At 71.0% G+C, this 54,739-nt stretch carries 55 protein-coding genes and 2 pseudogenes (1 of these 57 cut by a window edge); 16 read left to right on the forward strand and 41 right to left on the reverse strand.

All coding sequences use genetic code 11. From position 1 onward, the window contains the following. Positions 1-203 precede the first annotated feature (203 nt). Positions 204-788 carry a pentapeptide repeat-containing protein gene (locus ABZ464_RS24370; RefSeq protein WP_359279758.1) on the forward strand — a complete coding sequence of 195 codons (585 nt, stop codon included), beginning with the start codon at positions 204-206 and terminating at the stop codon, positions 786-788. 36 nt (positions 789-824) lie between these two features. Here the strand turns inward: ABZ464_RS24370 and ABZ464_RS24375 are convergent, their stop codons facing one another. The 3 genes from ABZ464_RS24375 to ABZ464_RS24385 all read right to left on the reverse strand — a co-directional run bounded on the left by ABZ464_RS24375 (position 825) and on the right by ABZ464_RS24385 (position 3,893). After that, on the reverse strand, positions 825-1,925 hold the full coding sequence (locus ABZ464_RS24375) for a hypothetical protein (protein WP_359279760.1): 1,101 nt from the start codon (positions 1,923-1,925) through the stop codon (positions 825-827). A 704-nt stretch (positions 1,926-2,629) separates the two neighbouring features. Continuing rightward, positions 2,630-3,013, reverse strand: coding sequence for a DUF4440 domain-containing protein (locus ABZ464_RS24380; RefSeq protein ID WP_359279762.1), 384 nt, complete (start codon positions 3,011-3,013; stop codon positions 2,630-2,632). A 445-nt stretch (positions 3,014-3,458) separates the two neighbouring features. Next, complete coding sequence (locus ABZ464_RS24385; protein ID WP_359280028.1) at positions 3,459-3,893, reverse strand: MarR family transcriptional regulator; 435 nt, start codon at positions 3,891-3,893, stop codon at positions 3,459-3,461. Positions 3,894-3,977: 84 nt separating this feature from the next. Between ABZ464_RS24385 and ABZ464_RS24390 the strand changes: the two genes are divergently transcribed. The 3 genes from ABZ464_RS24390 to ABZ464_RS24400 all read left to right on the forward strand — a co-directional run bounded on the left by ABZ464_RS24390 (position 3,978) and on the right by ABZ464_RS24400 (position 6,261). After that, a complete protein-coding gene (locus ABZ464_RS24390) occupies positions 3,978-4,757 on the forward strand; it encodes an oxidoreductase (RefSeq protein WP_359279764.1) in 780 nt (259 codons plus the stop codon). A 64-nt stretch (positions 4,758-4,821) separates the two neighbouring features. Continuing rightward, positions 4,822-5,277: an SRPBCC family protein gene (locus tag ABZ464_RS24395; RefSeq protein ID WP_359279765.1), complete on the forward strand. Its 456-nt coding sequence runs from the start codon at positions 4,822-4,824 to the stop codon at positions 5,275-5,277. A gap of 93 nt (positions 5,278-5,370) precedes the next feature. Then, positions 5,371-6,261 (forward strand): MBL fold metallo-hydrolase, encoded by an 891-nt coding sequence (locus tag ABZ464_RS24400; protein WP_359279767.1) that lies wholly within the window; start codon positions 5,371-5,373, stop codon positions 6,259-6,261. Between the two features lie 64 nt (positions 6,262-6,325). Here ABZ464_RS24400 and ABZ464_RS24405 read toward each other — a convergent pair whose 3' ends face one another. From ABZ464_RS24405 to ABZ464_RS24415, 3 genes and pseudogenes are all read right to left on the reverse strand, one after another. Beyond that, the gene (locus ABZ464_RS24405; protein ID WP_359279769.1) at positions 6,326-6,787 is read right to left on the reverse strand and encodes a polyketide synthase docking domain-containing protein; all 462 of its coding nucleotides are present in this window, start codon (positions 6,785-6,787) and stop codon (positions 6,326-6,328) included. Continuing rightward, a complete protein-coding gene (locus ABZ464_RS24410; protein ID WP_359279771.1) occupies positions 6,784-7,062 on the reverse strand; it encodes a hypothetical protein in 279 nt (92 codons plus the stop codon). Before ABZ464_RS24410 ends, ABZ464_RS24405 begins: the two co-directional genes overlap by 4 nt. An 832-nt stretch (positions 7,063-7,894) precedes the next feature. Continuing rightward, positions 7,895-8,326: pseudogene (locus tag ABZ464_RS24415) on the reverse strand (transposase); the annotation flags it as partial. Positions 8,327-8,519: 193 nt separating this feature from the next. Between ABZ464_RS24415 and ABZ464_RS24420 the strand changes: the two are divergent. Then, on the forward strand, positions 8,520-9,116 hold the full coding sequence (locus ABZ464_RS24420) for a ScbR family autoregulator-binding transcription factor (RefSeq protein ID WP_359279772.1): 597 nt from the start codon (positions 8,520-8,522) through the stop codon (positions 9,114-9,116). A gap of 259 nt (positions 9,117-9,375) precedes the next feature. On the opposite strand, the gene ABZ464_RS24425 is transcribed toward ABZ464_RS24420, so the two are convergent. The 4 genes from ABZ464_RS24425 to ABZ464_RS24440 form a co-directional block, all read right to left on the reverse strand. Then, positions 9,376-10,197 carry a winged helix domain-containing protein gene (locus tag ABZ464_RS24425; protein WP_359280030.1) on the reverse strand — a complete coding sequence of 274 codons (822 nt, stop codon included), beginning with the start codon at positions 10,195-10,197 and terminating at the stop codon, positions 9,376-9,378. 197 nt (positions 10,198-10,394) lie between these two features. Continuing rightward, positions 10,395-10,613 (reverse strand): hypothetical protein, encoded by a 219-nt coding sequence (locus tag ABZ464_RS24430; RefSeq protein WP_359279773.1) that lies wholly within the window; start codon positions 10,611-10,613, stop codon positions 10,395-10,397. A gap of 535 nt (positions 10,614-11,148) precedes the next feature. Beyond that, complete coding sequence (locus tag ABZ464_RS24435; protein ID WP_359279775.1) at positions 11,149-11,652, reverse strand: hypothetical protein; 504 nt, start codon at positions 11,650-11,652, stop codon at positions 11,149-11,151. A gap of 140 nt (positions 11,653-11,792) precedes the next feature. Beyond that, complete coding sequence (locus tag ABZ464_RS24440; RefSeq protein ID WP_359279776.1) at positions 11,793-12,638, reverse strand: DUF4394 domain-containing protein; 846 nt, start codon at positions 12,636-12,638, stop codon at positions 11,793-11,795. A 378-nt stretch (positions 12,639-13,016) separates the two neighbouring features. On the opposite strand from ABZ464_RS24440, the gene ABZ464_RS24445 reads away from it, so the two are divergent. Next, the gene (locus tag ABZ464_RS24445) at positions 13,017-14,261 is read left to right on the forward strand and encodes a helix-turn-helix domain-containing protein (RefSeq protein ID WP_359279777.1); all 1,245 of its coding nucleotides are present in this window, start codon (positions 13,017-13,019) and stop codon (positions 14,259-14,261) included. Between the two features lie 341 nt (positions 14,262-14,602). Here ABZ464_RS24445 and ABZ464_RS24450 read toward each other — a convergent pair whose 3' ends face one another. From ABZ464_RS24450 to ABZ464_RS24485, 8 genes and pseudogenes are all read right to left on the reverse strand, one after another. Beyond that, the gene (locus tag ABZ464_RS24450; RefSeq protein WP_359279778.1) at positions 14,603-14,929 is read right to left on the reverse strand and encodes a transposase; all 327 of its coding nucleotides are present in this window, start codon (positions 14,927-14,929) and stop codon (positions 14,603-14,605) included. Then, positions 14,908-15,609 (reverse strand): annotated as a pseudogene (locus tag ABZ464_RS24455) (IS5 family transposase); the annotation flags it as partial. The pseudogene ABZ464_RS24455 and the gene ABZ464_RS24450, both read right to left, overlap by 22 nt. 848 nt (positions 15,610-16,457) lie before the next feature. Continuing rightward, the gene (locus tag ABZ464_RS24460) at positions 16,458-16,658 is read right to left on the reverse strand and encodes a hypothetical protein (RefSeq protein ID WP_359279779.1); all 201 of its coding nucleotides are present in this window, start codon (positions 16,656-16,658) and stop codon (positions 16,458-16,460) included. A 308-nt stretch (positions 16,659-16,966) separates the two neighbouring features. Next, the gene (locus ABZ464_RS24465; RefSeq protein ID WP_359279780.1) at positions 16,967-17,137 is read right to left on the reverse strand and encodes a hypothetical protein; all 171 of its coding nucleotides are present in this window, start codon (positions 17,135-17,137) and stop codon (positions 16,967-16,969) included. A gap of 66 nt (positions 17,138-17,203) precedes the next feature. Further along, positions 17,204-18,604 (reverse strand): acyl-CoA reductase, encoded by a 1,401-nt coding sequence (locus ABZ464_RS24470; protein WP_359279781.1) that lies wholly within the window; start codon positions 18,602-18,604, stop codon positions 17,204-17,206. Continuing rightward, positions 18,601-19,944, reverse strand: coding sequence for a hypothetical protein (locus ABZ464_RS24475; protein WP_359279782.1), 1,344 nt, complete (start codon positions 19,942-19,944; stop codon positions 18,601-18,603). The genes ABZ464_RS24470 and ABZ464_RS24475 overlap by 4 nt, the downstream gene beginning before the upstream one ends. A gap of 10 nt (positions 19,945-19,954) precedes the next feature. Further along, a complete protein-coding gene (locus ABZ464_RS24480) occupies positions 19,955-20,680 on the reverse strand; it encodes an ABC transporter ATP-binding protein (RefSeq protein WP_359279784.1) in 726 nt (241 codons plus the stop codon). Positions 20,681-20,696: 16 nt separating this feature from the next. After that, entirely contained in the window at positions 20,697-21,935 is a 1,239-nt protein-coding gene (locus ABZ464_RS24485) for an ABC transporter substrate-binding protein (protein ID WP_359279786.1), read from the reverse strand. A 127-nt stretch (positions 21,936-22,062) separates the two neighbouring features. On the opposite strand from ABZ464_RS24485, the gene ABZ464_RS24490 reads away from it, so the two are divergent. Then, entirely contained in the window at positions 22,063-24,759 is a 2,697-nt protein-coding gene (locus tag ABZ464_RS24490; protein ID WP_359279787.1) for a branched-chain amino acid ABC transporter permease/ATP-binding protein, read from the forward strand. A 27-nt stretch (positions 24,760-24,786) separates the two neighbouring features. Here ABZ464_RS24490 and ABZ464_RS24495 read toward each other — a convergent pair whose 3' ends face one another. The 5 genes from ABZ464_RS24495 to fabG are packed head-to-tail and all read right to left on the reverse strand — an operon-like array spanning position 24,787 to position 30,254. Then, entirely contained in the window at positions 24,787-25,581 is a 795-nt protein-coding gene (locus ABZ464_RS24495; protein WP_359279788.1) for a glucose 1-dehydrogenase, read from the reverse strand. A 17-nt stretch (positions 25,582-25,598) separates the two neighbouring features. Further along, entirely contained in the window at positions 25,599-26,807 is a 1,209-nt protein-coding gene (locus ABZ464_RS24500) for an acetyl-CoA acetyltransferase (protein ID WP_359279790.1), read from the reverse strand. Then, positions 26,804-28,243 (reverse strand): OB-fold domain-containing protein, encoded by a 1,440-nt coding sequence (locus ABZ464_RS24505; RefSeq protein WP_359279791.1) that lies wholly within the window; start codon positions 28,241-28,243, stop codon positions 26,804-26,806. Before ABZ464_RS24505 ends, ABZ464_RS24500 begins: the two co-directional genes overlap by 4 nt. Position 28,244: 1 nt before the next feature. Next, complete coding sequence (locus ABZ464_RS24510) at positions 28,245-29,474, reverse strand: acetyl-CoA C-acetyltransferase (protein WP_359279793.1); 1,230 nt, start codon at positions 29,472-29,474, stop codon at positions 28,245-28,247. A 33-nt stretch (positions 29,475-29,507) separates the two neighbouring features. Beyond that, positions 29,508-30,254, reverse strand: a complete 747-nt coding sequence (fabG, locus tag ABZ464_RS24515; RefSeq protein WP_359279795.1) for a 3-oxoacyl-ACP reductase FabG — start codon at positions 30,252-30,254, stop codon at positions 29,508-29,510. A 124-nt stretch (positions 30,255-30,378) separates the two neighbouring features. On the opposite strand from fabG, the gene ABZ464_RS24520 reads away from it, so the two are divergent. Continuing rightward, the gene (locus ABZ464_RS24520) at positions 30,379-31,641 is read left to right on the forward strand and encodes an acyl-CoA dehydrogenase family protein (RefSeq protein ID WP_359279796.1); all 1,263 of its coding nucleotides are present in this window, start codon (positions 30,379-30,381) and stop codon (positions 31,639-31,641) included. Here the strand turns inward: ABZ464_RS24520 and ABZ464_RS24525 are convergent. Continuing rightward, a complete protein-coding gene (locus tag ABZ464_RS24525; protein WP_359279798.1) occupies positions 31,638-32,201 on the reverse strand; it encodes a DUF2889 domain-containing protein in 564 nt (187 codons plus the stop codon). The two genes, ABZ464_RS24520 and ABZ464_RS24525, sit on opposite strands and share 4 nt — an antisense overlap. Beyond that, positions 32,198-33,025 (reverse strand): enoyl-CoA hydratase-related protein, encoded by an 828-nt coding sequence (locus ABZ464_RS24530; RefSeq protein ID WP_359279800.1) that lies wholly within the window; start codon positions 33,023-33,025, stop codon positions 32,198-32,200. The genes ABZ464_RS24525 and ABZ464_RS24530 overlap by 4 nt, the downstream gene beginning before the upstream one ends. A 172-nt stretch (positions 33,026-33,197) precedes the next feature. On the opposite strand from ABZ464_RS24530, the gene ABZ464_RS24535 reads away from it, so the two are divergent. Both ABZ464_RS24535 and ABZ464_RS24540 read left to right on the forward strand, forming a co-directional pair. Then, positions 33,198-34,001, forward strand: coding sequence for a GntR family transcriptional regulator (locus ABZ464_RS24535; RefSeq protein ID WP_359279802.1), 804 nt, complete (start codon positions 33,198-33,200; stop codon positions 33,999-34,001). A gap of 127 nt (positions 34,002-34,128) precedes the next feature. Next, positions 34,129-35,310 (forward strand): amidohydrolase family protein, encoded by a 1,182-nt coding sequence (locus ABZ464_RS24540; protein ID WP_359279804.1) that lies wholly within the window; start codon positions 34,129-34,131, stop codon positions 35,308-35,310. Between the two features lie 52 nt (positions 35,311-35,362). On the opposite strand, the gene ABZ464_RS24545 is transcribed toward ABZ464_RS24540, so the two are convergent. From ABZ464_RS24545 to ABZ464_RS24570, 6 genes are read right to left on the reverse strand one after another with little or no spacing between them, the layout of a single operon-like run. Beyond that, a complete protein-coding gene (locus ABZ464_RS24545; RefSeq protein ID WP_359279806.1) occupies positions 35,363-36,460 on the reverse strand; it encodes a serine hydrolase domain-containing protein in 1,098 nt (365 codons plus the stop codon). Next, positions 36,453-37,916: a class I adenylate-forming enzyme family protein gene (locus ABZ464_RS24550; RefSeq protein WP_359279808.1), complete on the reverse strand. Its 1,464-nt coding sequence runs from the start codon at positions 37,914-37,916 to the stop codon at positions 36,453-36,455. Before ABZ464_RS24550 ends, ABZ464_RS24545 begins: the two co-directional genes overlap by 8 nt. Before the next feature lie 4 nt (positions 37,917-37,920). After that, positions 37,921-38,343 carry a MaoC/PaaZ C-terminal domain-containing protein gene (locus tag ABZ464_RS24555; RefSeq protein WP_359279809.1) on the reverse strand — a complete coding sequence of 141 codons (423 nt, stop codon included), beginning with the start codon at positions 38,341-38,343 and terminating at the stop codon, positions 37,921-37,923. Beyond that, complete coding sequence (locus ABZ464_RS24560; RefSeq protein ID WP_359279811.1) at positions 38,340-38,792, reverse strand: MaoC family dehydratase N-terminal domain-containing protein; 453 nt, start codon at positions 38,790-38,792, stop codon at positions 38,340-38,342. The genes ABZ464_RS24555 and ABZ464_RS24560 overlap by 4 nt, the downstream gene beginning before the upstream one ends. Positions 38,793-38,810: 18 nt before the next feature. Next, positions 38,811-39,659, reverse strand: a complete 849-nt coding sequence (locus ABZ464_RS24565; RefSeq protein WP_359279813.1) for an enoyl-CoA hydratase-related protein — start codon at positions 39,657-39,659, stop codon at positions 38,811-38,813. 4 nt (positions 39,660-39,663) lie between these two features. After that, positions 39,664-40,164 carry a PaaI family thioesterase gene (locus tag ABZ464_RS24570; protein WP_359279815.1) on the reverse strand — a complete coding sequence of 167 codons (501 nt, stop codon included), beginning with the start codon at positions 40,162-40,164 and terminating at the stop codon, positions 39,664-39,666. 146 nt (positions 40,165-40,310) lie between these two features. Between ABZ464_RS24570 and ABZ464_RS24575 the strand changes: the two genes are divergently transcribed. Next, entirely contained in the window at positions 40,311-41,507 is a 1,197-nt protein-coding gene (locus tag ABZ464_RS24575) for a CoA transferase (protein ID WP_359279816.1), read from the forward strand. A 10-nt stretch (positions 41,508-41,517) separates the two neighbouring features. On the opposite strand, the gene ABZ464_RS24580 is transcribed toward ABZ464_RS24575, so the two are convergent. From ABZ464_RS24580 to ABZ464_RS24595, 4 genes are read right to left on the reverse strand one after another with little or no spacing between them, the layout of a single operon-like run. Then, positions 41,518-42,273 carry an SDR family oxidoreductase gene (locus ABZ464_RS24580; RefSeq protein ID WP_359279818.1) on the reverse strand — a complete coding sequence of 252 codons (756 nt, stop codon included), beginning with the start codon at positions 42,271-42,273 and terminating at the stop codon, positions 41,518-41,520. Continuing rightward, positions 42,273-42,785 carry a nuclear transport factor 2 family protein gene (locus tag ABZ464_RS24585; protein ID WP_359279820.1) on the reverse strand — a complete coding sequence of 171 codons (513 nt, stop codon included), beginning with the start codon at positions 42,783-42,785 and terminating at the stop codon, positions 42,273-42,275. The genes ABZ464_RS24580 and ABZ464_RS24585 overlap by 1 nt, the downstream gene beginning before the upstream one ends. Beyond that, the gene (locus ABZ464_RS24590) at positions 42,782-43,960 is read right to left on the reverse strand and encodes an acyl-CoA dehydrogenase family protein (RefSeq protein ID WP_359279822.1); all 1,179 of its coding nucleotides are present in this window, start codon (positions 43,958-43,960) and stop codon (positions 42,782-42,784) included. The genes ABZ464_RS24585 and ABZ464_RS24590 overlap by 4 nt, the downstream gene beginning before the upstream one ends. Positions 43,961-43,987: 27 nt before the next feature. Then, positions 43,988-45,106 (reverse strand): acyl-CoA dehydrogenase family protein, encoded by a 1,119-nt coding sequence (locus ABZ464_RS24595; protein ID WP_359279824.1) that lies wholly within the window; start codon positions 45,104-45,106, stop codon positions 43,988-43,990. A 108-nt stretch (positions 45,107-45,214) separates the two neighbouring features. Here ABZ464_RS24595 and ABZ464_RS24600 point away from each other — a divergent pair, with 108 nt between their 5' ends. Beyond that, the gene (locus ABZ464_RS24600) at positions 45,215-46,036 is read left to right on the forward strand and encodes an enoyl-CoA hydratase/isomerase family protein (RefSeq protein ID WP_359279825.1); all 822 of its coding nucleotides are present in this window, start codon (positions 45,215-45,217) and stop codon (positions 46,034-46,036) included. Positions 46,037-46,061: 25 nt separating this feature from the next. Then, the gene (locus tag ABZ464_RS24605; protein WP_359279827.1) at positions 46,062-46,562 is read left to right on the forward strand and encodes a MaoC/PaaZ C-terminal domain-containing protein; all 501 of its coding nucleotides are present in this window, start codon (positions 46,062-46,064) and stop codon (positions 46,560-46,562) included. On the opposite strand, the gene ABZ464_RS24610 is transcribed toward ABZ464_RS24605, so the two are convergent. Beyond that, complete coding sequence (locus ABZ464_RS24610) at positions 46,541-47,941, reverse strand: family 1 glycosylhydrolase (RefSeq protein WP_359279828.1); 1,401 nt, start codon at positions 47,939-47,941, stop codon at positions 46,541-46,543. The genes ABZ464_RS24605 and ABZ464_RS24610 overlap by 22 nt on opposite strands. Before the next feature lie 131 nt (positions 47,942-48,072). Beyond that, positions 48,073-48,939: a crotonase/enoyl-CoA hydratase family protein gene (locus tag ABZ464_RS24615; protein WP_359279830.1), complete on the reverse strand. Its 867-nt coding sequence runs from the start codon at positions 48,937-48,939 to the stop codon at positions 48,073-48,075. Positions 48,940-49,035: 96 nt separating this feature from the next. Between ABZ464_RS24615 and ABZ464_RS24620 the strand changes: the two genes are divergently transcribed. The 3 genes from ABZ464_RS24620 to ABZ464_RS24630 are packed head-to-tail and all read left to right on the forward strand — an operon-like array spanning position 49,036 to position 51,977. Beyond that, positions 49,036-49,803, forward strand: a complete 768-nt coding sequence (locus tag ABZ464_RS24620; RefSeq protein ID WP_359279831.1) for an enoyl-CoA hydratase/isomerase family protein — start codon at positions 49,036-49,038, stop codon at positions 49,801-49,803. A gap of 18 nt (positions 49,804-49,821) precedes the next feature. Beyond that, complete coding sequence (locus ABZ464_RS24625; protein WP_359279833.1) at positions 49,822-50,958, forward strand: acyl-CoA dehydrogenase family protein; 1,137 nt, start codon at positions 49,822-49,824, stop codon at positions 50,956-50,958. Beyond that, the gene (locus ABZ464_RS24630; protein ID WP_359279835.1) at positions 50,955-51,977 is read left to right on the forward strand and encodes an LLM class F420-dependent oxidoreductase; all 1,023 of its coding nucleotides are present in this window, start codon (positions 50,955-50,957) and stop codon (positions 51,975-51,977) included. The genes ABZ464_RS24625 and ABZ464_RS24630 overlap by 4 nt, the downstream gene beginning before the upstream one ends. A gap of 4 nt (positions 51,978-51,981) precedes the next feature. On the opposite strand, the gene ABZ464_RS24635 is transcribed toward ABZ464_RS24630, so the two are convergent. The 4 genes in view from ABZ464_RS24635 to ABZ464_RS24650 are tightly spaced (at most 17 nt apart) and all read right to left on the reverse strand, a layout consistent with a single transcriptional unit that may run on beyond the window. Further along, a complete protein-coding gene (locus ABZ464_RS24635; protein ID WP_359279837.1) occupies positions 51,982-52,731 on the reverse strand; it encodes an FCD domain-containing protein in 750 nt (249 codons plus the stop codon). Between the two features lie 17 nt (positions 52,732-52,748). Further along, positions 52,749-53,150, reverse strand: coding sequence for an OB-fold domain-containing protein (locus ABZ464_RS24640; RefSeq protein WP_359279839.1), 402 nt, complete (start codon positions 53,148-53,150; stop codon positions 52,749-52,751). After that, a complete protein-coding gene (locus tag ABZ464_RS24645) occupies positions 53,147-54,307 on the reverse strand; it encodes a thiolase family protein (RefSeq protein WP_359279841.1) in 1,161 nt (386 codons plus the stop codon). The genes ABZ464_RS24640 and ABZ464_RS24645 overlap by 4 nt, the downstream gene beginning before the upstream one ends. Beyond that, positions 54,304-54,739: the 3' end of an AMP-binding protein gene (locus tag ABZ464_RS24650; protein WP_359279843.1), read on the reverse strand. The gene runs 1,139 nt beyond the window's last position; 436 of the gene's 1,575 nt are visible here — the last part of the coding sequence; the start codon falls outside the window, past its right edge; it ends in the stop codon at positions 54,304-54,306. Before ABZ464_RS24650 ends, ABZ464_RS24645 begins: the two co-directional genes overlap by 4 nt.

Below are 54,739 nucleotides of genomic sequence, written 5' to 3' on the forward strand. Positions count from 1 at the left end.
GGCCCTTCTTCCATGCCTCCACACCGGACAACTCACCCGAACCAGGCCCCTGTTCGAACCCCACCGACCACACGGCCGGATAGAGAACAGCCAGTCAGGGAACCGTGTTGGAGGTCTTGACAGCCTTCGTCCGCGAACACGGCCCAGAGGATACGAAGCCCACGGTATCCGCCCGCTTGGCGGTCTCTCCTACCCAGCGCCGTGTGGAACGGGCCCGCCGTAGGAGCAGCCCGCAGCACGACGTCAAACCAGCCGCAGACTTTCAGGCGGCGCTGACCGTACTCGGCCGGCGCCCCAGACGCCGTGAGCGTTTCAAGCTGAATCTCCGCGATGCCGACCTGCGTGGCGCCAATTTGGTGGATGCCCGTCTCGACAATGCATCGCTAGACGGAGCCCGCCTGGAAGACGCGAAGCTGGCGCGAGTCAGCCTCAGAAACGCCAGCCTGGTTGGGGCCCATCTGGAGCGTGCAGTCCTTGTTGAAGCTGACCTCAAAGGTGCACGGCTGGATGGCGCCTACCTACAGGACGCAGTCCTGAACCTTGCCAACCTGAGAGATGTTTCGGCGGTGGCCAGAGTGCACTTTGAAGGGGCGCAGCTAAATGGTGCCGACCTGAGGAGCCTTTGGATTGATGCAGACGACATCATTGCAGGGAAACCCGGGGAGAGTACCAAGTTGCCTCCTTCCATGACCCCAGAGGATCGAGCCCGTGTGTTTGAGCGGATCGAGCAGTTGAAGCACGACAAGGATCGCCTGTCGTTTATGGAGTTCACAAGGCTGTTGAAATGATCGAATGGGTGGCCCTCGACTGGTGAGCTTGCGTATTCAACGTTCGCGAGTCCTCCGTGGGGTCCAGCCTGTCGGTGACCGTAGGTGTTCTCCAGCGGCATAGCGGCTCCAGGTGTCTCCGGCCTCGGAGGCGAAGGTCGTGGTGACGGGGTGGTAGCCGAGGGCCTCCGCGACGACGGGTGAGGGCATCTCCAGGACGTGCTGCCGGATGGCTGCGGTGCGGTCAGCGACGGTGTGGATGCCCAGGTTGTTGATGAGGGCTGCGAGGGTGTCGGGGTGCATTGGCTGTCCAGCCCTGCGGCCGGGGAACAGCCACCGGGAGTCACGGTTGGTGGCGGTGTTCATGTTGTCCCGGTTGTCGATCCAGTGGAGCAGGAGGCCTCCGGCTGGCTCGGGGACCGGGGACGGTGGCTCGCCAAGCCGCAGCAGCACGAGGCCGTTGTCGTTGATGACGTCGTCGATGGTGAGCCGGACGACGCGGCTGAGCGGTTGTGCAGAGAGCAGGACGATGGCTCCGGCGACCCACGTCCGCAAGGGAAGACCGTGGTCGGTGAGGAGGCGGCCAAGCAGGTGCAGGCGCTCGTGTTGCGTGATCGGGGAGGCCCGGCGGGTTGTGACCGTCGGCAGTTGGAAGCGCCCGGTGAACTTGCCAGCCATGCACCACAGCAGGAGGCCCCGGATGCAGTTGCGGGCATGTTCGTTGTGCTCGACGTGCCAGGTGTCGATGTTGGCCTGGCGGCAGGCGGCGAGGGTGATGCCGTGGGCGGCGAGCCACGTGAGGAAGGCTGTGGCGTGTTTGACCTGGTCTCCGGCGAACCGGCGGCCGGCAGGGGTGACCGGCTTCCTCTCGGCGCGGGTCCGTAGTCGTGCGACGACTTCCCAGGTGGCGAACCGCCGGACGACTTGGGCGTGTTCGGGGTCGGTGATGGTGGCGAGGTGGCTGACGAGCCATCGTTCGAACGAGCAGATCTGCTTGTCAATGGTGGGCAGGACGCCGCAGTCCGTGAGGAGCTCGCGCAAGTGGGCGGCGGCTCGCCAGGGCTGGAGTGTGTGAAATGCCTCGTGGGTGAGCGGGATGTCTCCGCGGCCGAGCCGACGCAGCAGGTCGTCGGCGGAGCCGGTGCGGCTCTTGCGCATGTAGAGCCAGGTCAGTCAGACCGGACAGAAGGTTGTCCATGGCGAGGAGGGAATCGGCCAGCGGGACGAGCTCGGGGCGGATGCGACCGGAGCCGTCGTCGAGGAGCTCGGCGGGCTTGTCGGCGAAGGTGCACCGGGTGCACAGATGCCGGCCGTGCGGTTTGCCCTCGAAACCGCATCGGGAGCACTGGTAAGCCTCGCCTCATCCCCACCGGCAAGTGCTGGTGCGGCTGCGGGAAGGACGTCGGCCTGGGCAAGCTCTTCGCCGCCGGCCACGACAAGATCGCCGAAGCAGCGCTCATGGCCCTCACGTACGACGGGTCCGTCGCTCAACTGCTCCACGCCCACGGCTTCGGCTCGCACCATTCCTCCGCCACGCCGCCGTCACCGATCCGGACTGCTCGTGGGAGAAGTGCGCCGACTGCAACTACAGCGGCGCCCCTGCCGGCATCGCCGACCACCGCAAGAAGGATCATCCCGACCGGCATGTCCTCGCCCAGGCGATTCGCGCGCTCGGCGGCACCTGGGATCCGCAGCGCGCCATCAAGACTCTCGGCGACCACGGTCACACATGGGAAGACCAACGGACAGCGGAGAAACGGTCCGGCAGATCCTGCGCGACCTGTGCGCGGACGGGCTCATCGTCAAAACCGACCCTCAACGGGCTGTCTACGACCTCGTTCAGGAGTAGAGCCGGGGACGGTTCAGCCCTCGGGGACGAGGGTGCCCTGGTGGTAGTAGAGCCGCCATCCGGTGTCGCCCTCGCCCTTGCGCCACAGGGAGCTGCGGCGGGCCCGGCGGCCACCGATGACGCTCTCGTACGTCAGGTGCACGAGGTCCGGGGCGAGGAGCACCCCGCGCATGCCGGAGACCTCGATGCGCGGGCTTTCCGCTCCGCCGTGCAGAGTGGGCAGGGCCGCGACCATCTCCTCGTACGTCCAGCGCCGCCCGGAGGCGCCGACCTCGACGAACTCTGGGTCGAACAGCCGGGCGCCAACTGCGGAGGCGGGGTCGTGCAGGCGCAGTTCACCGTCCTTCGCCGCGGCGATCGCGGCCTGTTCCTCGAGGTTCTCATCCGTGTCGATCATGGACGCATCCTCTCTCGCCCCGGAGCCCTCGGCAAAGGCTCTTCGGGTCCTTGTCCGTTGACCAAAGTGGAGAACATGGCATTCCGGAGCCGCGGCGTGCCTGATCGCCTCTGCAGTTGCGTCATGGAGTTCAACCGGGGTGACTGGATCTGGGAACCGATGCTGACGAGGCGTCCCTCCGACACACTTCTCGAGTCGAGCACTGCGGGCGGAGAGAGCCCGCCGGCGCCGGATGACGACAACACGCTCGTCACGCACGCCGCGCTGTTCGACGGCACCAAGACGGCCCTGGCGATCGCCGGCACGTGCTTCGCGCTGGGGGTCGTTGTCGCCCCGTTGGTTGGGCTGTTCAGCGGTCCTACGTTCTTCCGCCCCCGCGCAGGCGTGGTACCGCCCGCTGCGCGAGCCGTCGGCGGACGGGGATGTGTTCCGCTGTCTGACGCCGTCAGGCCTGGAGGATTTCAGCGCGGGAGAGGGCCCGCTTGAGTAGAGCCTGCAGCGCGTCCTGCTCGTCCTGCGTCAGTCCGGCGAACAGGGGTTCCTCGGTCAGGACTTTCAGCAGCCGTTCCCGCAGTTCGGTGCCCTCCGGGGTCAGGACGAGCTGCTTGGCCCGGCGGTCGGTGGGGTGAGGGCGGCGCTCTATCAGCCGTAGGGTCTCCAGCTTGTCGATCACGACGGTGGCGTTGGACGGTTCGCAGCTCATCCGTCCGGCCAGCTCGCGCATGGTCATCGGAGCGGTCATCTCGCGCAGGGCCGAGGCCTGCGCGACGGTCAGGCCGAGGCCGGTCACCCATTCACGCATGCGCGCATTGCTCTGCATGTCCAGGTCGTGCACCAGCTTGCCCAGCTCCCACTGCGCTTCCGCCTGCTCCTGTGTCATCGCCATGGCTCCAGACTAGCAAACTGCTTCAAGCCATGATAGGTATGGTTTGAAGCATTCAAGTCATATGCATTTAGGAAGCTCATGAACCTCAACCTCACAGGCAAGACCGCCGTCGTCACCGGCGCCAGCCGGGGCATCGGACTGGCCGCCGTCCGGACCCTGATCGGCGAAGGCGTCCGCGTCGTGGGCGCCGCGCGCAGCATCACGCCCGAGCTGAAGGAAACCGGCGCCCACGCCGTGTCGGCGGACCTGAGCACCGCGGAGGGCGTCGCCGCCCTCATCGACGGCGCGCTGGCCGAGCTGGGCGGCATCGACCTGCTGGTGAACAACGTGGGCGGCGGGGACGAGGCCGTCATGGGGTTCCTCGACGCCGGCGACAGCCAGTGGACCCGCATGTTCGACATCAACGTGCTCGCCACCGTCCGCGCCACGCGCGCGGCCCTGCCCAGCCTGATCGAGCGTCGCGGGGCGGTCGTCAACATCTCCTCCACGGTCGCCCGGATGCCCGCGGGCGTCCCGGCCAGCTACAGCGCCGTCAAGGCGGCGGTCACCGCGCTCGGCAAGTCCCTGGCCGAGGAGTTCGGCCCCCAGGGCGTGCGCGTGAACACCGTCTCTCCCGGTCTGGTCCGCACCACCGTCTACGAGGACCCCGACGGTCCGGTCGCCCAGCTCGCCGCGGCCGCAGGTGTCGGCCTCGCCGACTTCGTCCAGCAGATCGCGAAGTCCCAGAACATCACCACCGGCCGCATGAGCGAAGCCGAGGAGGTCGCGGCCCTGGTCGCCTTCCTGCTGTCCGACGTGGCCGGCAACATCACCGGCGCCGACTACGTCATCGACGGCGGCACCATCAAGACGGTCTGAACCAGCTGTCAAGGCTGCCGCGGAGAATCCGGCACTTCAACCCACAAACACGGAGGTCAGACCGATGGCTCAGGTCGTCGTCGCGTCCGCCGAGCGCACTGTTGACGCTCCCGCGGACGAGGTCTACCGGTACCTGGCAGACATGCAGCTTCACTCCCGGTTCCTGCCGCCCCCCTTCTACGACTTCCACGTCGAGGAGGGCGGCGTGGGCGCGGGCAGCGTCGTCCGGTTCAAGATCGACTTTGCTGGGGGTGTCCGGGAGCTCCGGATGGAGGTCAGCGAACCGGAGCCGGGCCGAACCCTGGTCCAGACCGACACGGGCGGCTCCGGCCTCGTGACGACGTTCACCGTGACCCCGCGAGGCGAGCAGGCGCTGGTGAACATCACCTCCCGTTTCGATGGCGAGAGCGGCGTCGCCGGCTTCGTCGAGCGGATCATCGCGCCGCGCAGGTTGCACCGCGTCTACGCCAAGGAACTCGCCCGCCTCGACGCGCACGCCCGCGAGCAGCGCGTCGGTTAGCAGCGGCACGCCGGCCGGAACGGGGCCCGCGGTCTCCCGGCCTGCGGGACGGTCCGCACCAGTTGTCAGTCAGCAAGGAATTGGAGTTCAATCATGAAGCTGCTCACCTTCAAGACCACGACCCACAAGGCACAGCCTGCCCGTATCGGCACGCCGATCAGCGCGGCGGCCATGGAGACCCTGATCGACGGGCCAGGGCCGGTCGAGGTCAAGACGATCGGCGCGGACTGGGAGGCCCCCATCACGGGGCTGCTCAACATCAAGCACCCGAAGGCCGTTGCGGCGGGGATCACCGACCACAAGGAGCCCATCAAGATCTACGCCCACGTCGTACGGCACCCCACGCGCGGCTTCTTCCTCGTGGACACGGGCGTGTCACGGCGGCTGGTGGAGGACCCCGTAGGCGTGGGGGTCGGCATGATGCTGAGGAAATACGGGGGCATCGAGAAGATGCACCCCCAGCAGAGCACCGCGGAGATCATCGAAGCGGAGGGAGTCCCCCTGAACGGGGTCTTCATGACCCATCTCCACCTCGATCACGTCTCCGGACTCCCGGACGTTCCCAAGGACGTCCCCCTCTACACCGGCGCCGATGAGGCGGAGGCGTCGCTCTTCCTGAACCTGTTCGCCCAGGGCACGAACAACCACCTCCTGGCCGGACGCCCGCCGCTTGAGGAACTCCAGTTCACCAAGGACCCCGGTGGAAAGCTCGAAGGCGTCAACGACGTGTTCGGCGACGGCTCGTTCTTCGCGATCCTGACCCCGGGGCACACCACCGGACACGTCTCCTACCTCGCCCGCACCGCGGCAGGCCCGGTCCTCATGACCGGCGATGTCAGCCACACGCGCTGGGGGTGGGACAACGGCGTCGAGCCCGGAACCTACATGCAGGAGCGCGAACCCAGCATCAAGAGCCTGCTCGCCCTGAAGGCACTCAGCGAGCGCCACCCGACCATGATCGTGAGACTGGGCCACCAGGAGTAGGCAGCGCGGCCTCCGGCGGCCGACAGCAGCCGATGCCGACCCGCGTTCCCGGCGCGGGAGACGATCAGCCGTCCGAGGAGGGCACGAGGCCGGGCGGCAGCGGGTGTGTGGTGTCTCCGATGCGGGAGTGCGCGGGCAGCGTGCGGACGACGCCGGTGCGGTCGGCGAGCTGCCGGCGCAGCAGACGGTTCTCCGTCATTGACTGGCGCAGGGCACCGACCAGCGCCTCGACGTCGGTCTTCGGCCGGGCGATCTCTTCGGCGTCGGCGGCCCGCAGCTCTGTGAGCTTGCGGACCTGTCGGCGCAGCCGCTTCTCGCTGTCCGGCGTCCGGCCGCGGGCACGGACCTGGCCGTAGAAGGCGTTCTTCAGATCAGGATGGCGCTGGGTGAGCGCGTTGCGGAGCGGCTGTGCCTCCGCCGCGAGCGCGACGACGGTCAGCGCCCCGTCGGAGTGTTCCGCCCAGCCGCCCAGGACGCGGTCCATCGCGGTCTGGATGCGGTCGCGTTCAACGGGGGCGGGGCTCACGTGGTCGGCTCCCGGGCGTTGATGCGGTCGTGGACGTGCCGGTCGGCCAGCGCGCTCAGCTGACCGGCGCGCCGGGACAGCCGGTCGGCGAGCGGGCCGGGCACCGCCTCGGAGGCGGCCTGCTTCTCCAAGGTCTGGGCGTGCTGAAGGAGTTGGCCGGAGCGGTGGCCGGTGCGTGCGACGTTCACGCAGGACGGCCGGCAGCGGTCCGGCCGCGGGGCGTCGGCGACGTCCAGGCGGTGGCACAGGGCCCGGTCGCGGTTGTAGACGCGCATCAGCAACGAGCGCGGGTCGTCGTAGACGGCCAGGACCGGGTTGCCGAGGATGTCCCGGGCCCGGCGGTGGGTACGGATCGACCCGGCGAAGGCGGGGCCAGGGCGGCGGCGTGGATCGCGCGTCGGGCGGCCGGCCCCGAGATGCCTGCTCCGGCGACGAGGTCGTCGTGGAGGGTGGTGAGGGTGTCGGCGGCGGCCCGGGCGGTCTCGAGGTCGAGCAGCTCGTGAATACCGCCGCGGCCGCGGGCCGCGTACCCGGTGTGCCGGGCACGTTCCGCAGCAGCGCGGCGGTCACGGCCAAGAGGGGCTCCGCCTCGGCACGGTCGTACTCGAAGGTCTTGGTGACCGCATCGTTGCGCAGGGCGTCGCATGCCCGGCTGCACAGGGCGCCCTGGAGCCGCCACCACCGCTCGGCCTGACCACACCGGCCGGCGGCCTTCCTCGCCCCCGGGCTGTTGCACTGGCCGGCGGCCTTCCTCGCCCCCGGGATCTCCCGGATCACGTTCTCCCGGACCCTCTCCAGCGCCCCGCCCGACCTCCAGGATCGGCGCCCGGACGCCGCCCGTGTTCCGCAGTGGCTGCGCCTCCCGCAGGGACCGGCCGACCTCCTCCCGCCCCGGATCGCCGATCGGGCACGGCACGGCCATCTCGAACGCCGCGGACGGCCCCCACGGGGCGATCTACCCTGCTCACCGCCGCCCTCGCCTGAGCCCGCAGGCCCACACCACGCCGGCGGCGCACCATCCCTACGCCCGTGCGGCAGCGGGCCACCGAAATCCCGGCACCGGGAACGCGACTGCCGCGGAGAGCCCACAACCGCGATCCCGACGGGCTACGCCCCTCGATGGCCTGCGCGGCTCTCGGCTCTGGTTCGGGTGAGGTCTTTGATCCACATCACCGAGGCACGCAGGTGAAGCCCCGCGAGGTAGCCTTCCGGGGTCTCGTCGTAGCGGGTCACGATGCCCCGCCACGCCTTGAGCTTGTTGATCAGGCGCTCGACGGTGTTCCTCTCCTTGTAGAACTCGGCGTCGTGGTCGACGGGGCGTCCCCCTCTGCGGCCCTTCGTCTTCCGGTTGGCGGCCTGGTCCCGCTTCTCCGGGATGACGGCCTCGATGCCGCGCCTGCGCAGGTGGGCGCGGTTGCCACGGAACGAGTACGCCTGCTGACCTTGAATGCCGGAGCGCGTCCTGCTGAGCCTGCCGTCGCTGCCGGTCCCACGCCATCCCGTCGGCGACCGACGGCGGGTCCGCCTGGCTGACAGAGGCTTCTGGTGCGGTCTGAAGGGCAGGGCCGGTCGGCGGCACCGCCCTTCGCGCAGCCGGTCCGGCCGATTCCCGTGCCGCTGACACGAGGTGACCCTGCCGACGCCGGGGCACTGACCAGCCACTGACGCCGGGCCGGTACGCCAGGGCCGTGATCACGCGTCCGGCAGCGGGATCCTGTAGGAAAGTGGATATATGCCTCAGGGAAGAGCCCTCGCCACACAGCAGCGGATCCTCGCGGCGGCAGGCGAGCTGTTCGCACAGCATGGCTACGCGGAGACTTCCCTGGCGGAGATCGAGAGCGCGGCGGGGGTGAGCCGCGCGACCCTGCACCACCACTTCCCCAGCAAGCCCGCCGTCGCGGACGCCGTCCTCAGTCACCAGCACGCCGTCCTCGTCGCGCCGGACGACCCGATCCGCCTCCAAGCGCTGATCACACTCACCCGCACCTACGCCACCGCCCTGCAGACCGACCCCGTGCTGCGCGGCGCGGTCCGGCTCGCCACGGAACCCGGCCGCTACATGACCACCGAGCCCTACCAGGGGCCCATCAACGCCGTCGCGGCCCTGCTCAGCGAGGCCCGCCTCCGCGGTGAACTGCTGCCCGGCGTCGACCCGGCCCGCTCCGCGCGTTTCATCACCGCCGCCTACACCGGCACCCAGATGCTCTCCCAGGCCACCACCGGCCGCGACGACCTCCAGGACCTGATCACACTCATGTGGCAGCACGTACTGCCCGCCCTCGCCCACCCCGCGATGCTGCCCGTCCTGCACATCACACCCGACCACTGAGCCCAGCCCAACCCAAGACTCCGACTGTGACGGACAGCCGTCGCACCGTGACGGGCCGGGCGTAGAGTCGTGGTGAGACTGGCAAGTCGCGGGCGCACGGCCTTCGGATGGGCGGCCAGGGCCGGGGCCAGCAGGATCCGTGCGCGGCCGGTGGCGTAGTTGGGGGCGGTGTCGACCCACTGCGCGCCGGAGGCGGCCGCGCGGACGGCCGCCTGCGGGATCGCCTGGCACCGGTAGATACCCAGGGCGAGTTGTGCGGTCACAGCAGGCTCCCCAATACGGCGGCCTGCCCGGCAACGAGCTCCTGGACCAGGGCGGCGACGTCCTCCAGGGCGAGGCCGGCCATGTCGGCGAGCGCGGCCAGGTCCACCGTCCGGCCGTCGACCAGCGGGCGCAGCACCGCTTCCGCCTCGGGCGCGAACTCGTGCACGGTGCCGGCGGCGGACAGCGTCACCGTGTCCTCGCCGACGTCCAGCACCGCGCGGGCGGTCGTCAGCCTCACCCGCAAACCACCGTCGGTGGGGACGGTGTCGATGTACGGCAGGCTCGGCACCATCCGGCCGACGGCCTGCCCGTCCATCGCCGCCTGGTAGCGGGCGAGCAGCGTCGGGTCGTCCAGGGGTTCGGCGAGCCGCTTGCGCATCCCGTCCACGGCGTCGGCCTGGACGTCCGGCGCGGCGAGCAGCGGCAGGTCGCGCCTCCAGCCCTCATGCGTGAGCAGCTGCGCGGACACCCACGCCATCAGGTCGGTTGCCGTGTGGGTCTGCAGGCCGCAGGTGACGTGCAGGGAGCGGGTGCCCTGGTCGGCGGAGACCGCGTGCCACACGCCGCGCGGCACGTACAGCACGTCGCCCGGCCACAGGACCAGATCAACGACCGGCTCGGTGGGAGCCTTGCTCGGGTCCTCGATGTATGCGGGCTGAAAGCACGATGTCCGTGACCGGGGCGAAGGACACCAGCGCGGCCGGCCTGGCGAGCGGCCCGATCCGGCCCACGGCCCAGGGGGATCAGCGTGGTGGCGAGCTTGTCCAGGTAGTGGCCGATCGCCTTGGCGTAGCTGGCGTACGTGGCCCGCCTCGATTCCCGCAGGGCCCGGAGCGTTTCGGTCCGAACCTGGTGTCGGGCCGTGCTGCGGCTGAGGAGCGCGGCGGTGGCACCCGTCACCGCTGTGCCGAGGGCCCCGACGGTAGCGCCGAGAACGGCGGCGAGTCCTGCGTCCATCACGTCACTGCGGCGGCCGCCGTGCGGCCGGCACGAGACGATGATCAGCCATCGGCGTCAACGGCCCTGGATGACCCGGCTGATCGCGTACGGAACCTCCTCCGCCACCACGAGCAGCGGCTCCAGGATCCCCTGGTACACCGGGTCCGTCCACGACGGGCTGTGATCGGTCAGCAAGCAGCCCGTCGCTTCGTCCTTGGTGCGGGGATGGGCCGCTCCCTCGTCTCGGGTGATCCCGACACTGATCTCGATCGCGGTGTCCACGCCGTCGCGCATGTCTGCCTACCGCTCCACCATTTCGTTCCGCTCGTCACGGAAGCTACGCTCGCGGTCGGTCGGGAAGTCGGCCGCCGGCACCGACAACGCCTCGCGCAGCCGGCCACGGGGCGGCTCCTGGCACAGCTCTTCCACGACGGAGGCCGTCAGCGGTGGCTTCGCCCGGGCCCCGCGCTCCAGCACGGTGATGCCCAGGACTGCAGCCGAGGCCGCGTACCGGGTACCGGGTACCGCCAGGTGATCAGCGCCGCGTGCCGCTCGTAGTCGTGCGCGCAGTTCCCGATCTCGTGGAGGGCTTCCTCGTAGTGCTGGAACGGCGGCCGCTCCGGTGCGTGCAGCTCGGTCAGGTCGAGGGCGGTGTAGAGACGGTCCCAGATGGCAACGGCCGACTACCACTCGTACCGCGCGGTCATGTACGCCCCGTGCAACGACCGCAGCGCCTCCAGCTCGATCGTCGTCAGCGTTCCCCGGTCGTCGAACGGCGCAAACCGCATGCCACTCCCCCACCTGTGCAGCCCAGGTCCCGGCGCTGTGCTCAAGGAGGTCGGCCGCCGCGTCGAACACCGCGCTGTCCGGGTCGGCGTCGTTGCGCCAGCGGAGCTGTGTGACGGCCCGGAGGATGTCGGCGACCAGTTCGGGCGGCTCTTCCTCTGCACTGTCGGCGTGGGGGGGTGACGGTCAGTTTCAGGGTGTACTCGTCGTCGGTGCGAGTGATCGCGGTGATGGTGTCGAGGTTCAGGCCGATGGGCTTGCTGACAAGTTCCGCGCTGACGCAGTCCGGGTGGTTGCCGATCGCGGCGGCGACCGCGTCCCAGGCGTAGGCCTCGCTCTGGCGGCCGTCGTCGGGGATCGGTTCCACGCCGCTCAGAAACAGGGTGTGGCCGATACCGCCGGCGGCCTTGGACCAGACGGCCGTGTCGCCGGGCAGGGCATCGTCGGCACAGGCAACGCGCCCGAGTACGGACACCACCACGGTCGCCCATTCGGCGGACCTCGCGAAGCAGGCGAGGGTCCTCGCCTCACGGCTGCCTGACGCCAAGGCCACGCGGTCGGCGGACGCGGCGGTGGGGGGTGACCCTGGTGGTGGATTGGGACCTCGATCTGGAGAAACTGCGGTAGCGGACCGGACTCGCCGCGGGCCGGTGGTGGCCGGGCCGCGGCGAGGGGCGCGGTGCGGGGTCAGCTGCCGGTCAGGGAGACGGCCACGTCCGTGATGTTCAGGGGGAACTTGGACTTGGCGGCGTCGTTCACGAGCGTGGCCTGCCCGGTGAAGACGTTGATGGTGTAGAGGGAGGGCGTGCTCGCGCCAGAGGCGGTGAGGGAGGCGAAGGCGGTGTTGTCCACCGTCTTGCCGCCGCTCAGGGTGCTGTAGATGTCCATGCCAGCGTTGATCTGGGCATCGAGGCCGAGGTTGCCGGTCGGGGCGAGGGTGCCGTTGTTGGCCGGGGACTGGATGACGACTTGGTCGCTCGTCGTATTGATGTCGAACAACGTGGTCGCCGTGGACCCGTCGAGGTCGTTGTTCGTGTAGGCGGCGGCGGAGACGCCCTTGGTCGTGCCCTCGATCGGCGGGGTGGTGAGGTTGAGGTCCTGGATGGTCGTGTGGTCGTTCAGGTTGTGCCGCAGATTCTGGCCGTTGTCGCTGATCACGCGCAGTCGGTCGGCCGCCGGGTTGAAGTCGACGCCGAAGTTCGTGCCGTTCAGCGCGTACTGGAGCTGGGACACCTTGGTGACCACGACGTCCTGGCTGCCCGTCGGGATGGTGATCGTGTAGATGCCGCCCTTGTTGCCCACGCCGTACATCACGCCGTTCTGCACGCGGAAGTCGATGCCGATCAGGGCCGTGTCGCCGCTGAGGCCGGTGACGGCCCTGACCCAGTTGAGCACGTCCGCCCGGTCGGTCCAGAACGCGGCCATCAGGGTGCCGTCACCGGTGATCCCGTAGGCGCGCAGGCTGGGGGCGGCGGCGGGAGCGGCCGAACCGGCACCCGGCGCGGCGAGCATTAGCGTGGCTGACGTGGCCATGACCGCCATCGCCGCCATGATTCTCTTTCGCGTTCCTGCTTTCATCGGAGTTTCCCTCCCGTTTGGGCGTGCGCCGATGCCCGACGCTCGGTCGAGGAATTTCCGTACTCCTGCCCGTACTGATTGCCGGAACCGTTCCGGAGCCGAGCCGGAATGATTGCGGCGCCCTTCCCCCACGGGTGGGTACGCGGCTCTCATTAAGGCTGCTTCATGACTCCCACACAAGCGGAAGGGGTAACGGGAACGACCCGATCCGGGAATTTTGCGCACGGTGACAAAAGCCCGGTCGACCCGCTTGGAGCCGATTTATGCGAAGTGATGAACACCGTCCGGATCTCGACTGTCGGCCCGTTCGACCGGAATGACATGCTCGCGTCCATGGGGAGCCTCTTCGCCGAACTGGCCCGCCAGGCGTCGACCAACGCCCGCCGGGAGGTAGAGACATACGCACGCGAGATTGCGGAGTTCGGGTTCCTGGACAAGGACCCCCGGGCGCGGGCCGAGACGTTGGACCACTCGGTCTGGCTCCGGCACCGCACGGTCGAACTGTCGCCTGACAACGACGAGTTGAGAGATCACGATCTTGAGTACATCGCGTCCATGGGGGAGCTGCGGGCCGGCGCGGGCATGTCGCTCGACGCACGGCAGGAGGTGCTGCGGGTGCACACCGCGCTGATGCTGCGCGAGATCAACGAGGCGACCGACGCCCAGCGCGGCGGCGGTGTGGAGGAACTCATGAGGATGATGACCTGGTTCGCCCCTCAGGGCGAGCGCGGCATCGGCGCCTACCGACAGGGATTCGTCCGTGTACTGCGCCGTCGAATGCCGTACGTCGAACAGGTCGTCCTGCTGGCCCGGTCATTGCTGAACGGGGATCCGATAGCGGCGGAACTCGCCGAGGCCATCGACATGGAACTGTCGGACCGGTATGCGGTGACGGTGTTCCGGTTGCCGGACCCTCCCCCTGTCGATCGCATCCTGGAAAACGAGATCGAAACACTGGTGAAGAGTCATCGGGCCCCGATCCTATGGGGCTCGCGGGGTGGCGACGGGAGCGGTGAGCTGATCGCTCTCGTCCCCGGGAATTCCGGTGCCGCGCGGGCGGAGGACGTGCCGCCGCGCACCGGTCCCGACCTCCTGCCCGACCTCGCCCCGGAGCATGTGGCGGACCTCGTCCGGGACGTGGCCCAGGCCCTCGGCCGGCCCTGCGCCGTCGGCACCGCCACCGCGCCGCTGCCCGAGTTGTCCGACGCGCTCGACAGGGCCCGGCGGATCAGTGCCACCGCCCCGCTGCGACGGGCCTCCGCCCGGCTGCGGCCGCACACCCTGGCGGACCTCTTCGTCGAACTCGCCGTCGCGGACGTGCCGTTCGTCGACGCCTGGCTGCGCGCACTGTCCGACCGGCTGGCCACCGGCCCGGACCTGCTGGTCACACTCGATGTGTACTACCGCCATGACATGCACCGCGGCGCCACGGCCACCGCCCTGAACGTCCACACGCGCACCCTCGACTACCGCCTGCGCCGGGCGCGGGAGCTGACCGGCATCGACCCGGGCTCGACCCGGGGGGTGCGCACGCTCGGCGCGGCCGTCACCCGGCGCCTGTCGGGAGCGTGGCGCTGACCGTGCGAGGGCCGGGCCCGGTGGCGGCCGTCCCGCGCCGCCTGCGCGGACCGGACGGCCGCCGTCCCCGTGTCGGCGGCGATACGGCAGGCTGGGACCGCGAGGGCCTGTCCGTGAGCGGCAAGCGTATGTCGAAGGCCATCTACAACCAGTCGAAGCCGTTGCGCGTGAGCGTGATGAAGGTGACGCGGTCCGAGTCGGGTTCGGCGCGGGCGCCGAGGATGTGCGGGCTGCCGCGCAGTGCGTGGGCGATGCGGACCAGGGGTCGTGGTCGGCGTCGATCAGCAGGCTCTTGACGCGGTCGATATCCGGGAATTCAGCGGTCATGCGTTCGACCCTAATCAGTAGTCCAGATCCAGGTAATCAATGTAGTTGATTACCACGTCCGAAAGTCCCATAGCGCAACCCCCATCGTCCTGGAAATACATGCCTTTAAGAGGTCGTTCTGCTGCGATGTGGATCATGGCTTCGGAGCGGGCGGGCCGGGTTTCGTAGTCGCGGGCCAGGCGGCGGTGGCGCATGAGCCAGTCGTAGGTCCGCTCGACCACCCACCGCTTCGGGATCGGGTGAACCCCCTGGTCCCGGGCTTGCGTTGAGTGATTTCCATGTCGATGCCGAGGCCGGCGGCGTGCTCGACGAGGTGTCGGCGGTAGCCGCCGTCGACCCATACCTTGCGGATGCGGGGATGTTCGGCGGCGACCTGGTCCAGAAGCTGGGAGCCGGCGATGGAGTCCTGCACGCTCGCCTCGGTGAGCAGCACGGTGAGGAGAAGGCCCATCGTGTCGGTGGCGATGCTCCGCTTCCTCCCCTCGATCCTCTTCCCGGCGTCGATGCCCTGGCCGGAGGCAAGCACGCTGACGGAGGTTTTCAAGCTCTGCGCGTCGATCACGCAGGCCGACGGTTCGTCCTCCCGCCCTTCCTTCCGCCGTAAGAGTTGCCTGAGCAGGCCGTTGAGCTGCGCGAACACGCCTTCCTGCTGCCACCTGACGAAGTAGCCCCAGACCGTGTTCCAGTGCGGGAAGTCGTGCGGAAGGTAGCGCCACTGAACCCCGGTACGGTCCACGTACAAGATCGCATCCATGATGTCGCGCAGGTCGTGTTCCGGCGGCCGACCGAAGTCCAGGGCCCGGGCGCGGCGCTCGCAGGCGGCCGAGCAGGCGTAGCCGCGGATGTGGCCGGTGAGCAGGGCGCGGGAGCGTTCCTTCTCCCACCGCCCCGGATCACGGGTGAAGGGCTGCTCGTGCTGCGCGGCCGCGGCCGGCGGCGGTGTGTGGAACGGGTGCGTCACGAGGTACTTCCTTCCGGCCCCCCGGCCCCGACCAGAGCGGCCGCCACGAGAGCCGACCATCGGTCACGATCAGGCAACGCAGCCGTCGAACTGCCGTGGTCGGGCCCATGGTCGGGCCGACCACGGGCCTCCGCCCGGTTGGGCAGTCGCAGCGAGATCCCGATTGCGCAGCTGCCCCGGACGGTGGCTGCGCAACGGGGCTGCGCAACCGGCCGAGGATCCTGCGCAGTCGCCGTGCGCGATGCGGCTGCGCAGTCGGTACGGGGGGCTTGCGATCTTGTCGATGCGCAGGTGCGGGTGCCACACCGCGCAAGTGCCGATCGTGGCCCGGGCGGCGTGTGGCTGCGCATCGGTTCGCGGGCTCCGGTGGCCGCACAGCGGTCACGGAAATCTCACCGAGTTCATTCAACACAGGCGTGGTCATTCCCGGTGAGACGCTGACGTTGGGCGCAAACATCTGGAACTCGATCAGCAACTACGATTCGTCAAGCGGGACCTATCTGGACGTTGGACGTGACGGCCCAGGTCCACGTCACCTGGCAGCTGTCCGGCTGCGGGTCGAACGTCACCATCGACGACGGCCAGGTCGTGACGCCCCTCCTCGGACTGCTGCTTCTTCGAGGCGCCGGGCTGCGGCGCCCACCTGTTGATCGGAGTCGTGGCGCCGGACGACCCAGTACCCGTATCCGCATCGCTGCCACTGCTCGTACCAGCGTCGATACGGCTCCCCGGCCTCGTCGAGCCGGGCGAGCGCATCGGAGGGGTTGTGCAGGCAGGTCACGGGATCATCGTGGATCGCGAAGATCACATCGACATCGGCTTCGGTCGGACGCCGTAACGACAGCGGGGCCGTCTGCAACTCATCAGCCGCCGGTTCCGGTCTCTCACGTGAAGATCGTAGAGCCGGGTCAGGCCGCCCCGGCGGGGTATTCGGTCCAACTGCGGATCGAAGAGTCGGGCGCGAAGGCGGTCTTCGGATCGGCGCGGGCGTCGCGCCGGCGGACGTAGGCGACGATAGCGGCGTTCTGCTCGGTGTGGCTGCGGTGGTCGGTGCCGTTGAGCGCGCATTGCGCAGCGCCGCGAACTCCGCTTCGATCCGGTTCAGCCACGAGCCGTAGGTCGGAAGGAAGACCAGCTGGCTTCGTTGTCAGCGGTCCATGTCCGCACCTCGGCATGCTTGTGCAGGGAGCCTGATGCCCCGCAAGGGCAAGGCATGGGACCGGTGAGGCGCCCGTGCAGACTGCGGGCCACGGGTGTTCAGCCCGGTGGGCAGGAAGCGGGCCAGGAAGACGCTCGCAACCGTCGACGTGGCCGGGTCGGCCTTGAAGCGCCAGTCGAGGGTGGTGCGCGACGACAGCATGCCGGCGGGAAAGGTGATGCCCGGACGGTAGCGATGCGCGTCGACGGTCAGGCGGTACTACTCGGCCTGGCGGATGCGGAGGGAGAAAGTGTCGTCGGAAGAGTCCCAGCAGGTCAGGGTCTGCTTCTCGACGGTTGCGCCTCCCTCGGAGAGCGCCACCGTCTCCTTCGTCGGGTCCGCCCCGGTGGTGCCGATGTCGGGGTCGCCGGTCGGGGCGTACCGGATCACGCTGCCGTCGGAGAGGTAGGCGTCGACGTCCTCCTGCGTGCATGCGGTAGCGGGACGCCCCAGGGGTCACTCGTCGTTCACCCAGCGCATGAGCCGCTGTAGCGGGTAGAAGCCGTCGTGGGAGAGGCCCGGTGGCATGCCGCCCGCCCCGCCGAGGGACACCACGCGCTGGACGCCGGCGCAGGCGAGAGCGTCGCGCAGGTGCGCCTTGCGGGCGTCGGGGTACACGCCGACCGTCTGCGTGGCGACCCCGGCGTGCGCGACGGCGTCGGTCAGCGCGGGAACCGGGACGACGTTGACGATCTTTCCGTCGGGGTGGAAGTCCACCGGTTCCGGGGAGCGGATGACCAGACCGGTGCCGTCGTAACCGCCCCACACCCGGTAGTCGGGCGTGAGGGAGCGCAGCACGTCGATCTCCTCGCGCAGTTCCGAGGCGACCCGCGGGCCGCGCTCCGAGCTGAACTCCCTTGCCACGCCGAGGCGTTCGCACAGCAGGGCGGCATAGCGGTCGGCGTCCTCGGGTGATCCCTCGACGAACTGGAAGCGGCTGGCCACACACGCCTGCTGGTTGAAGAAGGTGGCGTCGGCGGCTCCCGCCTCCGCGGCCTCGGCCAGGCTCTCGGGGGACGCGAAGGCCTCACGGCCGATCAGCGAGATGGAGGTCTTCGGGTCGAAGGAGACCAGCTCGAAGCCCGGGCCGACGTAGCGCAGCGCCCCTCGGATCGTGCCCTCGCCGCCCCAGGCGACCAGCTTGTCGAAGAACTGGGGGCGGAACAGCACGCTCTCCACCGCCTCGTCGCCGCCGCGCCAGTATGCGGCGGAGAACGAGCGCACCACGGGGTGGCCAGGGGCCGCAGAGGCCATCGTGCGCAGTATCGCGGTCGCCGTGAACAGGTCGTTCGAGGGCAGCTTCAGCAGGTTGACACCCTTGGTGAGGGCGCCGCGCACCACCGACATCGCGGCGACACCGGGGGCGTTGCCGGCGATGATGTGCACCAGGCGTGGCGGGTAGGCGCGGGTGGCCGCGATCCGGCCCTCGGGCAGGCTCACCTCGCGCCAGCCGTCGAGCACGTCGGCGCCGCCGAGTTCGTGGTCGATCTGGGCGTGCAGGGCGGGGCGTCGGAAGCTGCGCCACAGCACGCCGTAGGCGCGTTCGAGGACCTCGGCGGGGAGAGGGCTGACGGCTGTCATCCGCTCCAGGGCTTCGGCGAGGAGGCCTTCCCGGTCCGCTTTGAGGGCGTCGCCGGTCGCCACGAGCAGGTCGACGATCTCGGCGGTGGGTGTCTGGAAGGCGGGGCCCGGTTCGGTGCGGGGCCATACGAGGCGGTCCAGGTCGAGGGCCGGTGCGGTGAAGGAGGCTCCGGGGCGGCCGTGGGCGACGTGCGGGGCTTCGTCGACCTCGCCACGGATGACGTGGACCACGGCCACCGGGGCCGGCGCGGCGCTGTCGAGGGTCGTGCCGCTCATCCGTGGATCATCCCTCGCACATAGGAGTCGAGTGTGGCCGCGCAGGTGATCTTGTCGTCGCCGCCGAGGTCGCCGTAGCGCTGGATGTCCGGCAGGACCGCTGGTCCCGACCGGCCGCAGTCGCAGGGCGAGAAGTCCACGAAGACCCGGTCGCCGCTGATCAGTCCGCCCCAGCGGCCTTCCAGGGAGACGTCCAGGAAGGCGAACCGGCCTTCCACGACGCCTTGTTCGGGGTTGAGCAGGGTTTCGCCCTGCTGGTCGAGGATCAGCGGGATCACCCACGGCGGCACGTGGTAGCGGCCCTTCTCGCAGGCGAGGCAGGAGCCCTGGAGTTCCGTCATGCCGTAGCTGCGTACTCGCCGTACGCCGTCGTAGAAGGCGGCGAACTGCTGCTGGTAGTCCTCGGGCAGGGCGCGGCCCTTGTTGCCGCCGCCGCTGAGCACCAACGTGTCCGGGTGCAGGCCGCCGTCCGGGACGCCGCGGGCGCGCAGGGCCTGGATCAGGGCGAACTGCTGGTTGTTCATGCCGGCGATGAGCAGCGGTTCGTCGCGGTGGGCGGCGATGTCGTCGACGATCGCACTCACGGCCGCGTCCATCTCCGCCTCGCAGGCCTCGGAGGCGGTCTCGTGGGAGCTGATCTCCTGCGGGGTGGCGGTGCCCTCGGCGATCCTGCGGCGCAGCAGGGCGCTGCTCATCAGGTCCGACACCCGCAGCGGGTCGTCGGTGAGCAGTCGGGTCTCGCCGGGGCGGGCGAAGACCTCGGCGTGCCACCGGAAGCCGTCGATGGAGCGCATCGGGCCGCTCGCGGGGGCGAGCACGTAACCGCGGCGGGTGGGCTTCGGCGGCAGGGGGTCGGGCCAGCAGGTGAGGTGCTCCAGGATGTCGTGCAGGAAACTCAGGTCGTCGGCCGCGCAGTTGAGGAAGGAGACCTTTCCGGAGGTGCCGCTGGTGATGTACGGGCGGTGGCCGGCGGCCGTGATCCGCTCGGTCCACTCGTCGATGTCGCGCACGCCGTCGACGTCGACCTCCCCGGGTTCGACCGTGGAGACGGTCGTGTACCAGCGCAGCAGCCGGTCCCATCGGCCGGCGGTGATGAGGGAGACGGGGTAGGACTTGTAGCTGGTGTGCGAGAAGAGCAGGGGGACGAGGTCGCCGAGGGCCATGACCTCGCCGACGCCGGTCTCCTCCGCGCGGGTGCGCAGCAGCGGGATGCGTTCGCGGTGGGCGGCGAAGGCCTCCCGCGCCGCTTCGATCTGCAACTCCCGTATGTCTGCAGCCGGTTGGTCGAAGGTGTCTCCGGACAGGACCAGGGATCGGATCTGCGCGCGTGCGCCGGACACGGCACCCACCTCAATCGGTTGCATAGGTTGTCTTTTCCGCAGTCGTCCGTGCGGTCAGGTACGACGACTCGAGCACGTCGAGGTCGCCGCGGAGTTCTGCCGGGGTGCCGGTCATGGCGACGCGGCCGCGGTGCAGGACGTACACGCGGTCGGCGATGTCCAGCACCCTGCGCACGTGCTGTTCCACCAGCAGCGCCCCGAGGCCCCGGTCGGCCGCCCGCCGCACCGCGCACAGCAGACGGTCGACGACGAGGGGGGCGAGCCCGAGGGACAGCTCGTCCGCGAGCAGCAGCCGGGGCGAGCGGCTCAGCGCGCGGGCCAGCGACAGCATCTGCTGCTCGCCGCCCGAGAGCATGCACGCGCCGGTCTTCAGGCGTTTCTCCAGTTCGGGGAAGAGTGCCAGGGCCTGCTCGGGCGCGACCCGGCCGACCCGGAGGTTGTCCGCGGTGTCCAGGCCGGTGAAGACAGCCCGCTCCCCGACGTAGGCCAGGCCCTGGCGTGCGCGGCGGTGCAGTGGTGCCCGGGCGATGCTTCCCAGCCAGCGCACCTCGCCGCCCATCGGGGCGAGTTCCCCGGACAGCGCCCGCAACGTGGTGGTCTTGCCGGCGCCGTTGGGCCCCAGCAGGGCGACGACCTCGCCGGGGCGTACCTCCAGGTCGAGGTCCCGCAGGACGGGCCGGCTGCCGTAGCCGGTGCTGAGGGCACGGGCTTCGATCAAGGGCTCGGTGTCGTGCACGGACGTTCCCCTTCGGTCAGCCGGCCGGGGTGGCCGTCAGCACCTTCCGGACGTCGACGAAGGTCGACCCCGCCTTCGCCCATTCGATCTGTCCGTTGCGGATGGTCAGTTCGGTGGCGGTCGTGTTGTGGATGCGGTCGAGGCCCTTGATCGGCAGGGCTGTCGAGGTGTTCCAAGTCAGCGCGGGGGTCAGACCGCCGGTGTCGATCCCGGAGGTGGTGTTCAGCTCCTGCACCAGGGCCTTGGCCGAGATCGCGGAAAGCCGCTCGGCCGCCTCGGTGAAGACCTTGAACGCCACCCAGGTCGTCTCGTTGGCGCCGTTGGTGGTGTCGATGTCCTTGTCGCCCTTGGCGGCCGCGAGGAAGTCCTTCCAGGCCGGGTCGGAGGCAGGCGGGTAGTAGCCGGTGATCGCCGCACCCTCCAGCGGACCGCTGCTTCCGCCGGTACTGGCGGCCAGCTGCGGGGTGAGGTTGCCGACGACGCTGCCGAGCTTCGTCTTCGCGCCGGACTGGACGTACGACTTCACGAACAGGCCCGACGCGGTGCCCAGGATGACGCTCACGCAGTCGCTGCCCTTGGTGGCGGCAGCGACCTGCGGGGCGAGGTCGGTGGCGGTGAGCGGCACCTTGATGTCCTTGGGCACGGCGCCCCCGGCGGAGGTGGCCCCGAGGGTGAGGAACTGCGAGACGATCGCGGCCGCCGCCAGGTCGTACCGGACGCCGGCGATCTTCTTGCAGCCCTCCTGCACCAGTTGCCGGCCGTGCGCCGCGAACACCGCCGGGGTGCCTCCGTTGACCGGGAAGGACAGCGGGTTGGAGAACTCCGCGGCCGAGACGCCGGTTCCGCCGAGGTAGGGGATGCCGGCCTTCTGCAGGATCGGCATGTAGCGGTCGCCCGCGAGGCTGTACGACCCCACGACCGCGACCACCTTGTCGGCCACCGCCTGCTGGGCGCACTTCTCGGCCTCGTCGGGGTCGTTCTTCTCGTTGCAGGTCAGCACTTTCAGCGGGCCGCCCTTGATCCCGCCGTTGGCGTTGATCCACTTCTCGTAGGCCTGGGCGGTGAGCCGCACCCCCGGCTGGGCGCTGCCCTGGGTGTCCTCCGGGTTCCAGACCATCACCTTGACCGGCGCGCCCTTCAGGGAGGTCTGGGTCGAGCTGCCGGACGCCTTGCCCCCGCAGCCTGCCGCCAGCAGGGCTGCGGTCACCGCGAGACAGGTCACTGCGGCACTTCTGCGTCGGTGTGAGTCGTTCATGGCCCCTCCGCGGGCTCGTCGTCGAGTTGGCGAACAGCATGGGGTGCGTTTTCGGGTTAGTGAAGTACTCTCGGCACAATTATTTAAATAAATGCGCTATCTGGCTGACCTCCGGGAGGTTCCCCCGATGGACGACATCCTGCGTTTCGCCCTGCTCGGCCTGGGGCTCGGCGCTCTGTACGCACTCACCGCGCACGGCATCGTGCTGGTCTACCGGGGCTCCGGTGTCCTGAACCTCGCGCACGGCGCGATCGGCATGGCGGGCGCCTACGTGCAGTGGGAGCTCGCCGTCAACCACGGCATGCCGTACTGGCCGGCCGTCGCGTGCGGGGTGCTCACCTCGGCGCTGCTGGGCGTGCTCACCCATCTGCTGGTGTTGCGGCCGCTGCGCCGGGCCTCCACCCTGGCCCGGCTGGTCGGCACACTCGCGGTGTTCATCGTGCTCACCGCCGTCGCCGTCAAACGCTACGGCGACAGCCTTCAACTGGTGCCCGGCAAGCTGCCGACCCGGCTGCTGACGATCGCCGGGGCCACGATCTCCGAGGACCGTGTCTGGCTGCTGGGCATCGCCGTCGCCGTCACCGTCCTCCTCCATCTCCTCTACCGGCGAACCCTGTTCGGCCTGGGCACCACCGCCGTCGCCGAGAACGAGCACGCCGCGGCCTCGCTCGGCTGGTCGCCCGACGTGATCGCCACCGGCAACTGGGCCCTCGGCTCGGCGCTCGCGGGACTGACCGGAATCCTGATCGTGCCGGTCATCGGCCTGTCGGTCTCCGGGCTGACCACCCTCCTGCTGAGCGCGCTGGCCGCCGCCCTGGTCGGCAGGTTCTCCTCGTTCCCCGTCACACTGGCGGGCGGTCTGGTCATCGGCCTGGTGCAGTCCGAGCTCACCCGTTTCGGCTCCGGCGTCACGGGACTCGCCTCGTCGGTGCCGTTCCTGTTCATCGCCCTGGTGCTGGTGGCACGGGGCCGGGCGCTGCCCCTGCGCGGCACCTTCCTGGACCGGCTGCCGGCGCTGGGCAGCGGCACGGTGCGTCCCCTGCCGCTCGCGTTCGCCGCCGCGGTCGGGCTGGTCCTGGTCGGCGTGTCCACACCGCTGTGGGCCGACGCGATCACCAGCACCCTGGTGCTCTCGCTGATCATCCTGTCGATCGTCGTGGTCACCGGGTACGCGGGCCAGGTCTCGCTCGCGGCCTACGCCCTCGCCGGCACCGGCGCCTTCATCGCCGGGCACGCGGCGGCGGACTGGGGCTGGCCGTTCGAACTCGCCCTGCTGGCAGGTGTGTTGGGCACGGTGCCGATCGGCCTGTTGTTCGCCCTCCCGGCGGTCCGCACCCGTGGCGTCAACCTGGCCATCATCACGCTCGGCCTCGGCACCACGCTGGAGACGATGGTCTTCCAGAACACCGGCCTGTCGACGACCCCGGGCAGCGACGGCATCGCGGTGGGACACCAGACTCTCTTCGGGATCAGCATCTCGGGCGTCGACCACCCGCAGCGCTACGCCGCCGTGGTGCTGGTGCTGTTCGTCGCCGCCACGCTCGTGGTCGCCAACGTACGACGCGGCAGGACCGGCCGCCGGCTCGTCGCCGTACGGGCCAACGAGCGGGCCGCCGCCGCGCTCGGCATCGACGTCCGCGCGGCCAAGCTCTACGCCTTCGGCCTGTCCGCGGCCATCGCCGCCCTCGCCGGTGTGCTCACCGGCTTCCGCTCCACCTCGGTGGTCTTCTCCGACTTCGCGAGCTTCGACTCCATCACCGCGCTCGGACTGGCCGTCATCGGCGGTGTGGGCTTCCTCGTGGGACCGCTGTTCGGGGCGATGTTCGCCGTGGGCACGGTCGGCGCGCGCCTCGGGGACTGGGTGCTGCCCGGGCTGAGCGCGTGGATGCCGCTGATCGGCGGGGTCGTCCTGGTGCTCACACTGGTGGGCAACCAGGACGGCATCGGCAAGGACGCCGGCAGACCTGCGGCGCGCGTCCGCAACCGCCTTCCTCGCAAGGACACGACGGAGGCGGGCGAGGGCGAGCCCGCCGCCGTGGCGGACGTCTCCCGCGCCGCGCCGATCGCGCTCCACGTCCGGGACCTGACCGTGCGCTACGGCGGTGTCGTCGCCGTCGACGGACTCTCGCTGGATGTCGAGCCGGGCCGGATCGTCGGGCTCATCGGGCCCAACGGCGCCGGCAAGACCTCCGCCATCGACGCCGTCACCGGCTTCACCCGGGCCGTGTCCGGCAGCGTGCGCCTCGCCGAGCGGGACGTGACCCGGCTGCCGGTGCACCGGCGGGCAACGGCCGGGCTGAGCCGGTCCTTCCAGTCGCTTGAGCTGTTCGAGGACATGACCGTCCGGGACAACCTCTCCGCGGCCTGCGAGCGGCCCGGCCCGTGGGCCTACGTCACGGACCTGATCCGCCCCGGCAGCCGTCCGCTCCCCGGCCATGTGCTTGTCGCGGTACGGGAGTTCGGGCTCCAGGACAGCCTCGACCGGCCGGTGGCGGAGTTGTCGTACGGGGAGCGGCGGCTGCTGGCCATCGCCCGCGCGGTGGCGGCCTCGCCGTCCGTGCTGCTCCTCGACGAGCCGGCCGCCGGGCTGTCCGACGACGAGACGCGGGAACTGGCCCACCTGGTACGGCGGCTGGCCGAGGACTGGGGCATGGGGGTGCTGCTCGTCGAGCACGACGTCGACATGGTCATGAGCGTCTGCGACGAGGTCGTGGTGCTGGACTTCGGCCGTAGGATCTGTGCCGGCACGCCGGCGGAGGTGCTCCGGGATCCGGCGGTGCGGGCGGCCTACCTGGGCGACCTGGAGCCGGAGGCGCTCGCGTGACGAGGGCCTCCGGCGACGGCCCGGGCGTCAGGCGTCCCGCAGGTCGGCGACGTACGGCTGGTGGGAGAGCAGCCCGCCGTCCACGCGCAGGGTGTGCCCGGTGATGAAGGAGGACTCGTCTGACGCGAGGAAGACGACCGCCGCGGCGACGTCCTCCGGCCGGCCCAGGCGCGGGGTGAGGTGGTGGCGCAGCATCGCCTCACGGATCGCGCCGTGGGCCGAACCGGCGCTCGCGGGCGTGACGATGAACCCGGGCGCGATGGCGTTGCAGCGCACGCCCTGCTTGCCGTACTGGGTGGCGACGTACTGGGTGAGGTTGATCAGCGCGGCCTTCGAGGCACCGTAGGCGGGGTTGCGCAGATCCCCCGAGAGGCCGGAACCGGACGAGGTGTTGATGACGGAACCGCCGCCCCGGGCGATCATGTGCGGGACGGCGGCCTGGATCGCGACCATGGTGCCGCGCAGGTTGATCCGCATCGTGTCGTCCCACACCGACGGGTCGGCCTCGGCGACGGCGAGGTCATGGCGGGCGGCCAGTCGGGTGGCGGCCGCGTTGTTGTGCAGCACGTCGAGGCCGCCGTAGGTGTCGACCGCCGCGGCCACCATGGCCCGCACGCTGTCGACGTCACCGAGGTCGACCGGGACCGCCGTCGCTGACCCGCCGGCGGCGCGGATCTCCTCCGTCACCGCCTGCGCGCCGTCGAGGTCCAGGTCGGCGACCACCGTGTGCGCGCCCTCGGCCGCCACCCGACGTGCCGAGGCGGCGCCGATGCCCGACGCCGCCCCGGTCACGACGGCGACCTTGCCGTCGAGTCGTCCCATGTCCCGAACCGCCTTTCCTACTCGGTGAGTTCACTGCCGACGATGGACACGAAGGAGACGCATTCGCCGGGCCCGCCGCCCAGGTTGTGGGTGAGGGCCAGCGAGCGCCCCTGGGCCACGGACGGCACCGTGCGCTCCGGCGGTGCCTCGCCCCGCAGTTGCAGCCACGCCTCGAACATCATCCGGAGGCCGGAGGCGCCGATGGGGTGGCCGAAGGCCTTGAGGCCGCCGTCCGGGTTGACCGGAAGTGAGCCGTCGAGGTCGAAGGCCCCGCTGCTGACGTCCTTCCACGCCTGTCCGCGTGCGGAGAAGCCGAGGTCCTCCATCAGTACCAGCTCCGTGGGGGTGAAGCAGTCGTGGACCTCGGCGAGCGCGAGTTCGGTGCGCGGGTCGGTCACGCCCGCCTGCCGGTAGGCCTCCTGGGCCGAGGCGACGACCTCGGGGAAGGTGGTGAAGTCGTACTCGGGGTCGAGGAGCCCGTCCGCGGGGCCGGCGACGAAGGACAGCGCCTTCACGAAGATGGGCTTGTCGGTGTAGCGGTAGGCATCCTCGGCGCGTACGACGATCGCCGCCGCCGAGCCGTCCGAGACGCCGGAGCAGTCGAACACGCCGAGCATGCCCGCGACGATCGGGGCCGAGCGGATGCGGTCCAGCGGCACCTCCTTGCGGAACTGCGCGCGGGGGTTGCGGGCGCCGTTGACGTGGTTCTTCCAGGCGATGCGGGTGATGACGTCCTTCAACTCCTCTTCCGCCAGGCCGTACTTGGCGGCGTAGGCGGGGGCGAGGAGGGAGAAGTTGGCGGGCGCGGTGATCTCACCGCGGCTGTCGTCGCCCGCGCCCGGGATCGCGGTGCCGGACAGCCCGGACATGCCGGAGTCCTTGAGCTTCTCCACGCCGACCGCCATGGCCACGTCGTAGGCGCCGGAGGCGACGGCGTAGCAGGCGTTGCGCAGGGCCTCGGAGCCGGTGGCGCACATGTTCTCGACGCGGGTGACCGGCTTGTCCGGCAGGCGCAGGGCGCGGCTCAGGGTCAGTCCGGAGACGCCGGAGGCCTGGGTGCCGAACCAGAACGCGTCGATGTCGTCGAGGGTGACCCCGGCCGAGGTCACCGCCTCCCCCACCGCGTCGACCAGCAGGTCGTCGGCCGACCGGGTCCAGTGCTCGCCGAAGGGCGTGCAGCCCATGCCGACGATGGCGACCCGGTCCCGGATTCCGTGTGAGCTCATCCCTGTGTCTCCTCGGTCTCGCCGGTGCGCACCGGGCGGGCCTTCCAGAAGTAGTTGTGGATGCCGGACGCCGTGACCGTGCGCCGGAAGGTCATCTCCACCCGGGCTCCGATGAGGGCGTCGGCCTCGGTGGCGTCGGTGAGCTGGCAGCGGAAGCGGCCGCCGCCGTCGTAGTCGACGACCACGACGAGCATCGGCGGGCTGGGCGTGTGGGCCAGCCGGTCGACGGTGAACGTGGCGACCGTGCCGCGTACGTGTTCCATCGGCTCGTCGGCCATGGCGTCGACGCTGTGGCAGCCGGCGCACACCCGGTCCGGCGGTAGATGCCGGGTGCCGCACTTCTCGCAACGGGTTGCGACGAAGCCGTACTTCCAGGCGGTGCGGCGGTGCGCGGGCGGGGCGTAGGGCGGCTCGGGGTCCGGGCGGCGGGGTGGTTCGCGGTCGAGCAGGCCGCGCCAGGAGAGGTAGGTGGCGTACGGCATCGGGGCGCTGCCCGCGGTGATCTGCGCGGCGACCGGGCGGGCGCTGCGGTGGGCCGGGAGCGCGTCAGTGGTGCGCAGCAGCAGGACTCCGGCGCCGTCGCCGAGCACGACGAGGGCGACGATCTCGCCGGGCGCCGCGCGGTCGAGGACGTCGGCGAGGAGGAGGCCGGGCTGGGCGGTGCCGGCGTTGCCGATGGCCTCGGTGAGGTCCGGAACCGCCACCTCGGGGCGGGTGCCGGCGGTCCGCCGTACCGTCGCGCAGGCGCGCGCGTGCAGGCCGGAGACGACAAGGTGGTCGACGGCTCTGCGGTCCAGTCCGGCCTGGTCGAGGGCGGCGGTCAGGGCCTTGTCGGCGAGGGAGACGTAGATCTCCTCGGCGAAGCGTTCCTCCCAGACGCGGGAGGCGGGGGCGCCCGGCAGGCGCCAGCGGTCGAGGAGTTCGTCGCTGACGGTGTCGTGGGCCAGCAGCTCGGCGAGGACGGGCGCTCCGTTGCGGTGGCCGCCGAAGACGAAGGCCGCCGCGCCGTCGCCGCCCATGACCTCCTCGCCGCCGCCGGGCAGGCCGGTGCGCAGGTCGGACAGGACTGCCAGGGTGGGGATCGGGGAGCGGGCGGCGGTGACCAGCGCGCCGAGGCCGGAGCGGACCGAGCCGGCCATGTCGGCGGCGAGGACGTGTTCGTCGAGGCGGAGCGCGGCGTGCACGGCGGTCGCGTTGGTCTTGTCGAGGTAGGCGGGCGCCGCGGTGGCGAGGAAGAGCTGGCCGATGCGGGCGCGCAGTCCGTCGCGGGCCAGGGCGGTGCGGGCCGCCTCGACCGCCATGGACGTGGTGTCCTCGTCGTAGCCCGCGACCGCGCGGGTGCCGCGGCCGGGCGCCGTCCCGAGGGTGGCGGCGACATCGGCGCGGGCCAGGCGGTGGTACGGCACATGGGCGCCGTAAGCGATCAGTCCGGCCATGTCAGCGTCCTCCAGTGGCGTCGGCGGTGCGTTCGAAGATGGCTGCCAGGCCCTGGCCGCCGCCGAGGCACATGGTCTCCAGGCCGTAGCGGGCCTGGCGGCGGTCGAGTTCGCGCAGCAGGGTGGCGAGGATGCGGCCGCCGGTGGCGCCGACGGGGTGGCCCAGGGAGATGCCGGAGCCGTTGACGTTCAGCCGCTCGAAGTCCGTCTCGGTCAGGGCCCATGCGCGGGTGCAGGCGAGGACCTGCGCGGCGAAGGCCTCGTTGAGTTCGATCAGGTCCATGTCGGCGAGCTTCAGACCCGCGCGCTCCAGGGCCCGGGCCGTGGCGGGTACGGGTCCGATGCCCATTGTCTCGGGCGGCACGCCGACGACGGCCCAGGAGACCAGGCGGCCCAACGGGCGCAGGCCGAGTTCGGCGGCGCGTTCGGGGTGGGTCACCACACAGAGCGCGGCGCCGTCGTTCTGGCCACTCGCGTTACCGGCCGTGACGGTGGCCTCCGGGTCCTGGCGGCCGAGCACCGGTCGCAGCCCGGCGAGCTTCTCCAACGAGGAGTCGGCGCGCGGGTGTTCGTCGGTGTCGACCACCGTCTCGCCCCTCCGGGTCCGCACGGTGACCGGCACGATCTCGTCGGTGAACCGGCCCTCCCGCTGGGCGGCGGCGGCCTTCTGGTGCGAGCGCAGGGCCAGTTCGTCCTGTTCCTCGCGCGGGATGCCGTACTCGCGGCGCAGGTTCTCGGCGGTCTCCAGCATCCCGCCGGGGACCGGGTGGTTGACGCCGCCGGAGGTGACCCGGCCGCGTGCCAGCCGGTCGTGCAGGGTGGTGCCGGCTCCGCGCACGCCCCAGCGGACGTCGGTGGTGTAGAACTCGGCGCGGCTCATGGACTCGACTCCCCCGGCGAGCACGAGGTCGCTCGCGCCCGTCTGGACCTGCATGGCGGCGGTGACGACCGCCTGCAGTCCGGAGCCGCAGCGGCGGTCGATCTGGAGTCCGGGCACCTCCACGGGGAGTCCGGCGTCCAGCGCCGCCACGCGACCGATGGCCGGGGCCTCGCCGTTGGGGTAGCACTGGCCCAGGAGCACGTCGTCGACGGCCGTGGGCGGGATTCGGGTGCGGTCCAGGAGGGCCCGGACGACGGTGGCGGCGAGTTCGGCCGCGGTGACGTCGCGGAAGGCTCCGCCGTAGCCGCCGACCGGGGTCCGGATCGGTTCGCAGATCACCGCGTCACGCATCGGTCATGCCTTTCGTCAGCGGGTTCGGCGGGCTCACATGTACCGGCCGCCGGTCACCTCGACCACGGCCCCGGTGATGTAGCTCGCCATGTCGGAGGCGAGGAAGAGGACGGTCTGGGCGACCTCGGCAGGTTCGCCCGCGCGGCCCAGGGGGATCTCGGCGAGCTTCGCGTCCCAGGCCGCCCGGGGCATCGCCTCGGTCATGGCGGTACGGATCAGGCCGGGCTGTACGGCGTTGACGCGCACGCCTGCCTTGGCCAGCTCCTTGGCGGACGCCTTGGTCAGGCCGACCAGGCCGGCCTTGGCGGCGCTGTAGTTGGTCTGGCCGAAGTTGCCGACCTTGCCGGCGATGGAGGAGATGTTGACGATGCTGCCGCCCTCCCCTTGTGCGCGCATGGCTTCGGCGGCGTACCGGGTGCCGTTCCAGGCGCCGGTGAGATGGACGTCGAGGACGGCGCGGAAGTCGGCGAGGGGCATCTTGCGCAGGGTCGCGTCCCTGGTGATGCCGGCGTTGTTGACCATGACGCCGAGCGGGCCGAAGGTGGCGGTGCAATGGCCCACGAGGGCGGCGACCTCGTCCTCGTCGGTGACGTCACAGCGCACCGAGGTGGCGGCCACGCCCTGGTCGGCGAGGCGTTTCGCGGCGTCGGCCGCGGCGCCCTCGTCGATGTCGCCGAGGACGACACGCGCGCCCGCGGCGCCGAGTACACCGGCGATCTCGAAGCCGATGCCCTGTGCGCCGCCGGTGATCACCGCGTTCCGGCCGTCCAGCAGTCCCATGTCAGCCCCGCTTCCGACTCGAACCTCTTCGTTCTCTTCCGCGTTAAATAGATAACCTATTATGCTGAAACAATCAATACAGCGATCAGCTGTGCGGGCAGCGCCGGACGAGGAGTGCACGCAGGTGGACATCAGTTATCCCCCGGAGACGGAGACCTTCCGCGCCGAGGTCAGAGCCTTCCTCGACGCGTCGCTGCCGGTCGGCTGGAGCGGCGTCGGCGCCCTGGACGAGGAGGCCGCCTGGGCCTTCGCCCGCGACTGGCGCCGACGGCTCGTCGAGCGCGGCTATCTGTCCCTGACCTGGCCCGAGGAGTACGGCGGCCGTGGCCTGTCCAAGCTGCACCAGGTCGTGCTGATGGAGGAACTCGCCCTGATGGGAGTGCCGTTCGGGCTGCCGCAGGACACCTTCGGCGTGAAGATGCTGGCGAACACCCTGCTGCGCTGGGGCACCGAGGAGCAGAAGAGGCGTCTCCTGCCCCGCATCCTCAGTGGCGAGGACACCTGGTGCCAGGGGTACTCCGAGCCCGACGCGGGCTCGGATCTGGCGTCCCTCAAGACCCGGGCCGTACGCGACGATGGGGGCACCTCCCGCTCGAGCGGAGCCGAGAGTGGGGGAGAATGGGTGATCGACGGCCAGAAGGTGTGGACCTCCGGCGCCCACCACAGCGACTGGATCTTCGTCCTGGCGCGGACGAACCCCGGGGCCTCCAAGCACCGGGGCATCTCCTTCCTCCTCGTACCGCTCGACCAACCCGGCGTAGAGGTGCGGCCGTTCCGCATGATGAGCGGGCAGCTGCACTTCAACGAGGTCTTCTTCGACGGCGCCCGCACCCGCGCCGACCTCGTGGTCGGCGGCGTCGACAACGGCTGGACGGTCGCCCAGAGCCTGCTGGGCGTCGAGCGCGGGGAGGAGGCGGCGACCAACCCGATCCTGTTCCGGGCCGAGGTGGAGCGCCTCGTGGAACTCGCGCGACAGTACGGCAAGGACCGGGACCCGGTCGTCCGGCAGCGGATCGCGTGGTGCTGGTCCAAGGTCGAGATCATGCGCTGCCTCGGCTACCGGATCCTCACCGGCTGGCTCAAGGGCGCGGAGCCGGGTCCCGAGTCCTCGATCGCCAAGCTGTACTGGAGCGAGTACCACACCGAGGTCACCGATCTGGCGATGGACATCATGGGCCTGCACGGCCAGGTGCCGGTCGGCCGGCCGCCCCTGCGCACGTACCGAGCCGACGACCCCGGCGCGGCGAACTCCTCCGCGTCCTGGTCGACGACGTACCTGATCGCCCGCTCGGGCACGATCTACGCGGGCACCTCGCAGGTGCAGCGGAACATCCTCGCGGAGAAGGTGCTGGGGCTGCCGCGCGAGCCCCGGCTCACGAATCCTTAAGACCCCTCGAAGACGCCGAGCTCCGGGACCGGACGTGGACCGGGGCCCGGGGTCCAGCCCGCGTCGATCTTGCGCAGGCCGACGCCGTCCGGCGCCCAGACGTGGCAGCTGTTCAGCACCCAGGCGGTGGCGCGCGGGTCGTGGGAGGCCGGGCCGCCCGCGCGGTTGCGGGCCGAGATGGCGGCCTGGACGACGGCCGGCCCGAGCGCGCGGGTCAGTTCGTACAGGTGGGTGCAGCCGGACACGCCCCGGAACCGCTCCTGGATGGCCCGGTTGTACCCGCCGGCCACGCTGAGCCCGACCAGACCGTCGAAGGCGGGCGCGATCCGCGGGCACTCGGCGTGCGGGAAGTCCTTCATGCCGGCCTCGGCCGCCACGACCACCATGTCCGCGAGCCGCACCCGCACCGCCAGCACCATGCGGTGAACGGTGCCGCCCGGCGGCCGCTCCCAGGGCCGCTCGTCGCTCAGTTCCGCCTCGACCGAGATCTCGCCGTCACCCTCCTCGAAGGCGGTGACGGTGATCGTGCGGCGGTGCAGCGGCAGGTCGGTACGGGTCATGACGAGGTCCCCTCCAGCTGCGGCGCGTCCTCCCCCAGGGCAGGGAAGGCCGGTGGGCGGCGCTCGATGAAGCTGAGCACGCCCTCCCGGTAGTCCGGGGCGCGCTTGGCCACCGCCAGCAGCTCCGCCGCCCTCTCGCTGCTCTCAGGGAAGGTCCGCGCCTGGTCGTCGGCGAGCTGCCGCTTGATGAGGGACATCGCGTAGGGGCTCGCCGAGCGGGCCAGTGCGGTGGCGTAGGCGAGGGCCTCGGGGAGCAGTTCGTCCGGCTCGACCAGGCGGTTGACCAGACCCATCGACAGGGCCTCCGGTCCGGTGATCCGCCGCGAGGACAGCAGCAGGTCGGCGGCGTTGCCGTGGCCCACGAGCCGGGGCAGGATCCAGGACACCCCGTCCTCGGCCACCAGTCCGCGGGCGCTGAAGGCGGCGGCGAACTTGGCCTGCGGCACGGCGAACCGGACGTCGCACATCACCGCCTGGTTGAACCCAATGCCCGCGCAGGCACCGTTGACGGCCGCCACCACGGGCTTGGGGAGGGTCATGGGGCGGGTGCGCGGGGGCAGCTGTCCGGTGGGCCACGGCCGGGCTCCGGAGGAGGCGCCGTCCAGCACGCTCATGTCCATCCCGGGGCAGAAGCCGCGTCCGGCGCCGGTCAGCACCACCGCCCGCACCCGCCGGTCCGTCTCCGCCCGGTGGAACAGCTCGTTGTAGAGCAGCTCCATCTCCAGCGTCCAGGCGTTGTGCCGTTCCGGCCGGTTCAGGGTGAGGATCATGACCCCGTCGTCGGTGAGTTCGGTGAGGATCACCGGGGTCGCCTTCTCGGTCATCGAGGTCACTCCCACGGGCCGGGTGCCAGACTTAATAGATAGATGAATCATCTATAACTCAAGAAGCAGCGCCGGCGCCAGACCCGGGCCCGCGAAGACATGATCAATCATCTGTTGACCTGGTACCCTCGATGCACTAAGACGATTCATTTTGCTATATGAGGAGCCCACCGTGGCCGAGGCAGCCCGCGCACGTGAAACGGCGGCCGTGCCCGCCCCCGCCCGCAGCCGCGTCGGACGCCAGGTGCGGGTACCGAAGACCGCCGAACTGGTCGCCGCCCACCTGCGCCGCCAGATCGTCCGGGGCGAACTGAAGCCGGGTGACGCACTGCCCCCCGAGTCGGGACTGATGGAGCAGTTCGGCATCTCACGGCCGACCCTGCGCGAGGCCTTCCGCGTCCTGGAGTCGGAGTCCCTCATCACGGTGCGCCGCGGCGCCCACGGCGGCGCCCGGGTGAGCGCGCCCGACGCGGAGGTCGCCGCCCGCTTCGCCGGCCTGATCCTCGAGTACCGCGGCGCCACGCTGGGCGACCTCTACCGCGCGGCGGCGCTCATCGAGCCGCCCTGCGCCCGCCAGCTCGCCGCCAAGCACAGCGCGGCCGACATCAGTCGGCTGCGGGAGGCGGTGGCCGCCGAGAAGGCGGTCCTGAACGATCCGCTCGCCCTGGTCGAGGCGCAGGACGCCTTCCACGCCCTGCTCGTCGAGCTCACCGGCAACCAGACCCTGATCCTGCTGTGCGGCATGGTGCGCAACATCATCGACCGGGCCAACGCCTCGTACACCGCGGCAGCCACGGACGCCGAGACCCAGAAGGCGCAGGCCCTCAAGGGCCACCGGGCGCACGTGAGGCTGATCGGCCTGATCGAGTCCGGCAAGGCGGACGAGGCGGAGAAGCTCTGGCAGCGGCACATCTCCAGCGCGGACGACGTGGTGAACGCCGCCGGGCCCAAGACGGTACTGGAGCTCATCGACTGACCTGCCGGGCCGCGCGCGGTGAGCCCGTCCGCGAGAACCCCTTGCCTCCGAGAAACAGTTAGATAATTATAGAAGGAGCACTGAATAGGCTGCATTGAACAGAACCTGGGGCCCGGAGGCGACGGCCATGGCCGAACACCGCAAGCGCATCTTCGACTGCGACCAGCACATGTACGAGGAGCGGGACTCCTTCACCCGCTACCTTCCGAAGGAGTTCCTCGGTGCGGCGGTCGCACCGGTGACACTGCCGGACGGGCGGGAGGTGATCCTCGCCGGGGACCGGATCGTCGTGTGTCTGGAGCCCGAGTTCGGGCAGGTCTACCGTCCCGGCTCGCTGAAGGAGATGCTCAAGGCGATGGCCTCGGGCAATCCGGAGGAGACGTACCAGTTCGAGCCGATGCACGAGTCGTACCAGAACCGCGAGTCACGGCTGCGGGTCATGGACGAGCAGGGCCTGGACCAGACGATCATGTATCCGGGCGGCTGGGCCCTGGTGGCCGAGGAGTACGTCAAGGGCGTCGAGCCGCTCTACGCCAACTACCACTCGTTCAACCGCTACATGAACGAGGTCTGGGGCTTCGACCACCTGGGCCGCATCTACGCCCCGGCCCTGCTCTCGCTGCGTGATCTGCCCAGCGCGGTCAAGGAGTTGGAGTACGTCCTGGAGCAGGGCGCCCGCTTCATCCTGCTGCCCACCGGGCCGGTGTACGGCCGCTCGCCGGGCGACCCGTACTTCGACCCGTTCTGGAAGCTGGTCAACGAGGCCAAGGCGAGCGTCTGCTACCACATCAGCGAGTACTACTACAACTCGCAGGTCGCCCCCTCCTGGGGCTTCGACCCGAACCCGATCCACTTCCGGATGTCGGCCTGGCAGTGGCAGAACACCTACGGCCAGCGCCCCATCGAGGAGACACTCTCCGCGCTGATCTTCGACAACCTCTTCGGGCGCTTCCCCGACATCAACATCCTGGTCTCCGAGTTCGGCTCCGAGTGGGTCCCCCACTTCGTGCGCCACATGGACAAGAGCCGGGGCATGGGCCGCAACGGCCCCTGGATCGGCGGGCAGTTGGACGAGCGCCCCAGCCAGGTCTTCCGCAAGCACGTCCGGGTGGTGCCCTATCCCGAGGACGACATCGTGGATGTCGTCCGGCGTCTCGGCCAACACGAGTCCATCGTCATGGGCTCCGACTTCCCGCACGCGGAGGGCCTCGCCGCCCCGGCCGACTTCCGCAAGCTGATCGCGGAGCTCGACGAGTCCGCGCAGGACGACATCATGTTCAACAACGCTCAGCAGCTGATCAGCCGCTGAGCCTCGCAGGACCCCGCCTGGCGGCGGGCCCCCGGTCGGTCGGGCAAGGACCCTAACCGACCAGGCCCGCCGCCAGGTTCGCGATGTCGGCGAGCAGGGCGGTGCCGTGCGGTGAGTGGTCGTAGCCGGCCAGCGGATAGCCGTTGCACAGACAGGCGAAGGACAGGCCCGACTCCGGGTCCATGAAGCCCAGTTGGTAGGCGGCTCCGGCGCTGCCGAAGAGCGCGGGCGAGCCCGCCGAGGGCAGGTTGCTGCCGGCGTCGGGACCGGCCACGGTCACGAACAGCCCCATGCTCGTGCGGCGTCCGCCGCCGCCCCCGTAGATCCGCTCCCCGTGGGGGTGGTCGGTGAACCGGATCCGAGCGCCCTCCGCGACCGCCTCCGGCTTCCACAGGCCCGAGTGGAACAGCGCCTGGAAGAAGAGGGCGACGTCGGCGGCGGTGGCGACCAGAGCGTGACTGGGCTCTCCGGCCGCCAGGACCTTCGGGTCGGACAGGTACCACGGCCCCCAGGGGTCGGGTTCCTGCGCGTCGTCCGTGCGGTCGGTGGCGAGCATCGGGGCCACGGTGCCCGGCTGCCGGTCCACGGGCACCCCCAGCTCGATCGACGACAACCCCAGCGGCTCCGCGATCCGTTCGCGCAGGTAGTCGGCGAAGGCCAGACCCGTACGCCGTTCGACGATCTCGGCGATCAGCCAGGCTGAGGAGGTTAGATGGAACTGGAAGCGGGTGCCGGGCGGGTAGTCGAGTCGCCAGCGTCCGAAGGCGGCCAGCCGCTGCTCCCGGTCCCGCGCCTTGGACGGTCCGAGGGGCGCGAAGGGGAAGCCGGCGGTGTGCGTGAGCACCTGCTCGACCGTCACCGCTGCCTTCCCGTTGGGCGCGAACTCCGGGATGATCGCGGCGACTTGCTCACCGACGTCCAGGAGCCCGTCGCCGATCAGCTTCCACAACACACCGGCGACGATCGACCGTCCGACGGACTGCAGGACGTACCGGGTGCCGGGGTGGGCGTCGCCGTACGTCTCGAAGGCCACCAGCCGCCCGTCGTGGGCGACGGCGACCTGTGCGGACGGCAGGGGGCCGTGCTCGACTTCCCGCCGGATCCGTTCCAGGAGGGAGTCGAGGCGGGTCGGGTCGACGGGGTCAGGCATGTGGTTCTCCTTCGTACGGCTCCCGCAGGTCACGGCGTACGACCTTGCCGTTGGCGTTGCGCGGCAGGTCGTCCACGAACCACCAGCGGACCGGGACCTTGAACCCGGAGAGCCGGGCCCGGGTATGGCTTCTGAGCGCCGCCGGTTCGGGCGGGGCGCCGGGGTCGGCCGGCACGACGAAGGCGACGACCGTCTGACCGAGCCGCTCGTCGGGTACGCCGGTCACCGCCGCGTCCGCCACATCGGGATGCGCGGTCAGGACCGTCTCGACCTCCAGCGGATGGACGTTCTCGCCGCCGCGGATGATCATGTCGGTGCGGCGGCCGAGGAGGTAGAGGTAGCCGTCGTCCGCGATCCGGCCCAGGTCGCCGCTGTGCAGCCAGCCCTCGGCGTCGACGCGGAAGAAATGGTCGGCGCGGGCGTGGATCTCGCCGACACCGTCCGGTCCGGCGCGGTCGACCCTCACCTCGACGCCGGGGGCGGGCCGGCCCACGGAACGCAGCAACTCTGCCTGCCCCGCCACCGCTTCCCGATGGTCCTCGGGAGTGAGCACGCTGATCGGCGAACCCTCCGTCTGCCCGAACATGTTGAGCATGCGGACGCCGGGCATCGCCTCGTACGTCCGCCGCAGCGCGCCGGGACGCACGGGCGCACCCCCGTACTGGAGGGTCCGCAGGCTCGGGTGCCGTGCCTCGCCTGCGGCCAGCAGGGTCTCCAGCATCGCCGGGACCATGCTGGTGTGCGTGGTGCCGAGGTCCCGCAACAGGGTCCAGCCCTCGACGCTGAAGCGGGGCAGGCCGGTGATCAGCGCGCCGGCGGCGAGCGCGACGGCGATGTTGCCGAGGCCCGCGATGTGGTGGAAGGGCGCGCTGCCGCCGTAGAAGCTGTCGGGGTCGAGCCCGCACAGCCTCCCGTTGACGCGGGCCCGGGCGGCCAGCCGCCGCTGAGTCATGGGGACGGGTTTGGGCAGGCCGGTGGTGCCGGAGGTGTGGAGTGCGGCGGCGAGTTGGTCTCGGCCGGCCGTCAACGCCCTTACTGTGCTGCGTAGTTCGGGGACGATGGCGACTCGTCGGCCGGACAGCTCGGCGACCTGTCCGGCGAGGTCGCCGAACTCGGGCTGCGCCAGCAGGGTCCGCGCCGGCATCCCCTTGACCACGGCGGCGATCTCGTGCGCGGTCATCCGGACACCGAGCGGCGCGAGCGGGTGCCCGGAACCGGCCCCGCCGATCACCAGCGCGAGGGCATCGGCGGAGGTGGCGACCAGGGCCGGGACGGCAGCCCCGGGCTCCAGACCGAGCGAGTCCAGCCAGTCGGCCGCACCCCCGGCCCGATCGAGAAGCTCGCGCCCGCTCCAGCTCAGGTCGCCGAAACGGGTGGCGGGGCGGTCGTGATCGTAGGCACGGCTCACCATGGCGGTCCAGGTGGCCTCCTGCCCGGACTGCTGCGCAGTGGTCACCGGGTCAGGGCTCCAGGCGGACCGCCGCGGTGCCGGTGACCACCTCGACGCCGTGCTGGTTGACCGTGCGCAGGGAGAAGTGGGCGACCGGGGCGACCGGTGTGTCCTCGATCGACTCGACGGTGGCCGTGGCGGTCAGGGTGTCGCCGGGCCAGACCTGCGCCTTGAAGCGCACGCCGTAGCGCAGCAGCGACTCGGGGCCGACCCAGTCGGTCAGGATCCGGCCGGTCATGCCCATCGTGAGCATGCCGTGCGCGAAGACACCGGGATATCCCGCGGCCTCGACGGCGAACCGCTCGTCGGTGTGCAGGGGGTTGAAGTCCCCTGAGGCCCCCGCGTACTGCACGATCCGGGTCCGCTTCAGATCCTCGACAAGGACGCTCTCCCGCGTCTCGCCGACCTTGATGTCACTGCTGCTCAGGCTCATCGGGCATCCTTCGGGGTGGCGGGGCCCTCGGGCACGACGGCCACGGTCACGGCGCTGACGACCGGCCGGCCGTCGGCGTCCCGGTACTCGGTGACGCGCTCGCTGAACAGCAGCCGGCCTCTGCGGCCCTGCTTCTCCCAGTTGCGCCCCGGGACGGTGTGCGCGTACAGCGTCTCGCCGGCGCGCACCGGGCGGTGGTACTCGAAGTGCTGCTCGGCGTGCAGCCCGCCGCCGCCCTCGGCCATCACACCGGGGCAGCCGCCGGAGCCGAACCACTCCTCGTCCGGCCTCGGCCGCAGGTGGTAGTCGGGGTCGTAGTGCGCGCTCGCCATGGTGAAGGTGGGCGGGGCGAGGGCCGACTCACCTTGATACGCGGGGTGTTCGTCGCCGATGGCGCGGGCGAACATCATGATGTGCCCGGCCTCGACGGGGAACGGCTGCCCTGTCATCCTCGAAAACCTCCTCGGTCAGTACGGCAGGAACGCGTCGCGGGTGGCCTCGTCCGGGTCGAAGTCCGGCGGCAGACCCTCGAACTTCGGCTCCCGCTTCTCCATGAAGCTCGCCACGCCCTCCCGGAAGTCGGGCGAGCCCGCGAAGAACTCCATGGCGGAGTAGGAGCGGGCCAGCGCGTCGGTGAAGGTGCGGTCCAGGTCGCCGTACACCTGGTGGCGTACGACGGCCATGGCGCGCGGGGAGCAGTTCCGGGCGATCTCCCGGGCGTAGGCGCGGGCGGCGTCCAGCAGGTCCTCGGGTTCGACGACCCGGCTGACGAGGCCGAGGGCCTTGGCCTCGTCGGCGTCGAAGACCCGGCCGGACAGCAGCAGGTCGAGGGCGTTCTCCAGCCCGATCACCCGCGGCAGAACGTACGGCAGGTTGTACTCGCCGGCCAGGCCGCGCCGGGTGAAGGCGGTGGTGAAGCGGGCCCCGCGGGCGGCGAAGCGGACGTCGCAGATCAGTGCCTGGACCAGTCCGATGCCCGCGCAGGCGCCGTTGACGGCGGCGATCAGCGGCTTGGGCAGGGTGCGCCTGCTGTACATGGGGACACGGGCCTGGAGGTTGAGGGACTGGCCCGGCTGGGCGTTCTGTTCCAGGCGTTGTACGTCCATGCCGGGGCAGAAGGCCTTGCCCGCGCCGGTGACGATCACGACCCGGACGGCCGGGTCGTGCGCGGCCTCGTCGAGGAGCGCGAAGAAACGGCGCTCCATGGGGATGCTCCAGGCGTTCCTGCGTTCGGGCCGGTTGAGGGTGACGGTGGCGACACCGTCCTCGTCGACCTCGTACAGCACCAGGTCGTCCTGGGCGGGCTCCTCGGTCATGCGGTCACTCCTCCGTCAGGGAGTCGATGGGGTCGATCGGGTCGCCGACGCCGGGCCGCTCCCCGGAGATGGTCACCACCACCTGGCCCCGCGCGCACAGGCGCCCGTCGGTCAGTACGTCGACGTCGGCGAAGTGCAGCCTGCGGCCGCGCCGCACGCAGCGGGCGTGGGCGACGGCCTCCTGGCCGCGCGCGGGGGCGAGGTACTGCACGGACATCGAGACGGTGCTGAGCCGGCTCCCGTGGGTGAAGTCGTGTCCGGCGATGACGGCTCCGGCACCGGCGGTGTCGATGAGCGCCGAGATGACCCCGCCGTGGAAGACGTCCTCGTGGGCGGAGAGGGACTCGGCGTAGGGCAGCACGATCTCCACGGCCTCCGCGTCCCAGCGGGTCACCCGGATGCGGCAGAACCGGTTGAAGGCGACCCCGCGCTCCCAGCGGGCCCGGAACCACACCCGGCGTTCGCGCTGTTCCTGTTCGGTGAGGGTCCTCGCCGCGACGGTCATCAGCCCGCCCTCCGGTCTCGGCCGATCGGCCGATCCATATAGTTACATGATTTGGATAGTTGAGCAATCAAGCGGGGTATCACTCCAGCCGCCAGATGTATTATTTATATAACTCATTGGCTGTCTGTGAACAGAGGGAGACCTCGATGCCGTCGACCGCCCTGGCCGGGATCCGTGTCCTGGACCTGTCCCGCATCCTCGCCGCTCCCCTGGCCACCCAGCTGCTGGCCGACCTGGGCGCGGAGGTGATCAAGGTCGAACGGCCCGGTACGGGCGACGACTCCCGCACGTACGGACCGCCGTTCGCCCCCGGCACGGACACCGCCGCCTTCTACCTCTCCTGCAACCGCAACAAGCGGTCGGTCACCGTCAACCACGCCACCGCCGAGGGGCAGGAGGTGATCCGTGCCCTCGCCGCCCGGTCGGACGTGCTGGTCGAGAACTTCCGCACGGGCACGCTGGCGAAGTACGGCCTCGACCAGGAGAGCCTGCGGGAGCTGAACCCCCGGCTCGTCTACCTCTCGGTGACGGGCTTCGGCCAGACCGGTCCCTACGCCGAACGCCCGGGCTACGACGGCATCTTCCAGGCCATGTCCGGGATGATGAGCGTCTCCGGGCACCCCGACGAGCCGATGAAGGTCGGCGTCAGCATGGTCGACATCCTCACCGGCCTGTACGCCGCGACGGCCGTGCTGGCGGCCCTGCGGCACCGGGACGCCACCGGTGAGGGCCAGTTCATCGACCTCTCCCTGCTGGACTGCGGACTGGCCTCGCTCTCCCACTTCGCGATGAACTACCTGGTCTCCGGTGAGGTACCGGCCCGGCGCGGCAACGGCGGGTACGGCGGCATCCCGTCCCAGGCGTTCCAGTGCGCCGACAAGCCGCTCTTCCTGGTGGCCGGCAACGACAAGCAGTTCGCCGCCTTCTGCGCGGCCGCCGACCGCACCGACCTGCTCCAGGACCCCCGGTTCGCCACCACGCCGGCACGCATCGCCCACCGCGAGGAGATCCTGCCGGTGCTGGAGGCGGTCATGCGCACCCGGACCCGGGACGAGTGGCTGGCCGTGCTCGACGAACACGACGTCCCCGCAGGGCCGTTCAACGAGATGCCCGAGGTCTTCGCCGACCCGCAGATTCGGCACCGGGAGATGCTGGTCGAGGTCGAGGACGCGGTGTCGGGCCGGCTGCCGCTGCTCGCCAATCCGATCCGGCTCGGGGCGACGCCGGTCGAGGGGTACACCCCGCCGCCGGCGCTGGGCGAGCACACCACCGAAGTGCTGTCGGAGATAGCCGGATTGACGGAGGATCACATCCGCGGACTGCGCGGTCGGGGCGTCGTCTGACGCGCCGCCCCTATCCGATCAGGGTCCTGCCGCCCTCCAGCATCAGCGTCGCACCGGTCAGATAGGCCATGTCGTCGCTGACCAGCGCGGCCACCGCCCGCCCGATGTCCGTCTCCGGGTCGCCCATCCGGCCCAGCGGTATGCCGGCCACCACCTGCTCGGCCTTCTCCGGATGGGCGGCGAAGTACTCCTGAGCCGCCGGGCTCAGTGCGGCCGGGCAGACGATGTTCACCCGGATCCCGTACGGTCCCCACTCCCGCGCGGCGACACGGGACAGCCCACGGATCGCCTCCTTGGCCATCGCGTAGGAGGCGAACCCCGCCTCGCCCAGCACCGCGGCCGACGAACCGAGGTTGACGACGCTGCCACGACTCGCCATCAGATGCGGCAGAGCCGCCCGCATCGCCTGGAAGGCCGCCAACGGGCCGCTACGATAGGCGAGTTGAACGTCGTCGTACGACGTCTGCTCCAGGCAGCGCTGCACGGAGCTCTGCGCGTTGTTGACGAGCACGTCGAGGCCGCCGAACTCCCGGACCGTCTCCGCCACCATGCGCTCGACGTCGGTCCGTTCCCCCACGTCCCCGACGACGGTTTGCACCCGCCCGCCGCGCTCGGCGATCACCCGCGCGGTGTCCTCGAGTGTGCCCTCTGTACGGCCCGTGATCACCACTGCCGCCCCCTCGGCCGCCAGCGCGAGCGCGATGCCCCGGCCCACGCCCTGTCCGCCACCGGTGACCAGGGCGGTCCTCCCCGCCAACCGCCGCATCACGACTCCTTCCAGAAGGGTTCCCAGGAGGGGAAGGCGTCCGGCAGCGCCGGTTCCCCGGCGCCCTCCCAGCCGGCGAATCCGACCTGCTGGGGGCGCTCGGTCACGTCGGCCGCGTACCAGTGCTGCTCGCGGCGCCGGGAGAAGTACCACTCGCCGTCCACGCGCGCGTAGTCGTCGAGGTAGCGGATGGCCATGACGATCCACCGCTCCCCCACCTCGTGCTCGGCCCGGCAGTAGACGGAGCCGGTGGCCGTGTCGCGACCGGTGAACTCGATCCGGTGGCCGCAGATCTGATGGACGGACCGGACGAAGCCCCGGACGAGGGGCTCGATGTACGCCCGCAACGCCTCCCGACCGTGACCGTGGCGCCCCATGTCCACATCGGGCCGGAAGCAGCCGGTCCAGGCGTCGAGGTCGCGGGCGTCCACGGCGAGCGCGTACCGCACGGGCAACTGCTGGATGGCGAGGTGCGACTCGACGCGGTCGAGGCGGTCCTCGATCGGCGTCATGGCCGCGGCTCCTTCGGCAGGCCCAGGATCTGCTCGCCGATGATGTTTCGCTGGATCTCGCTGGACCCGCCGTAGATCGTCTCCGCCAGGGACAGCAGGAAGGAACGCTGCCGGGTGTCCAGGCCGTAGTCCGCGCCGACGATCTGCCCGGCGGGGCCCGCCACCTCCTGTGCCAGGTGCCCGAGTTGCTGGTGGCGGGTCGAGGCGTACAGCTTGGCTGTGGTGGCCTGGGCGCCCGGGGTGCGGCCCGCGGTGAGTTCGGCGAGGGTGCGCAGATTGGTGGTGCGCATGACGCGCACGGAGATCCAGGCGTCGACGATGCGGCGGCGCAGCATCGGGTCGTCGAGCGCGCCGCGTTCCCGGGCCAGCTCGATCAGCGACTCGGCCTCCCGCTCGAAGGTGAGCTGCTGGGGTAGGAGCGTGGTGCCGCGTTCGATGCCGAGCGTGGCCATCGCGGTGCGCCAGCCCTGGCCGACCTCGCCGACGACCATGTCGGCGCCGGTGCGGGCGTCGGAGAGGAACACCTCGGCGAACTCGTCCTGGCCGGCGAGGTTGCGGATGGGGCGGATCTCCACGCCGGGCTGGTCCGTGGGCACGAGCAGCATGCTCAGGCCCTTGTGCCGGACGGAGTCCGGGTCGGTGCGAGTGAGGACGTAGAGCCAGTCGGCGTGCACGCCGAAGGACGTCCACACCTTCTGGCCGCTCACCACCCACGCCTCGCCGTCGCGCTCGGCGCGGGTGCGCACCGAGGCCAGGTCGGAGCCGGCGCCGGGTTCGCTGAAGCCCTGGCCCCACAGTTCCTCGACGGCGAGGATCGGCGGCAGGAACCGCTTCTTCTGCTCGTCGGCGCCCACCTTGAGCAGCATGGGGCCGAGCAGGTCGAGGGCGTTGCCGGTGGCCCGGTAGGGGGCGTTCGCGCGGGCGTACTCGTACTCGAAGACGATCTCCTCGAGGAGTCCGAGCCCTCGGCCGCTGTACTCCCGCGGCCAGCCCACGCCCAGCCACCCCCCGGCGGACAGCTCGCGGTCCCAGGCCAGGCGGACCTCCCAGGCCGCGCCGTCGGTGGGGCCGCCGACCCCCCGGTGCTCGGCGAACTCCCCCACCAGATGGTCCGCCAGCCAGTCCCGCAGTTCCTCACGGAAGTCGCGCACCGCGGGTCCGAAGTCCAGCTCCATGTCTGCCTCTCCCTGCTCTCACAGATCTCATATGCCGAGCCGGGCGGCCAGCAGCTCCCGGTGGTACGACGGTGTGCCGAGCAGCGCCTCGGAGCTCTTGGCGCGCTTGAAGTACAGGTGCGCGGGGTGCTCCCAGGTGAAGCCGATGCCGCCGTGGACCTGGATGCTGTCGCCGGCCACCTTGGTGAACGCCTCCGAGCAGAAGGCCTGCGCCAGGGCCGAGGCGACGGCGGTCTCCTTGTCGTCCGCGGCGTCCAGCGCCCACAGCCCGCCGTATGCGGCCGAGCGGGCGGACTCGATCTCCACCAGCATGTCGGCGCACTTGTGCTTGATCCCCTGGAAGGAGCCGATGGGCCGCCCGTACTGCACCCGGATCCGCGCGTAGTCCACGGCCGCGTCGAGCACGGCGGCCGCTCCCCCGACCTGTTCGGCGGCGAGCAGGACCGAGGCCGTGGCGAGGGTGCGTTCGAGAACCGGCCACGCCGTGCCTTCGGGACCGATCAGGCGGGCCGGGGTGTCGGCGAACTCCAGGCGGGCCTGTTTGCGAGTCTGGTCGAGGGTGGGGAGAAGGGTGCGGGTGAGGCCGGCCGCGTCGGCGCCGACCGCGAAGAGACTGACGCCCCCCGGGGTGCGGGCGGCGACCAGGAGCAGGTCGGCGAGGAGACCGTCGGGGACATAGGTCTTGGCGCCGGTCAGCCGCCAGCCGCCGGGGGTTTCGTGGGCGGTGAGCCGGATGCCGGGCTCGTCCCAGCGGCCGGTGTCCTCGGTGAGCGCCAGGGTGGCGATCGTGGCGCCGGAGGCGATGCCCGGCAGGAGGTCGGCCCGTGCCTGGTCGTCGGCGCAGCGCAGCAGGGCCTCGGCGGCCAGGGCGACGGTGGCGAAGTACGGCTCGCACAGCAGCGCGCGGCCCGCCTCCTCGAAGACGACGCCGAGTTCGACGTAGCCGAAGCCCGAGCCGCCGTACTCCTCCGGTACGGCGAGCCCCTGCAGGCCCAGCTCGCCGGCCATCCTCCGCCAGACGACGGCGTCGTGGCCGCGCGGGTCGGCGGCCAGCCGGCGCACGGCTGCCTCGTCGGAGTACTTGGCCAGGAAGGACCGTACGACCGTGCGCAGTTCGTCCTGTTCCTGGCTGAAAGTGAGATCCATGCCGGGCTTCCCGTCCTCGCTGCGACGCGTCTGCCGATCGCTTGCCGCTCTCCGCTCGATACAGTTAGATAATTATAGTATCCGCACTGATTACGCCAGGAGCGCGACGTGACCGATCCCTATGCCCCCTTCACGAGCCTGACCTTCGAGCGGCCCGCGCCCGGCGTGCTGCGCGTCGTGCTCGACGCCCCGAACCTCAACGCGGTCGACCCGCGGATGCACGGCGAACTGGCCGACATCTGGCCGGTGATCGACCGGGACGAGCTCACCCGGGCGGTGCTGGTCCAGGGGGCGGGCCGGGCGTTCTCCGCGGGTGGCACCTTCGACTCCATCCAGGCCCTGACCGAGGACCACGCGGTGCGGGCACGGGTGATGCGCGAGGCGCGGGACATGGTGTACGGGGTGATCAACTGCTCCAAGCCGGTGGTCTCCGCGATCCACGGGCCGGCCGTCGGGGCCGGGCTGGTCATCGGCATGCTGGCGGACGTCTCGATCGCGGCCCGCACGGCGAAGATCGTCGACGGGCACACCCGCCTCGGGGTGGCGGCCGGGGATCACGCGGCCATCTGCTGGCCCCTGCTGTGCGGCATGGCCAAGGCCAAGTACTACCTGCTGACCTGCGAGGCCCTCACGGGCGAGGAGGCCGAGCGGATCGGGCTGGTGTCGAAGTGCGTGGCCGACGAGGAGGTGCACGACGAGGCGCTGCGCGTGGCGAAGGTCCTGGCCGCCGGTCCCGTGAGCGCGATCAGCTGGACCAAGCGGTCCCTCAACCACTGGTACCGCACCGCCCAACCCGCCTTCGAGGCCTCGCTGGGCCTGGAGTTCTTCGGGTTCGCGGGTCACGAGGTCGTCGAGGGCCTGGCGGCCCATCGCGACAAGCGCGCCCCGGACTTCGCAGCCGTGGCGGACAAGCACCCGCTCGACCTGTGACGACGCCACCGAAAGGAACCGACACATGACCGCGCACGACACGACGACCGACATCCCGCCCTTGGTGAAGGGTCTGACCTACGAGGAGATGCCGGTCGGACAGGTCTTCCGCACCGCCCGCCGGACCGTCACCGAGACCGACCTGGTCAACTTCGTCACCTGGGGCGGCTTCACCGAGCCGCTCTTCTGGGACGCGACCCACGCGGCGGGAGGCGGTTACACGGGCCGGCTGGTCCCGGGCGGTCTGACGTACTGCCTCGCCGAGGGGCTCGTCCTGCAGACGAACGTCCTGCACGGCACGGGCCTCGCCTTCCTGCACATGGAACTGACCGTGCACGGGCCGGTGTACGTCGGCGACACGCTGTACGCCGTCGTGGAGACGACGGGCTCGCGCCCCTCCAGCAAGCCCGGCCGGGGCGTGGTGACCAGCCGGATCACCGTGCGCAACCAGCGGGACGAGGACGTGCTGGTCTACTGCCCGGTACGGCTGATCCGCGGCCGGGACTACGAGGTGCCGGCACCCTGAGCGGGGGTCACCAGGGTCAGGCCGGTCCGCGGGCCGTCGGCGGGCGGGGCGGCGAAGGCTCCCCCGCGCACCCAGTCGGACGGCATCGCGGGCCGGGGCGCGAGCTCGTGGTCGGGGACGGCCATCGCGTACAGGCGGGTGTAGCGGAACTTGGCCTCCAGGTTGTCCAGGACCGACCAGTACTCGTAGCCGCACACGTCCACCCCGGCGTCGACGAGCCCCGCCAGCCAGGAGAGCCGGGCGCGCAGCATGGCCCGGCGCCGGGCGTCGTCGCGGTGTCCCGTGCCGTCGACCAGGTCCAGGTCGCCCATGCCGTTGTCGACGACGGACAGCGGGGGCAGCAGGTCCCCGTACAGGTCGCACAGGCCCGCGACGGCGTCGGCGAGCCCCTCGGGGATGATGGGCCAGCCGTAGGCGGTTGTCTCCACGTCGTCGAAGGGGACGATCGCGAAGCCGAGGCCCACGAGCAGCCGGTTGACCTCGTTGAGGGCGCTGCGGCACTTCGCGCTCGGCAGCACCCGGGGCAGGTTCTCGGGCGCGGTAACACGGAACGGCGTGTGCCAGGACACGGCCAGCAGGTCCTGGGCGGTGGTGATGACGTCCAGATCGCCGGGGCGTACGCAGCCGGTGGCCGCCACGGGCTCGAGGTCGTCCTCGGTCACCATGTGCTCGCCGAGCAGCAGGGGGTCGAGGAAGATGCGGTTGGTCCAGCTCTCCAGGCGCTCCAGGGCGAGCCGGTCGTAGGGGTCGTCGGTGGCCGGGTAGCCGCCCACGAGGGTGACCGTGGTCCCGATCCGGCCGGCCGCACCCGCGGCCCGGAGGGCCTGGGTGGCGAGTCCGTTGGCGAGGAGGATGTGGTGGACCGCGGGGAGCCCGGCGCGGCCCGCGCCGCGGCCCGGTGAGTACATTCCGGCCACGTGGTCGGCGAGGGTGGGCCCGGCCAGGTCGGTGGAGGTGATCCAGCGTTCCACCCGGTCGCCGAAGCGGCGGCCCAGCTCGGCGGCGTACGCGGCGAAGTGCTCGGCGGTGTCGCGGGCGAGCCAGCCTCCGGCGTCGTCCAGCCACGGTGGCAGTGTGCGGTCGACGAGGGTGAGAGCGGGCCGCTTCCCCTGGTCGAGCAGGGCGTCGAGCGCGCGCTCGCAGCGGTCCAGCGCCCGCCGGTCCCAGCTGCCCGGGCCGTCGGGCTGGAGCAGCGGCCAGCCGGCGGCCATGCGGTGGGTGTCCGCGGTGACGCCGAACAGCCGCCGGATGTCGTCGGTCCACTGCCCGAAGTGGCCGCCGCGCTCCTGCGCGGGCGGCGGCGGGGCCGCGACGGTGTCCGCGGTGGCGACCCCCCAGTCGACCCCGCTCAGCGACTCATGCAGGAAACCATCGCTCATGGTTACCGTCCAGGCGGTCAATGGTTTAGCGCATTCAACTGAATGTCCGCCGACCGGACGCTAACACTTCATGCAAGCCACGACAATGTTTCGGCCGCATCTCGCGGATCCGTACAGTCCCGGCCGGTCGCCTACTCCCCGAACGGCCGGAACTCCTCCTCCCGCCACCAGGGGTATACGGCCGGCATGTCCTTGCTCACCAGGCCGGGGAAGGCGGGCGGGCGCTTGGCGAGGAAGGACTCGACGCCCGCGACGGGGTCCGGACCGCCGCCGATCTGGCCCATGATCCGCGAGTCGAGCCGGTGCGCGGTCATCGGGTGGGGCTCGCCGAGCATGCGCCACATCATCTGGCGGGACAGGGCGACGGAGACCGCCGAGGTGTTCTCGGCGATCTCCCGGGCGAGTTCGTACGCCGCCGGGAGCAGTTCCTCGGGCGGGTGGACGGAGCGGACCAGCCCGGCCGCCAGCGCCTCCTCGGGGCCGAAGACGCGGCCGGTGGCCACCCACTCCATGGCCCGCTGCATCCCGACCGCCCGGGGCAGGAACCAGCTCGCGGCGGACTCCGGCACGATGCCGCGGCGGGCGAAGACGAAGCCGAACTTCGCCGTCGTCGATGCCAGCCGGATGTCCATGGGCAGGGTCATGCTGGCCCCGACGCCCGCCGCCGGGCCGTTGATCGCCGCGATGACCGGCTTGGTGCTGGCGAAGATCCGCAGGGCCACCCGGCCGCCGGTGTCCCGGTGCCGGGGGCCCGCCTTGCGGTGGTCGAACGACGAACCGCCGGAACTGACGTCGGCGCCCGCGCAGAAGCCGCGTCCGGCGCCGGTCACCACGATCACCCGCACTCCGTCGTCCGCGTCGGCCGCGTCCAGGACGTCGAGGAGGTCCTGCATCATGCGCGGATTGAAGGCGTTGAGCCTCTCGGGCCGGTCAAGGGTGACCGTGAGGATCCGGTCGGCCACCTCGGCCCGCACGGTCTCGTACTCCTGCTGCGGCATGCGCGTCCTCCGTCACTCCGCGACCCGGTTTCCAGAAAGCTTAATTAGTTATAGCATTCAACTCTAATGATGGATCCCTGGACGAGGGCGGCGGAGATGACGGATCTGGTAATGACGGCCGTCGGGCCGGTCCGGCTGGTCGAGCTGAACCGGCCCGAGCAGCTGAACGCGATGAGCGACGAGCTGCACACCGGCCTCGCGTCGGTGTGGGACGACCTCGCCGCCGATCCGGAGGCACGCGTGATCGTCCTGACCGGGCGCGGCCGGGCGTTCAGCGCCGGCGGCAACCTCGACTCCATGACCCGGGTGCAGCGCGACGGCGCCTTCCGGCAGCGGCAGGTCGACGAGGCGCGCGGGATCATCACCGGACTGGTCCGCTGCCCCCTCCCCGTCGTCGCGGCGGTCAACGGCCCCGCCGTGGGGCTGGGTTGCAGCCTCGCCCTGCTGAGCGACCTCGTACTCATCGCCGACGACGCCTACGTCGCCGACCCGCACGTGCAGGTCGGACTCGTCGCGGGCGACGGGGGCGCATACGTGTTGCCGCTCCTCGTGGGCCTCACCCGGGCGAAGGAGCTGCTCTTCCTGGGCGACCGGGTGAGCGCCGAGGACGCGGTCCGGCTCGGCATCGCCACCCGCGCCGTGCCCGGGGACAAGCTCATGGACGAGGCCATGGACCTGGCCGGACGGCTGGCGGCCCTGCCCGCGCAGGCGCTGCGCGAGACCAAGCGCGCCGTCAACCGGCATCTGGAACAGGCCCTCGACACGGTGATGGAACCGGCCCTGCTCGCCGAGCGGGAGACCATGCACGCACCGGATCACATCGCCGCCGTCGAGCGGATCATCGCCGCACGCGGCCGCCGCTGAACCGGAGAGGAAGACGGGATGGACTTCGCGTTCAGCGAGGAGCAGGAGGAACTCGGCCGCACGGTACGGGCGTTCCTCGCGGACACCTCGCCGGAGACCGAGGTACGGCGTCTGATGGAGACCCCCGAGGGCTTCGACCGGGCGCTGTGGCGCCGGATGGGCACCGAGCTGGGCCTCCAGGGACTCGCCGTGCCCGAGGAGTACGGCGGTGCCGGATGCGGACCGGTCGAAGTGGGCGTGGTGATGGAGGAGACGGGCCGTGCGCTGCAGTGCGCACCCTTCCTGTCCTCGGCCGTCCTCGCGACGACCACGCTGCTGCGCTGCGCCGACGAGGAGGCGCGTAAGCGTCTGCTGCCGGGGCTCGCCGCCGGAGAGCTCGTCGCGACACTGGCCCTGACCGAGGACTCGGCACGCTGGGACGCGGCGGGGGTCGGGCTCACCGCCCGTGAGTCCGGCGGGAGTTGGCTGCTGAGCGGGCACAAGACGTTCGTGCTCGACGGTGCGGCCGCCGATGTCGTGCTCACCGTGGCGCGCGCCGCCGACGGGATCGGAGTGTTCCTGGTGGACGGTGACGCGCCCGGTCTGACGCGCGCGCCGCTGCCCACCCTGGACCCGACCCGCCGGCAGTCCCGGCTGGAGTACCGCGAGGTACCGGCGACCCGGCTGCGGACGCACGGCGACGGCTGGGACCTGGTCGCCCAGGTCCTCGACCGGGCCGCCGTCGCACTGGCCGCCGAGCAGGTCGGGGTGGCGTCCCGCGCGCTCGACATGGCGGTGGAGTACGCCAAGGTCCGCCATCAGTTCGGGCGCGCGATCGGCTCCTTCCAGGCCGTCAAACATCTGCTGGCCGACGTCCTACTGGAGGTCGAGTCGGCGCGGGCCGCCGCGCACTACGCCCTGCTCGCCGCCGAGAGCGAGGCCCCGGACCTGCCCGCCGTGGCGAGCCTGGCCAAGGCGTTCTGCTCCGACGCGTGTGTGCAGGCCACGGCAGAGAACATCCAGGTCCACGGCGGTATCGGCTTCACCTGGGAACACCCGGCCCACCTCTATCTGAAGCGGGCCAAGACGTCACAGCTGCTGTTCGGCGATCCCGCGTACCATCGCGAACTGCTCGCACAGCGCATCGGCATGGAAGCGGGCGAAGGAGCGGCATGAAGGTCGACGGCAAGCTCAACGTGTGGAGCACCACGGAGGTCGTGGAGGAGGCCCGCCATCACGAGAAGGCGGGCTACGACGGGCTGTGGGCCTCCGAGTCGAAACACGACCCGTTCCTGCCGCTGCTGCTGGCCGCCGAGCACACCGACCGGCTGGAGGTCGGCACCGCCATCGCGGTGGCCTTCGCCCGCTCCCCCATGCAACTGGCTTACACCGCACATGACTTGCAGACGTACTCGGGAGGGCGGTTCTCGCTCGGCCTGGGCAGCCAGATCAAACCCCACATCGAGCGGCGCTTCGCCATGCCGTGGAGCCGGCCCGCCGCCCGTATGCGGGAGTACGTCAGCGCGCTGCGCGCCATCTGGGCCGCCTGGAACGAGGGCGAACGGCTCAACTTCCGCGGCGACTTCTACTCGCACACGCTGATGTCCCCGTTCTTCTCCCCGCCGCCCGCCACCGGCGGCGCGCCCAAGGTATTCGTGGCCGCCGTCGGGGAGGCGATGACCCGGGTGGCGGGCGAGGTGGCCGACGGCCTGCTTGCACACGGCTTCACCACCGAGCGGTATCTGCGCGAGGTCACCCTGCCGACCGTCGAGGCCGGACTGGCGTCCTCGGGCCGGACACGCGCCGACTTCTCCGTCTCCCATCTGCTGCTGACCGCGACCGGCGGGACGGAGGAGGAGATGGCCCGCGCGCTCGACGGCACCCGCGCCCAGGTCGCCTTCTACGGCAGCACGCCCGCCTACCGCGGCGTCCTGGAGCTGCACGGCTGGGGCGAACTCGGCGACGAGCTGCACGCGTTGTCGACGTCCCGGCGCGAGGACAAGTGGGAGGCGATGACCCGGCTCGTCGACGACGAGGTCCTCAACACCTTCGCGGTGGTGGCGGAGCCGGAGCGGGTGGCGGGCGAGATCCGGCGCCGGTACGGGGCGCTGGTCGACCGGGTGTCCTTCTACACCGCCTACGAGACCCGTGCCGAGGTGTGGGAGCCGATCGTGGCGGAACTGCGCGAGAGCTGACCGGTCAGCCGAGCAGGTCCAGGACGGTGGTCATGGACCTGCTCTGCAGCAGATAGTCCTCCGCCTCCTGCAGATGGAGGTGCCACAGCTCCTCGGCGGCCTCGGCGCGGCGCGCGGCCACCAGGTCCACGAGCGCGCCGTGGGCACGGAATCCCCTGCGGTTGGCCCGGACGTTCTCCGGGCTGCCGGCGTCGAGGTCGACATGGGACCAGTTCGCCTGGTCGATGATGTGGCGGACCATGCCGTTGAGGACGCCGAGCGTCTCGTTTCCCGCGAGTTCCACGACCAGGGCGTGGAACTCCATGTGGGCGCGGATGAAGGCCGACGGGTCGTCCATGAGCCGCTCGGCCTCGGCGACGGCGGCCCGCAGTCTGCGCAGGTCCTCGTCGGTGCGCCGCTCGGCCAGCAGACCGGCGCACGGCGCCTCGATCACCGTACGGGCGTCGTACACGTCCTTCAGGGTCGTGCCCCGGTACTCCAGCACCAGACCGGCGTAGCGGGCGGCCACCGTGCCCTCCGGGACCTGGACCCGTGCCCCGCCCCGGGCGCCTCGGCGCACGTCGATCAGCGACTCCGACTCCAGCACTCGGAACGCCTCACGCAAGGTGGGCCGGGAGACGGCGAACTCCTCCATCAGAGCCGTCTCGGACGGCAGGGCGTCCCCCTCCGCGAGCTCACCGCGCACGATCATGCGGCGCAGCCGTGCCGCGACCAGTTCCGCCATCTTGGGGACCCGTACCGGCGTGTTCGCCACCGCGCCCACCTCCACCCTCAGTGAGTTGTCTCCGGTACGAAGTACGGCAACGTGATCTCGTCGGTGAGAGCGCGGAAGTCCACGCGGACGCGCAGCCCGATGACGACATCGTCGGGATCGCCCGCGTCCACGTGCGCCAGCAGTGCGGCCCCGTCGTCGAGGTCGATCACGGCCAGCGCGAACGGGGTGTCGAAGCCGGGGCCGGGGGCCCGGTGTACGACGGTCACCGAGTAGACGGTTCCGCGGCCCGCGCTGGGCGCGTACCGCCAGTCGCGTGCCATGCAGCCGGGGCAGGCGGGTTCGGGGGCGAAGAAGCGCAGGCCGCAGGCCGGGCAGTGCGGGACGACCAGCTCGCCGCGCCGGGCCGCGTCCCAGAACGGCCGGGACAGCTGCGTCGGGACGGGTACGGGCCGGCTCATCGCATCCTCCCCAGCACGCTCATCTCGTAATGCTGCGCTCCCGAACCGGCGTTGCCGACGACCGCCAGCTCCGCGGCCTGGATCTGGTGCACGGCCGTGCCGCGCAACTGCCGTACCGCTTCGACGACTTTCAGGGTCATCTGCTGGGTGCCGTTCCAGGCGTACGCCAGACAGCCGCCGTCCGGGTTGACCGGGTGCTTGCCGCCGACGGCGATGGCGCCGCTCGCGGCCAGCGGACCGCCCTCGCCCTCGCCGCACAGACCGAGGATCTCCAACTGGCGGATGATCTCGAAGGAGTTGGGGTCGTAGAGGGAGAACACGTCCACGTCGTGCGGGCCGATGCCGGCCATCGCGTAGGCGCGCTCGGCGGCCTGCCGGCCGAGTCCGCCGACCTCCCGGTACAGCGCCGGGTTGGCGTACGCGGCCTGGTGGTACTGCATGCCGCCGCCGAGGACGGCGACCGGCGGGTGCGGCAGGTCACGGGCCCGCTCGGCGGTGGTCACGACGAGCGCCGCGCCGCCCTCGCCGACGATGCAGCAATCCAGCAGATGGAAGGGTGTGGCCACCATGCGGGAGGCGAGCACGTCGTCTGCGGTGTACGGGCCGCGCCCGTACATCATCGCCTCCGGGTTGGTGGTGCCGTTGTTGCGGATGGCGGCGGCGGCCTCTGCGAGCTGGCGGGAGGTCGTGCCGTACTCGTGCATGTGCCGGGCGGCCACCAGGGCGAACTGGGCGACGACATAGCTGCCCCACACGTCGGCGAACTCCAGCGCCACCCCGGCTCCGACGGGGCCGCTCCCCCGCGAGACCAGCTTGCAGCCGCCGACCACGACGGTGTCGGCGAACCCCGCCCGCACGGCCGCCGCCGCCTTCAGCAGGCCGCGCGAGCCGGCGTTGTCGAGCATCGAGTCGCTGGTCCAGCTCAGGTCCCGGCCGAGCAGGCGCGCCCAGGAGCTGCCCTCGCCGGGCACTCCGCCGGGGCCGGGCCAGTCGACCTGGGCGCCGTCGACGTCCGACGGCGCCAGCCCGGCATCCGCGACCGCGCCGCTCACCGCTTCGAGCGCGAGGTCCATGGCATCCCGGTCCGGGAGGGACAGCGCCTGTTCGGTGGCGTACACACCGACGACGACCGGCAGACGGCGGTCCGTGGGGTTCATCGTCCCGCGCCTAGCGTGTCGGCGCCCGGGTAACCGCCGCCGCCGAAGCGCTCGTCGAGCGCCTCGTAGTCCTTCGCGAAGTCCTTCGTGCGGGGCAGCGCGTCGACGAACTCCACCGTCTTGGGCTTCTTGTACGAGGCGATCCGCGCCCGGCAGTGCTCGACGATGTCCTCCGCGGTGACCGGCCCGGCGTCGGCGTGCAGCACGACGACGGCCTTGACGTCCTGCGCCCAGCGCTCGTTGGGCACACCGATCACGGCGGCCTCCTTCACCGCCGGATGGGACTCGATGCAGTTCTCCACCTCGGCGGGGAAAATGTTCTCGGCGGCCGACTTGAGCATGCGGGTGGTCGTGCCGAGGAAGCTGATAGTGCCGTCGGCCTCGCGGCGGCCGAGGTCGGTGGTGTGCCACCAGCCGAAGCGGAAGCGCTCC

The organism is Streptomyces sp. NPDC005820, from assembly GCF_040630255.1.
In the GTDB taxonomy this organism is placed as follows: Bacteria; Actinomycetota; Actinomycetes; order Streptomycetales; family Streptomycetaceae; genus Streptomyces.

Excerpts from the sequence above, each read along its gene's own strand:
- ABZ464_RS24375 (WP_359279760.1), bottom strand. The coding sequence starts at position 1,925 with ATGCGCAAGAGCCGCACCGGCTCCGCCGACGACCTGCTGCGTCGGCTC.
- ABZ464_RS24380 (WP_359279762.1), bottom strand. The coding sequence starts at position 3,013 with ATGATCGACACGGATGAGAACCTCGAGGAACAGGCCGCGATCGCCGCG.
- ABZ464_RS24385 (WP_359280028.1), bottom strand. The coding sequence starts at position 3,893 with ATGACACAGGAGCAGGCGGAAGCGCAGTGGGAGCTGGGCAAGCTGGTG.
- ABZ464_RS24390 (WP_359279764.1), top strand. The coding sequence starts at position 3,978 with ATGAACCTCAACCTCACAGGCAAGACCGCCGTCGTCACCGGCGCCAGC.
- ABZ464_RS24395 (WP_359279765.1), top strand. The coding sequence starts at position 4,822 with ATGGCTCAGGTCGTCGTCGCGTCCGCCGAGCGCACTGTTGACGCTCCC.
- ABZ464_RS24400 (WP_359279767.1), top strand. The coding sequence starts at position 5,371 with ATGAAGCTGCTCACCTTCAAGACCACGACCCACAAGGCACAGCCTGCC.
- ABZ464_RS24410 (WP_359279771.1), bottom strand. The coding sequence starts at position 7,062 with ATGCGCGTCTACAACCGCGACCGGGCCCTGTGCCACCGCCTGGACGTC.
- ABZ464_RS24420 (WP_359279772.1), top strand. The coding sequence starts at position 8,520 with ATGCCTCAGGGAAGAGCCCTCGCCACACAGCAGCGGATCCTCGCGGCG.
- ABZ464_RS24430 (WP_359279773.1), bottom strand. The coding sequence starts at position 10,613 with ATGCGCGACGGCGTGGACACCGCGATCGAGATCAGTGTCGGGATCACC.
- ABZ464_RS24440 (WP_359279776.1), bottom strand. The coding sequence starts at position 12,638 with ATGGCCACGTCAGCCACGCTAATGCTCGCCGCGCCGGGTGCCGGTTCG.
- ABZ464_RS24445 (WP_359279777.1), top strand. The coding sequence starts at position 13,017 with ATGGGGAGCCTCTTCGCCGAACTGGCCCGCCAGGCGTCGACCAACGCC.
- ABZ464_RS24450 (WP_359279778.1), bottom strand. The coding sequence starts at position 14,929 with ATGGGTCGACGGCGGCTACCGCCGACACCTCGTCGAGCACGCCGCCGG.
- ABZ464_RS24470 (WP_359279781.1), bottom strand. The coding sequence starts at position 18,604 with ATGAGCGGCACGACCCTCGACAGCGCCGCGCCGGCCCCGGTGGCCGTG.
- ABZ464_RS24485 (WP_359279786.1), bottom strand. The coding sequence starts at position 21,935 with ATGAACGACTCACACCGACGCAGAAGTGCCGCAGTGACCTGTCTCGCG.
- ABZ464_RS24490 (WP_359279787.1), top strand. The coding sequence starts at position 22,063 with ATGGACGACATCCTGCGTTTCGCCCTGCTCGGCCTGGGGCTCGGCGCT.
- ABZ464_RS24495 (WP_359279788.1), bottom strand. The coding sequence starts at position 25,581 with ATGGGACGACTCGACGGCAAGGTCGCCGTCGTGACCGGGGCGGCGTCG.
- ABZ464_RS24500 (WP_359279790.1), bottom strand. The coding sequence starts at position 26,807 with ATGAGCTCACACGGAATCCGGGACCGGGTCGCCATCGTCGGCATGGGC.
- ABZ464_RS24505 (WP_359279791.1), bottom strand. The coding sequence starts at position 28,243 with ATGGCCGGACTGATCGCTTACGGCGCCCATGTGCCGTACCACCGCCTG.
- ABZ464_RS24510 (WP_359279793.1), bottom strand. The coding sequence starts at position 29,474 with ATGCGTGACGCGGTGATCTGCGAACCGATCCGGACCCCGGTCGGCGGC.
- fabG (WP_359279795.1), bottom strand. The coding sequence starts at position 30,254 with ATGGGACTGCTGGACGGCCGGAACGCGGTGATCACCGGCGGCGCACAG.
- ABZ464_RS24525 (WP_359279798.1), bottom strand. The coding sequence starts at position 32,201 with ATGACCCGTACCGACCTGCCGCTGCACCGCCGCACGATCACCGTCACC.
- ABZ464_RS24530 (WP_359279800.1), bottom strand. The coding sequence starts at position 33,025 with ATGACCGAGAAGGCGACCCCGGTGATCCTCACCGAACTCACCGACGAC.
- ABZ464_RS24540 (WP_359279804.1), top strand. The coding sequence starts at position 34,129 with ATGGCCGAACACCGCAAGCGCATCTTCGACTGCGACCAGCACATGTAC.
- ABZ464_RS24545 (WP_359279806.1), bottom strand. The coding sequence starts at position 36,460 with ATGCCTGACCCCGTCGACCCGACCCGCCTCGACTCCCTCCTGGAACGG.
- ABZ464_RS24555 (WP_359279809.1), bottom strand. The coding sequence starts at position 38,343 with ATGAGCCTGAGCAGCAGTGACATCAAGGTCGGCGAGACGCGGGAGAGC.
- ABZ464_RS24560 (WP_359279811.1), bottom strand. The coding sequence starts at position 38,792 with ATGACAGGGCAGCCGTTCCCCGTCGAGGCCGGGCACATCATGATGTTC.
- ABZ464_RS24565 (WP_359279813.1), bottom strand. The coding sequence starts at position 39,659 with ATGACCGAGGAGCCCGCCCAGGACGACCTGGTGCTGTACGAGGTCGAC.
- ABZ464_RS24570 (WP_359279815.1), bottom strand. The coding sequence starts at position 40,164 with ATGACCGTCGCGGCGAGGACCCTCACCGAACAGGAACAGCGCGAACGC.
- ABZ464_RS24575 (WP_359279816.1), top strand. The coding sequence starts at position 40,311 with ATGCCGTCGACCGCCCTGGCCGGGATCCGTGTCCTGGACCTGTCCCGC.
- ABZ464_RS24580 (WP_359279818.1), bottom strand. The coding sequence starts at position 42,273 with ATGCGGCGGTTGGCGGGGAGGACCGCCCTGGTCACCGGTGGCGGACAG.
- ABZ464_RS24585 (WP_359279820.1), bottom strand. The coding sequence starts at position 42,785 with ATGACGCCGATCGAGGACCGCCTCGACCGCGTCGAGTCGCACCTCGCC.
- ABZ464_RS24590 (WP_359279822.1), bottom strand. The coding sequence starts at position 43,960 with ATGGAGCTGGACTTCGGACCCGCGGTGCGCGACTTCCGTGAGGAACTG.
- ABZ464_RS24595 (WP_359279824.1), bottom strand. The coding sequence starts at position 45,106 with ATGGATCTCACTTTCAGCCAGGAACAGGACGAACTGCGCACGGTCGTA.
- ABZ464_RS24605 (WP_359279827.1), top strand. The coding sequence starts at position 46,062 with ATGACCGCGCACGACACGACGACCGACATCCCGCCCTTGGTGAAGGGT.
- ABZ464_RS24610 (WP_359279828.1), bottom strand. The coding sequence starts at position 47,941 with ATGAGCGATGGTTTCCTGCATGAGTCGCTGAGCGGGGTCGACTGGGGG.
- ABZ464_RS24615 (WP_359279830.1), bottom strand. The coding sequence starts at position 48,939 with ATGCCGCAGCAGGAGTACGAGACCGTGCGGGCCGAGGTGGCCGACCGG.
- ABZ464_RS24620 (WP_359279831.1), top strand. The coding sequence starts at position 49,036 with ATGACGGATCTGGTAATGACGGCCGTCGGGCCGGTCCGGCTGGTCGAG.
- ABZ464_RS24625 (WP_359279833.1), top strand. The coding sequence starts at position 49,822 with ATGGACTTCGCGTTCAGCGAGGAGCAGGAGGAACTCGGCCGCACGGTA.
- ABZ464_RS24630 (WP_359279835.1), top strand. The coding sequence starts at position 50,955 with ATGAAGGTCGACGGCAAGCTCAACGTGTGGAGCACCACGGAGGTCGTG.
- ABZ464_RS24640 (WP_359279839.1), bottom strand. The coding sequence starts at position 53,150 with ATGAGCCGGCCCGTACCCGTCCCGACGCAGCTGTCCCGGCCGTTCTGG.
- ABZ464_RS24645 (WP_359279841.1), bottom strand. The coding sequence starts at position 54,307 with ATGAACCCCACGGACCGCCGTCTGCCGGTCGTCGTCGGTGTGTACGCC.